At 70.4% G+C, this 57,671-nt stretch carries 37 protein-coding genes and 2 pseudogenes (1 of these 39 running past the window's edge); 16 read left to right on the top strand and 23 right to left on the bottom strand.

Annotation, left to right across the window (positions count from 1 at the left end; genetic code table 11):
• The 7 genes and pseudogenes from B0I33_RS00185 to B0I33_RS30835 form a co-directional block, all read left to right on the top strand.
• A protein-coding gene (locus tag B0I33_RS00185; RefSeq protein ID WP_106176433.1) for a CaiB/BaiF CoA transferase family protein crosses the window boundary here: on the top strand, positions 1–642 show its 3' portion. Its footprint begins 567 nt before the window's first position; only the last 642 of its 1,209 coding nucleotides appear in the window; the start codon falls outside the window, past its left edge; it ends in the stop codon at positions 640–642.
• Positions 639–1,463: an HpcH/HpaI aldolase/citrate lyase family protein gene (locus B0I33_RS00180; protein ID WP_106176432.1), complete on the top strand. Its 825-nt coding sequence runs from the start codon at positions 639–641 to the stop codon at positions 1,461–1,463. The genes B0I33_RS00185 and B0I33_RS00180 overlap by 4 nt, the downstream gene beginning before the upstream one ends.
• Before the next feature lie 3 nt (positions 1,464–1,466).
• Complete coding sequence (locus B0I33_RS00175) at positions 1,467–2,309, top strand: helix-turn-helix transcriptional regulator (protein ID WP_106176431.1); 843 nt, start codon at positions 1,467–1,469, stop codon at positions 2,307–2,309.
• Between the two features lie 77 nt (positions 2,310–2,386).
• Positions 2,387–3,157, top strand: coding sequence for an SDR family NAD(P)-dependent oxidoreductase (locus B0I33_RS00170; RefSeq protein WP_106176430.1), 771 nt, complete (start codon positions 2,387–2,389; stop codon positions 3,155–3,157).
• Positions 3,158–3,310: 153 nt separating this feature from the next.
• Complete coding sequence (locus tag B0I33_RS00165; RefSeq protein WP_106176429.1) at positions 3,311–3,910, top strand: LURP-one-related family protein; 600 nt, start codon at positions 3,311–3,313, stop codon at positions 3,908–3,910.
• A 36-nt stretch (positions 3,911–3,946) separates the two neighbouring features.
• Entirely contained in the window at positions 3,947–4,363 is a 417-nt protein-coding gene (locus tag B0I33_RS00160) for an OsmC family protein (RefSeq protein WP_106176428.1), read from the top strand.
• Between the two features lie 57 nt (positions 4,364–4,420).
• Positions 4,421–4,471: pseudogene (locus B0I33_RS30835) on the top strand (hypothetical protein); the annotation flags it as partial.
• Here B0I33_RS30835 and B0I33_RS00155 read toward each other — a convergent pair.
• The 4 genes from B0I33_RS00155 to B0I33_RS00140 form a co-directional block, all read right to left on the bottom strand.
• On the bottom strand, positions 4,467–5,405 hold the full coding sequence (locus B0I33_RS00155; RefSeq protein ID WP_106176427.1) for an NAD-dependent protein deacetylase: 939 nt from the start codon (positions 5,403–5,405) through the stop codon (positions 4,467–4,469). The pseudogene B0I33_RS30835 and the gene B0I33_RS00155 sit on opposite strands and share 5 nt — an antisense overlap.
• Before the next feature lie 19 nt (positions 5,406–5,424).
• On the bottom strand, positions 5,425–6,213 hold the full coding sequence (locus tag B0I33_RS00150; RefSeq protein WP_106176426.1) for a hypothetical protein: 789 nt from the start codon (positions 6,211–6,213) through the stop codon (positions 5,425–5,427).
• Positions 6,214–6,293: 80 nt separating this feature from the next.
• Entirely contained in the window at positions 6,294–7,109 is an 816-nt protein-coding gene (locus B0I33_RS00145; protein WP_106176425.1) for an MBL fold metallo-hydrolase, read from the bottom strand.
• Between the two features lie 120 nt (positions 7,110–7,229).
• Complete coding sequence (locus B0I33_RS00140; RefSeq protein ID WP_106176424.1) at positions 7,230–7,658, bottom strand: MerR family transcriptional regulator; 429 nt, start codon at positions 7,656–7,658, stop codon at positions 7,230–7,232.
• Between the two features lie 55 nt (positions 7,659–7,713).
• Between B0I33_RS00140 and B0I33_RS00135 the strand changes: the two genes are divergently transcribed.
• Positions 7,714–8,688: an oxidoreductase gene (locus tag B0I33_RS00135; RefSeq protein WP_106176423.1), complete on the top strand. Its 975-nt coding sequence runs from the start codon at positions 7,714–7,716 to the stop codon at positions 8,686–8,688.
• 363 nt (positions 8,689–9,051) lie between these two features.
• The gene (locus B0I33_RS00130; protein ID WP_181193124.1) at positions 9,052–9,195 is read left to right on the top strand and encodes a hypothetical protein; all 144 of its coding nucleotides are present in this window, start codon (positions 9,052–9,054) and stop codon (positions 9,193–9,195) included.
• Positions 9,196–9,208: 13 nt separating this feature from the next.
• Here the strand turns inward: B0I33_RS00130 and B0I33_RS00125 are convergent, their stop codons facing one another.
• Complete coding sequence (locus B0I33_RS00125) at positions 9,209–9,658, bottom strand: Lrp/AsnC family transcriptional regulator (protein WP_106176422.1); 450 nt, start codon at positions 9,656–9,658, stop codon at positions 9,209–9,211.
• A gap of 156 nt (positions 9,659–9,814) precedes the next feature.
• Here B0I33_RS00125 and B0I33_RS00120 point away from each other — a divergent pair, with 156 nt between their 5' ends.
• The gene (locus tag B0I33_RS00120) at positions 9,815–13,309 is read left to right on the top strand and encodes an indolepyruvate ferredoxin oxidoreductase family protein (RefSeq protein ID WP_425440427.1); all 3,495 of its coding nucleotides are present in this window, start codon (positions 9,815–9,817) and stop codon (positions 13,307–13,309) included.
• 573 nt (positions 13,310–13,882) lie between these two features.
• Here the strand turns inward: B0I33_RS00120 and ggt are convergent.
• From ggt to B0I33_RS00105, 3 genes are all read right to left on the bottom strand, one after another.
• Positions 13,883–15,706 carry a gamma-glutamyltransferase gene (gene ggt, locus B0I33_RS00115; RefSeq protein WP_106176958.1) on the bottom strand — a complete coding sequence of 608 codons (1,824 nt, stop codon included), beginning with the start codon at positions 15,704–15,706 and terminating at the stop codon, positions 13,883–13,885.
• Between the two features lie 327 nt (positions 15,707–16,033).
• Positions 16,034–16,426 carry a hypothetical protein gene (locus tag B0I33_RS00110; RefSeq protein ID WP_106176420.1) on the bottom strand — a complete coding sequence of 131 codons (393 nt, stop codon included), beginning with the start codon at positions 16,424–16,426 and terminating at the stop codon, positions 16,034–16,036.
• Complete coding sequence (locus B0I33_RS00105; RefSeq protein WP_106176419.1) at positions 16,423–18,900, bottom strand: AAA family ATPase; 2,478 nt, start codon at positions 18,898–18,900, stop codon at positions 16,423–16,425. The genes B0I33_RS00110 and B0I33_RS00105 overlap by 4 nt, the downstream gene beginning before the upstream one ends.
• A 718-nt stretch (positions 18,901–19,618) precedes the next feature.
• Between B0I33_RS00105 and B0I33_RS00100 the strand changes: the two genes are divergently transcribed.
• From B0I33_RS00100 to B0I33_RS29585, 3 genes are read left to right on the top strand one after another with little or no spacing between them, the layout of a single operon-like run.
• Positions 19,619–22,453: a DEAD/DEAH box helicase gene (locus tag B0I33_RS00100; protein ID WP_106176418.1), complete on the top strand. Its 2,835-nt coding sequence runs from the start codon at positions 19,619–19,621 to the stop codon at positions 22,451–22,453.
• Positions 22,450–23,775 (top strand): Hsp70 family protein, encoded by a 1,326-nt coding sequence (locus B0I33_RS00095; protein WP_106176417.1) that lies wholly within the window; start codon positions 22,450–22,452, stop codon positions 23,773–23,775. Before B0I33_RS00100 ends, B0I33_RS00095 begins: the two co-directional genes overlap by 4 nt.
• On the top strand, positions 23,768–24,115 hold the full coding sequence (locus B0I33_RS29585) for a hypothetical protein (RefSeq protein ID WP_146147431.1): 348 nt from the start codon (positions 23,768–23,770) through the stop codon (positions 24,113–24,115). Before B0I33_RS00095 ends, B0I33_RS29585 begins: the two co-directional genes overlap by 8 nt.
• 16 nt (positions 24,116–24,131) lie before the next feature.
• On the opposite strand, the gene B0I33_RS00090 is transcribed toward B0I33_RS29585, so the two are convergent.
• The 10 genes and pseudogenes from B0I33_RS00090 to B0I33_RS00050 all read right to left on the bottom strand — a co-directional run bounded on the left by B0I33_RS00090 (position 24,132) and on the right by B0I33_RS00050 (position 45,143).
• Positions 24,132–26,285, bottom strand: coding sequence for a UvrD-helicase domain-containing protein (locus tag B0I33_RS00090; protein WP_106176416.1), 2,154 nt, complete (start codon positions 26,283–26,285; stop codon positions 24,132–24,134).
• 112 nt (positions 26,286–26,397) lie between these two features.
• Complete coding sequence (locus B0I33_RS00085) at positions 26,398–27,609, bottom strand: McrC family protein (RefSeq protein ID WP_106176415.1); 1,212 nt, start codon at positions 27,607–27,609, stop codon at positions 26,398–26,400.
• Positions 27,606–29,036 carry an McrB family protein gene (locus B0I33_RS00080; RefSeq protein ID WP_245900409.1) on the bottom strand — a complete coding sequence of 477 codons (1,431 nt, stop codon included), beginning with the start codon at positions 29,034–29,036 and terminating at the stop codon, positions 27,606–27,608. Before B0I33_RS00080 ends, B0I33_RS00085 begins: the two co-directional genes overlap by 4 nt.
• Positions 29,037–29,096: 60 nt before the next feature.
• Positions 29,097–29,438: pseudogene (locus B0I33_RS30265) on the bottom strand (DUF4357 domain-containing protein); the annotation flags it as partial.
• Positions 29,438–29,854: an Imm1 family immunity protein gene (locus tag B0I33_RS00075; RefSeq protein ID WP_106176414.1), complete on the bottom strand. Its 417-nt coding sequence runs from the start codon at positions 29,852–29,854 to the stop codon at positions 29,438–29,440. The gene B0I33_RS00075 and the pseudogene B0I33_RS30265, both read right to left, overlap by 1 nt.
• A gap of 87 nt (positions 29,855–29,941) precedes the next feature.
• On the bottom strand, positions 29,942–34,036 hold the full coding sequence (locus tag B0I33_RS00070; protein ID WP_106176413.1) for an Eco57I restriction-modification methylase domain-containing protein: 4,095 nt from the start codon (positions 34,034–34,036) through the stop codon (positions 29,942–29,944).
• On the bottom strand, positions 34,036–36,933 hold the full coding sequence (locus B0I33_RS00065; protein ID WP_106176412.1) for a DEAD/DEAH box helicase: 2,898 nt from the start codon (positions 36,931–36,933) through the stop codon (positions 34,036–34,038). The genes B0I33_RS00070 and B0I33_RS00065 overlap by 1 nt, the downstream gene beginning before the upstream one ends.
• 25 nt (positions 36,934–36,958) lie before the next feature.
• Positions 36,959–43,201, bottom strand: a complete 6,243-nt coding sequence (locus B0I33_RS00060) for a protein kinase domain-containing protein (RefSeq protein ID WP_106176411.1) — start codon at positions 43,199–43,201, stop codon at positions 36,959–36,961.
• A gap of 213 nt (positions 43,202–43,414) precedes the next feature.
• Positions 43,415–44,392 (bottom strand): DUF4268 domain-containing protein, encoded by a 978-nt coding sequence (locus tag B0I33_RS00055; RefSeq protein ID WP_181193123.1) that lies wholly within the window; start codon positions 44,390–44,392, stop codon positions 43,415–43,417.
• 160 nt (positions 44,393–44,552) lie between these two features.
• The gene (locus B0I33_RS00050) at positions 44,553–45,143 is read right to left on the bottom strand and encodes a hypothetical protein (RefSeq protein ID WP_219927094.1); all 591 of its coding nucleotides are present in this window, start codon (positions 45,141–45,143) and stop codon (positions 44,553–44,555) included.
• Between the two features lie 69 nt (positions 45,144–45,212).
• Between B0I33_RS00050 and B0I33_RS00045 the strand changes: the two genes are divergently transcribed.
• Positions 45,213–45,728, top strand: coding sequence for a hypothetical protein (locus B0I33_RS00045; RefSeq protein ID WP_106176409.1), 516 nt, complete (start codon positions 45,213–45,215; stop codon positions 45,726–45,728).
• Between the two features lie 1,260 nt (positions 45,729–46,988).
• On the opposite strand, the gene B0I33_RS00035 is transcribed toward B0I33_RS00045, so the two are convergent.
• Both B0I33_RS00035 and B0I33_RS00030 read right to left on the bottom strand, forming a co-directional pair.
• Positions 46,989–52,166 (bottom strand): AAA domain-containing protein, encoded by a 5,178-nt coding sequence (locus tag B0I33_RS00035; RefSeq protein WP_245900368.1) that lies wholly within the window; start codon positions 52,164–52,166, stop codon positions 46,989–46,991.
• A 212-nt stretch (positions 52,167–52,378) separates the two neighbouring features.
• Positions 52,379–54,337, bottom strand: coding sequence for an N-6 DNA methylase (locus B0I33_RS00030; protein ID WP_106176407.1), 1,959 nt, complete (start codon positions 54,335–54,337; stop codon positions 52,379–52,381).
• 136 nt (positions 54,338–54,473) lie between these two features.
• Between B0I33_RS00030 and shbA the strand changes: the two genes are divergently transcribed.
• Entirely contained in the window at positions 54,474–55,046 is a 573-nt protein-coding gene (shbA, locus tag B0I33_RS00025; RefSeq protein ID WP_106176406.1) for an RNA polymerase sigma factor ShbA, read from the top strand.
• A 151-nt stretch (positions 55,047–55,197) separates the two neighbouring features.
• Here the strand turns inward: shbA and B0I33_RS00020 are convergent, their stop codons facing one another.
• Complete coding sequence (locus tag B0I33_RS00020) at positions 55,198–55,695, bottom strand: DinB family protein (protein ID WP_106176405.1); 498 nt, start codon at positions 55,693–55,695, stop codon at positions 55,198–55,200.
• 54 nt (positions 55,696–55,749) lie between these two features.
• Positions 55,750–56,190: a VOC family protein gene (locus B0I33_RS00015; protein WP_106176404.1), complete on the bottom strand. Its 441-nt coding sequence runs from the start codon at positions 56,188–56,190 to the stop codon at positions 55,750–55,752.
• 146 nt (positions 56,191–56,336) lie between these two features.
• Between B0I33_RS00015 and B0I33_RS00010 the strand changes: the two genes are divergently transcribed.
• Entirely contained in the window at positions 56,337–56,831 is a 495-nt protein-coding gene (locus tag B0I33_RS00010) for a DUF3291 domain-containing protein (protein ID WP_106176403.1), read from the top strand.
• A gap of 26 nt (positions 56,832–56,857) precedes the next feature.
• On the opposite strand, the gene B0I33_RS00005 is transcribed toward B0I33_RS00010, so the two are convergent.
• Complete coding sequence (locus B0I33_RS00005; RefSeq protein ID WP_106176402.1) at positions 56,858–57,574, bottom strand: SDR family oxidoreductase; 717 nt, start codon at positions 57,572–57,574, stop codon at positions 56,858–56,860.
• Positions 57,575–57,671 lie beyond the last annotated feature (97 nt).

Here is a 57,671-nt window from a genome sequence, read left to right as displayed (position 1 = left end):
CTGTCCACACGCGAGCGTACCGGCCAGGGCCAGGTGGTCGACGTGGCGATCGTCGAGCCGATCCTCGCGATGCTCGGCCCGCAGATCACCCGCTGGGACCAGCTGCGCACCGTCCAGCCGCGCACGGGCAACCGCTCCGCCAGCAACGCCCCGCGCAACACCTACCGCACCCGCGACGGGCACTGGGTCGCGGTGTCCACGTCGGCGCAGTCGATCGCCGAGCGGGTCGTGCGGCTCGTCGGCAGGCCCGACCTGGCCGAGCGGCCGTGGTTCGCGCACGGCGCCGACCGCGCCCGGCACGCCGACGAGCTGGACGAGGCCGTGGGCGGGTGGATCGCCCAGCGCACCCGGGACGAGGTCATGGCCGCCTTCGAGGAGGCGCAGGCCGCGGCCGCGCCGGTCTACGACGCCGCCGACATCGTGGCCGATCCGCAGTTCCGGGCACTCGGCACGATCCACGAGATCACCGACCCCGAGCTGGGACCCACCCTGATGCAGGGGCCGCTGTTCCGCCTGTCCGGCCACGACGGCGTCATCCGTTTCACCGGCCGCCCGCACGGCGCCGACACCGACGAGGTGCTCCGCGAGCTGGGGTTCAGCCCCGACCGCGTCGCCACGCTGCGCGCCGAGGGGGCGGTGTGACCCCTCCCCCGCTGACCCTGCTGTACGTGCCCGCCGACCGGCCGGACCGGGTCCGCAAGGCGCTCGCGTCGGCCGCGGACGTGGTGCTCGTGGACCTGGAGGACGCCGTCGCGCCGGCGCGGAAGGACGAGGCCCGCGCGGCCGCGGCGCGGCTGCTCGCCGACGCGCGGCGCCCGGTGCAGGTGCGGATCAACCCGCCGGGCACCCCGTGGCACGACGACGACGTCGCCGCGGTGGCGGGCCTGCCCGGAGCCGTGGGCGCCCGCGTGCCCAAGATCGAGACTCCCGGCGCGGTCACGGCGCTCGCGGCCGCGCTGCCGGGGCGCGCGCTGCACCCGCTGATCGAGTCGGCGCTCGGTGTCGAGCACGCGCTGGCGATCGCGACCGCCTCGCCGCAGGTCGCCTCGATCGGGCTGGGCGAGGCCGACCTGCGCTCCGATCTCGGCGTCGACGACGAGGCCGGGCTGGGATGGGCCCGCAGCCGGGTGGTGGTCGCGGCGCGCGCCGCCCGCCTGCCGCCGCCCGCCATGTCCGCCTACCCGCACGTGCGGGACATCGAGGGGCTCGTGGCGTCGTGCCGCGCCGGGAAGGCGCTCGGCTTCCTCGGCCGCACCGCGATCCATCCCGCGCAGCTGGACCCGATCCGGGCGGCGTTCCTGCCCACGGCCGACGAGGTGGCGCGGGCGCGGGAGGTGGTCGCCCGGCTGGACGGCGCGCGGCGCGCCGGGACCGGGGCGCTCGTGCTGGCCGACGGCACCTTCCTCGACACGGCGATGCTGGAACGGGCCAACACCGTACTGGCGCTCGCCGGGGTTCAATGAACCATGACCAGCGAACCCGGCCCCCGGGGCCAGCGGCGCCGCGACCAGCTCCGGGACTTCCTGCGGACCCGCAGGGCGCGGCTGTCCCCCGAGGACGTCGGCATGCCCACGGCGGGCAGGCGCCGGAGACCCGGGCTGCGGCGGGAGGAGGTCGCGGTGCTCGCCGGGGTCAGGGTGTCCTGGTACACCTGGCTCGAACAGGGCCGCGCCATCAACGTCTCGGCGCAGGTGCTCGACGCGATCGCCGGCGCGCTGCGGCTGACCGAGCCGGAGCGGGCGCACCTGTACCTGCTGGCCGGGCTCAACCCGCCGCGCGCCGAGGGCGGGCGCGACGACCGGGTTCCCGCCGCGATGCGGGGGCTGCTCGACGCGTGGTCGCCGCGGCCCGCCCTGCTCCGGGACCGGTACTGGAACGTGCTGGCGACCAACGAGGCAGCACGGGTGGTGTTCGGGGACGGTGACGACGACCACAACTGCCTCACCGCGTTCTTCACCAACCCCCGGTACCGGGGCGTGCCCGCGCACTGGACGTCGGCCGCGCCCGCCGTCGTCGCCGCCTTCCGCGCCGACGCGGCGCACGCCCCCGGCGATCCCGGCTTCGGCCGGGTGGTCGACGAGCTCGGCGCCGTCAGTCCCGAGTTCGCCGCGCTGTGGGCCCGGCACGACGTGGGTGTGCCGGGCCCCGCGGTGATCGCCGTGCGCCATCCGGACGCCGGGGAGCTGTCGTTCGACAAGACGACCCTGGTGCCCGCCGACCGCCCGGACCGGTACGTCGTGCTGTACCTCCCGGTCCCCGGCACCGGCACCGGGGACCGGCTCGACCGGCTGGTGCCCCCACCGGCCTGACCCGCGGCGGGTGGTGGTGCCACACCCAGGTCCGGCGCGCACTGCCGGCGCCGGGCCACCGGCCGCAGGCTGTCCCCATGACCCGGCACGGATTTCGCTTCGACGGCAGGATCGCCCTCGTCACGGGCGGGACCAGCGGCATCGGGCTGGCCACCGCGCGCAGGCTGCTCGCCGAGGGCGCCCGGGTGGTCGTCACCGGCCGTGACCCGGACCGGCTGGACGCCGCGGTCGCGGAGCTGGACGGCGGGGACCGCGTCCTCGCGGTGCGCGCCGACGTGGCCGAACCGGCGGGTCCCGGCCTGCTGGCGGCCGCGATCCGGGACCGGCACGGGCGGCTGGACGTGGTCGTCGCCAACGCGGGCACCGCGTCGTTCCAGCCGCTCGGCGACGTCACCGGCGGCGAGTTCGCCCGCGTCGTGGACGTCAACGTCAAGGGCGTGCTGTTCACCGTCCGCGCGGCGCTCCCGCTGCTGCCCGACGGGGCGGCGATCGTGCTCACCGCGTCGTGGGCGCCGCACCGGGGCGTTCCCGGCGCCGCGCTGTACGCGGCGAGCAAGGCGGCGGTGCGCACCCTGGCGCCCAGCCTCGCGGCCGAGCTCGCGCCCCGGCGGATCCGGGTCAACGCGGTCAGCCCCGGCTACATCGAGACCCCCGCGTTCCGCGCCCACGTCTCCCCCGAGGCGCGGGCCGCCGCCGTCGCCGCGGTGGCCGCGGGCAGGCTCGGCACCCCCGGCGACGTCGCGAACGCGATCGCCTTCCTGGCCTCCGCGGAGGCGTCCTACGTCAACGGTCAGGATCTGCTCGTCGACGGTGGGCTGACCGCCGCCGTCCCGGAGCGCCGGGTGTAGCCGCGGCCAGGCAGTCTCGCGGCCCGCTGACGCACCCAATGTGGCGTTCGGTGCGGTGGGCGCACCGAACGCCACATTGGGTGCGCGTGGCGCAGTGCGATACTGCCGGCACGTCCCCGCGAACGCGGGGCGCCGGACGGCGATGGGGGTCGGATGCTCATCCAGGAGCTACAGGCACAGCGGCAGTTCCACGTGCACCAGAAGATCACGATGATGGTCAACCGGTACGAGGTGTTCGCCGACGACGGGCAGGGTGAGCCGGGTCCGCTCGTCGCCTTCGTGGAGCAGAAGCGGATGGCGTTCAAGGAGCACGTCACGCTCTACACCGACCAGGGCAAGCACTCGGTGCTGGCCGAGTTCCGGGCGCGCAAGGTGATCGACCTCGCCAGCGCCTACGACGTGACCGACGCGGAGGGGCGTTCGCTCGGCTACTTCGGCAAGCGGTTCGGCAAGTCGCTGCTGCGTTCCACGTGGCAGCTCGACCAGCCGGGCAGCGACCCGGTGGACATCAGCGAGCGCAGCATGGCCATGGCCCTGTTCCGCCGGGTCTGGGACTTCCTGCCGTGGGTGGGCGACCTGCCGTTCCCCTGGATGTACCACTTCGACTTCGTCCGGGGCGGCGAGACCGTCGCCGAGTTCGAGAAGAAGACCCGTTTCCGGGACCACTACCGGCTCCGCGTCGACGATCCCGCGCTCGATCGCAGGCTGGTGCTGGCGCAGGCCATCGCGCTGGACGCGTTGCAGTCCCGCTGACCGGGTCTCCCCGGCGGGGACCGGTAGGTTCGGGGCATGACGACAGCCAAGCGGTCGGTCCGCATCGAACGTGTCTCGGCGGGGCGCTACCTCGCGCACAGCCCCAGCGGCGCCACCATCCGCCTCGGCGGCGAGGACGAGTTCAGCCCGGTCGAACTGCTGCTCGCCGCGATCGGCGGCTGCACCGCCATCGACACCGATGTCGCGACCAGCAGGCGGACCGAGCCGGAGTCGTTCACGGTCACCGTCACCGGGGACAAGGTGTCCGACCGGGATTCCGGCAACCGGATGGAGAACCTCACCGTGACGTTCGCCGTCCGGTTTCCCGACGGCGAGCAGGGCGACGCGGCCCGCGCGATGCTGCCCCGCACGGTGGCCCTGTCCCACGACAAGCTGTGCACGGTCAGCCGCACCGTCGAGCTCGGCACCGCTGTCCGCACGGTCATCGAGTAGCGCGGGAGGCCCGGTCCGGCCCGTGTGTGAACGGCCCGCAGGGGGTAACCCGATCGTATGAAGAGGATCGCGGACGTTCTGCAGATGGTGGCCAACACGCTCGTCAACGTCGTGACGTTGCCGTTCCGCGCACTGGCGCGGGTGTTCCGGGGCCGCCGCTGACCCGTTCGCCCAGCCGCGCGGCCAGCTCGGTGAGCGCGTGACCCAGCGGACGGTCCACCCGCACGCGGGCGTAGCCGTCGCCGCGGGTCTCCCCCTGGTTCACGATCAGCACCGGTGTGCCCGACCCGGCGGCGTGGCGGACGAACCGCAGCCCCGACATGACGGCCAGCGACGAGCCCAGCACGAGCACCGAGCGCGCCTCGTCGATCAGCCGGTAACACGCGTCCACCCTGGGCCGCGGCACGTTCTCGCCGAAGAAGACCACGTCCGGCTTCAGCAGGCCGGACCCACAGGCGGCGCAGGAGGTCATCCGGAACCGCCGCACGGCGTGCTCGGGCAGGTCGACGTCGCCGTCCGGGTTGAGGCGTGCCGCCTCGGCGCGGAAGGACGGGTTGGCCTCGCGCAGCCGCCGCTCGAGATCCCGGCGAGCCTCGGTCCGGCCGCAGTCGAGGCAGACGACGCGGCTCAGGCCGCCGTGCAGCTCGACCACTTCGCTGGCTCCGGCCGCCTGGTGCAGGCCGTCGACGTTCTGCGTGATGACCCCCGAGACGTACCCGGCGGCCTGGAGCGCCGCCACCGCGTGGTGCCCCGCGTTCGGCCGGGCCCGCGCGACCGCGGCCCAGCCGAGGTGGCCGCGCGCCCAGTACCGGCGCCGGGCCTCCTCGCTGCCGACGAACTCCTGGTAGGTCATCGGGGTGTGCCGCCGCAGCGTGCCGTCCGGGCCGCGGTAGTCCGGGATGCCGGACTCGGTGGACAGTCCCGCCCCGCTGAGGACCACGACGCCGCGCTCGCCCACCACCCGGGTCACCTCGCCCAGCTCCGTGGTCCGGGCGGCCGGGACACCGGACGGCGTCCAGGTCAGGGTCGGCCTCGTCCGCACCAGCCCAGCGTACCCGTGCTCACCGGTCCCGGGTTGGTTCCCGCAGCCCGCGCGCGACGCGCAGCAGCGTCGCGTGTGCCGGTACGTCCTCCAGGACGGCGGGCGGAAGTACGGGCTGCGCCCAGATGTCCTCCGGCTCCGGGAGCCGCCCGCGCAGGCCGGTCCGCACGAGGTAACTGTTCGTCGCGCTGGACCAGCTGACCGCGCGGGCCGTCGGCCTCGCCGTTCCCGGTTCGAGGTCGTCGTAGGCCGACGCCTCGTGAGCGCCGACCGGCACCGTCCCGGAGGGTGTCCAACCCGGACCGAGTGTCGTGAGGCCCCGCCCGAGTGCCTGGACGATGCGGATCTCGTGCGTGAACCCGCGGATCGGGGTGCGGGTGATGTACACCCGGCTCCAGGCCAGGACCTCCGGCGGGAAGGGGCCTCCCCGGAGGGTGTGGGGGTGCGCATCCGTCTCGAAGCGGTAGCCGTCCGGAAGCCACGTCACCTGCGCCAGCCGGTACGCGTGGAAACACGGGACCTCGCGGCCGGTGGCCGAGTCGACCAGCCGCCGCCCGCGCAGCGGATCCGGCAGGGTTCCGGTGACCGTCCGGGGCCCGATCAGCACAAGAGGAACCGCCGCACCGGGCGGGAGGACCGACCGTCGGCGACGGCGCAGCACCACCTCCACCGCGTCCCGGTCCTCCCGCACGACCTCCAGCGCCGGGGGCAGCTCGCCGCCCGGGTCGTGCCAGACGGCGAGCACGCTGACCCGCCTGCCGTCGGCGCCGACCAGCGCGGGGCCCTCCTCGATCGGAACGGAGCCCACCGGCTCACCTCCCCCTGCCTGGCCTCGCGCACGGTAGCCCGCCGCGCCGCGCCGGGCGAGATACCGCACGGCCGCCGCCGTCAGGTCAGGTGGTCGAAGTCGCCCCGCACCCAGCCGATGTGGCGGTCGGCGGAGCGGCGCACCACCGCCCTGGCGTCACCGTCGATGACGTTGTCGAAGTTGCCGTAGAGGCGGTCGAACGCGAACCGCTCGACGTGCCGGGTGACGCGGTCGACAACGGCGGCGGACAGCGGGATGCGGTTGGGGAAGCTGCGCATGAAGCTCACCGACGTCCGGTCGGGGTTCGCGAAGATCGTGTCCCCGCTCAGCAGCACTCCCCTGCCGCCCGCACCGCCGGACCAGTGCACCACCGAGCTGCCGGGAAAGTGCCCGCCGGGCTGCGACAGGGTCACCCCGGGCAGCAGGTCCAGCGTGCCCGACCAGGGCCGGATCACCGGGTCCGGCCTCGCCACCCACTCCAGGTCCGGCTCGGCCACCAGCACCGGCGCGTCACCGAGCCGGCGGCTCCACTCCACCTGCACGCCGAACATGTGCGGGTGGCTCGCCGCGATCGCGACCACCTCCCCCAGCTCCCGGATCCGCCGCACGGCCGCGTCGTCCACGAAGCCGATCGGGTCCCACAGCAGGCAGCCCTCCGGGGTGGCGAGGACCTTCGTCTGCTGGCCGATCCCCGCGCTGGGCGTGCTGGTGACGCCGAGCAGGTTCGGTTCCAGCTCCACGACCTCGGTGCGGGTTCCCGCGGCGGCCAGCTCGTCGAGCGTCGTCCACTGCTGGCCGGAGGAGGGCACCCACTGCCGCTCGTCGGCGCAGATCGCGCAGGTCGCGGGCCGCTGCCCGTGCTCGACGGCGCAGGTGCGGCAGATCCAGAAGTCCATGCGCGGATTCTTCCACGGGCCACCGTCAGATCGCGGCACCTGGCGGGGTTCCCCGGCACCGCCCCGGTCCGGCCCTGGCACCCTGGAACGCCCGCGCGGCCGGGCGCCGGCGGGCGGTGTTCAGGCTTCGTGCCTGGGATCCCACAGTCCGCTCGCCGAGCCGGCTCGGAGGTGTTCGGTATAGACGCCGACTTTCCACTCGATCAGCGCTCGGCACTCTTCGAGCGCCTGGATCTGGGCCTCGACGCGCTGACGATGCTCGTCGAGGAGTCTCAGTCGGTCCTCCTCGTTGCCCGGCCCTCGCCTGACGAGGGCGGCGAACCTGGTCAGGTCCGCCAGCGGCATGCCGGACTCGCGGAGCCTGACGCAGATCCGGAGCCAGTCGACGTCCACGGTGGTGTAGCTGCGGCGACCGCCGGACGTTCGCCGCACTGGTCCGATGAGCAGGTCCTGCCGCTCGTAGTAACGCAGCGCGTGGACGCTGAGGCCGGTGCGCTCGGCGACCTCGCCGATCGTGAACGTCTCCTCCTGCTGGGCCGCGGTCGCCATGGCGAACACCTTCCGTGCTTGATCTAGAGTCCGCTCTAGATCCTAGGTTCGCGGCATGGCAGTCAATCAGCAGACACCGCTCCAGTCGGGATTCACGGCCGCGTCCACGGCAGACGAGGTGATGACCGGGGTCGACCTCGGCGGCAAGACGGCGTTGGTCACGGGTGGCTACTCCGGCCTGGGGCTGGAGACCACCCGGGCCCTGGTGAAAGCGGGGGCGCGCGTGCTGGTGCCGGCGCGGCGGCCGGAACTCGCGGACGCCCGGCTGGATGGCCTCGCACACGTCACCGTGTTTCCCATGGACCTGGCCGACCTCACCAGCGTGCGGATGGCCGGTGAGCAACTGCGCGACTCCGGAGTGAGGCTGGACATCGTCATCGCCGCCGCCGGGGTGATGGCGTCACCGGAGCGGCGCGTCGGGTCCGGCTGGGAGAGCCAGTTCGCCACCAACCACCTCGGCCACTTCGTCCTCGTCAACCTGCTGCTCCCGTTGCTGTCGAACGCCGGCGGTGCACGGGTGGTGTCGTACTCCTCGGCCGGACACCACCTGTCCGACATCCGATGGGACGACCTGCACTTCGGCAACGGCTACGACAAGTGGCTGGCCTACGGCCAGTCGAAGACGGCCAACGTGCTGTTCGCCGTGCACCTCGACGCTGTCGCGAAGAACGAGGGGATCCGCGCGTTCGCACTGCATCCCGGATCCATCATCACCGGACTGCAGCGCGACATGACCGCGGCCGAACAGATGGAGCGGGGGTGGATCGACGCGGAAGGGAACATCGTCGGGCCCGGGTTCAAGTCGCCGAGCCAAGGCGCGGCGACCGGACTCTGGGCGGCGACATCTCCCCTCCTGGACGGCCGGGGCGGCGTGTACTGCGAGGACTGCGACATCGCGCCGCTCGCCGGTCCTGGAGGATCGATGGACGACGGCGGTGTCCGTGACTACGCCGTCGACCCCGGGAGCGCGGAGCGGCTATGGCAGGTGTCGGCCCGGATGACGGGCGTGAACCCCGACGGAGGGACATGAGGTGACGCGCGCCAACGTGCCACTGTCCATCGCGGGACGTCGGCGGCCGAGCGGGGCATCTCCGCGTCCGCGCGTCAAAGCCTGGCGACGCGACCACACGTGGCCGCCCCAGCGCATCCACGGCCGCGACAGCGAGCAGGCCACGGCCGCGGCCGGGCGGCGTCAGCGGGAGGCGGGTACACGTCTCCGCGCTCCGCCGTCACGGCAAGGTGGAGCGCTGCCCGCGCGTCCACGCCGAGGTACCGCGCTACGCCGCGCCTGCACCGGCGAGGACGCCGCTCGGCGCCGATCGCGGTCCGGAACGTCCACCACAAGGACCACCGACCGCACAGCGGAGCAGGCGGCAAGCCGCCGGACTCAGGCTTGCGGAACGACGTCACCACGTCCTGCGCCGACAGCGACCCGGCCGTGCACGGCTTCTTCATGGACTCGGTCTTCCCCGGCCGCGGGTTCGCGGTGCTGCCCTGCGCCGGGTGGCCGGCACAGGGCCCGGGTACGCCGGGATAGGCGGGTCGCGGGTTCAGGACCCGCCGGCCTCCCAGGACTGGAGCACGATCAACGTCTTGGTGCTGGTCACGCGGTGGCTGCGGCGCAGCTCGTCGATGAGGTGCTGCAGGTGGGCCATGTTCCTGGCGCGCAGCCAGACCAGCGCGTCCGGATCTCCCGCGATGGTGAACGCCGCCTGCGCCTCCGGCATGCGGGTGGTGGTCTCCACGATCTCGTCGACGTGGGTGGTGCCGAAGAACCGCAGTTCGGTGAACGCCTCGACCTCCCAGCCGAGCTTGGCGTGGTCGAGGCGCACGGTGTAGCCGAGGATCACGCCCGCGTCCTGGAGGCGGTCGATGCGCCGCTTGACCGCGGCCGTGGACAGGGTGACCCGGGCCGCGATGTCGGACAGCGTGCGGCGCGCGTCCTGTTGCAGCAGCGCCAGGATCTCGCGGTCGGTCGCGTCGACGAGGTCGTCGGTCATGAGGTGATCGTACGCAAAGAATCGACCGGTGAACCGCTTGATTCCTCGGTTTCTTTGCGTCACGGCGGGGTTCTTGCCAGGCCTTGTTGCGGCCCGAGGGAGGTTTTCGTTGAGCTGGCTTTCGCGTCGGGTACAGGCAACGAAGGGATGGGCAGCGTGAGCGACGATCGCTATGTCGCCGAGCAGGGGACCGTCTACCTCACGGGTGTGCAGGCGCTCGTGCGGATGGTGCTCGACCGGGTCCGCCTCGACCGGCGCACCGGCGCGGACCCGGCGGCGTTCGTGTCGGGATACGAAGGTTCGCCGCTGGCCGGGTTCGACCTGGAGCTCGCGCGCCGTTCCCCGCTGCTGGACGCGCACGCCGTGGTGCACCGGCCGGGGGTGAACGAGGAGCTCGCGGCGACCTCGGTGATGGGCAGCCAACTGGCCGCCGGGCTGGCGCGGGGACGGCGGGACGGCGTGCTCGGCCTGTGGTACGGCAAGGCACCGGGGCTGGATCGCGCGACCGACGCGCTGCGGCACGCGAATCTCGCGGGCACGCATCCGCGCGGCGGTGCCGTCGCCCTCGTCGGTGACGACCCGAGCGCGAAGTCGTCCTCGGTACCGTGCGCCTCCGAGCACGCACTGGCGGACCTGGCCATACCGGTGTTCTCGCCCGCCGACCCGCAGGACGTGATCGATCTCGGCCCGCACGCCGTCGAGCTGTCCCGCGCCAGCGGGCTGTGGACGGCGATGAAGGTGGTCACCAACGTGGCCGACGCCGCCTGCACGGTGCGGCTCGATCCCGGGTGGACCGCGCCCGCGCTGACCGGCGCGGCCGCCTACCGGCACCGGCCGAGCAGCAGGTTGCTGGGCCCCGAGCTGGCGGCGCTGGAGCACAGCCTGCACCGCACGCGGCTGCCACTCGCCCTCGAGTACCTCCGCGCGTCCGGCGTCAACCGCGTCGTCCGGTCGGGACCCGCCGACCGGGTGGGCATCATCGCCGCCGGAAAATCCTATCTGGACCTGCGGCAGGCGCTGCGGATGCTGGGCCTGGACGACGCCGCGCTCGCGCGGTTCGGCATCCGGATTCTCAAGCTGGGGGTGATACACCCGGTCGAGCCCGTGGCCGTGACCGAGTTCGCGGAAGGGCTCGACGAGATCGTCGTCGTGGAGGAGAAGCGTGCGCTGATCGAGCCCGCGGTCAAGGAGATCCTGTACGGCCGCGGCGGTGCGCCGAGGGTGCAGGGAAAGCAGGGGCCGGACGGCAGGCCGCTGTTCAGCGAGCTGGGTGAGCTGGACCCGGACACCGTCGCCGCGGGGCTCGCGCGCCGACTGGCCGGCCACGGCGAGATCGGGCGGATCCTGGTCCGGCGGCCACGGAAGCGGCGCGAGCGGATCGCCGTCCCCCTGCTCTCCCGGACGCCGTACTTCTGCTCCGGCTGCCCGCACAACTCGTCCACCAAGGTGCCGGACGGAACCCTGGTCGGCGGCGGCATCGGATGTCACACCATGACGTTGTTCATGGAACCCGAGCAGGTCGGCGACGTCCTCGGGATCACGCAGATGGGCGGGGAAGGTGCCCAGTGGATCGGCATGGCACCGTTCGTCGGGACCCGGCACCTGGTACAGAACATCGGCGACGGCACGTTCACCCACTCCGGCAGTCTCGCGGTCCGGGCCGCGGTCGCGGCCGGCGTGAACATCACGTTCAAGCTGCTGCACAACTCCGCGGTCGCGATGACCGGCGGGCAGGACGTGATCGGAGCCCTGCCCCTCGACCGGTGCGCCGCGCTGCTGCTGGCGGAGGGGGTCGCGAAGGTCGTCATCACCTCCGACCAGCCGCGACGGCTGCGGCGGCTGCGCCTTCCCCGGGGCGTGACGGTCCGGCCACGCGAGGATCTGCTCCGGGTGCAGGAGGAACTCGCCACCGTCCCCGGGGTCACCGTGCTCATCCACGACCAGGAATGTGCCGCCGAGAAGCGGCGCAAGCGACGGCGCGGCGCGCGGGACACACCGGCCACCAAGGTGGTCGTCAACGAGCGGGTGTGCGAGGGCTGCGGCGACTGCGGTGTCAAGTCCAACTGCCTCTCGGTGCGGCCCGTCGACACCGAGTTCGGCCGCAAGACCCGGATCCACCAGGGCTCGTGCAACGCCGACTACTCCTGCCTCGACGGCGACTGCCCCTCGTTCCTCACCGTCGTGCCCGATCCGGGACACCGCCGGACCGAGCCCGCGCCGCTCGCGGCCACCGCGGTACCGGAACCCGGTGTGCCGGCACGGGACGTCGCGGTCCGGATCACCGGGATCGGTGGGACCGGCGTGGTGACCGTGGCGCAGGTCCTGGCGACCGCGGCCGTCCTCGAGGGACGCCAGGTCCGGACGCTCGACCAGACCGGGCTCGCCCAGAAGGGCGGCGCGGTCGTCTCCGACGTCAAGATCACCACGGAGCCGGTCGAGCAGGCGGCGAAGCTGGCCGCGGGCGAGTGCGATCTCTACCTGGCCTGTGACGCGCTCGTGGCCACCGATCCGGTGCCGCTGGCGGCGGCCGACCCGGATCGCACCGTGGCCGTCGTGTCGACCGCCGAGGTCCCGACCGGGCGCATGATCGTCGACACCGCCGTGTCGTTCCCGGACCAGTCGGCCATCCGGTCGGTACTGGACGGGGCCACGGCCCGCGCGCGTTACCTCGACGCCCGCGGGCTGGCCGAGGCACTGTTCGGCGACGACCAGTTCGCCCAGATTCTCCTGCTCGGCGTGGCCTGCCAGAGTGGCGAGCTGCCCGTGGCGCCGGCGAGCGTCGAGCGGGCGATCGAGATCAACGGCACGGCCGTGCCGGCGAACATCCAGGCGTTCCGGCGTGGCCGCCAGCTCGTCGCTGATCCGGACGCCCTCGCCGCCGCCCTGTCGCCGGTGGCGGACGCCCCGGCACCGGCCGCCGGGCCCGCGAAGACCACCGAGGCCACCGAGGCCACCGAGGCCGCGGAGCTCTCGGTGCGCCGCGTGCGCGCGCTGGTGCGCGCCACGGACGGCACGGAGCTGGCCCGGCAGCTCGACGTGCGGGTGCCCGATCTGATCGCCTACCAGAACGAGAAGTACGCGCGCACCTACGCGGAGACCGTCGAGCGGGTGCGTGCCCGGTTCGGTGACGGACCGATCACGCGGGCCGTCGCGACCAACCTGTACAAGCTGATGGCCTACAAGGACGAGTACGAGGTCGCGCGCCTGTCCCTGGACCCGGCCCTGCGCGCCGGCATCGAGGCCCGGTTCGGCCCGGGCGCCCGGTACGCCCACCAGCTGCACCCGCCCGTGCTCCGTGCGCTGGGCGTCCGCCGCAAGATCGCCTTCGGCCCGGGTTCCCGGCCCGTGCTGCGCCTGTTGCGTGCCGCGCGGCGGCTGCGCGGCACGCCTCTCGACCCGTTCGGCTACGCCCGGATGCGCCGGATCGAGCGGGCGCTGGTCGCCGAGTACACCGCCACGGTGACGCGGGTGCTCGAGGCGCCACAGCCCGACGAGGCCGTCGTACTCGACCTCCTGGGCCTGCCCGACCTGGTGCGCGGCTACGAGGACGTCAAGCTCGGCAACGTCGAGAGGTACCGGCAGCGCCGGGCCGAACTGCTCGCGGAACTCGACCGGGCGGCGACCGGCTGCCGACCGGCCGGGACCCCGTGAGCCCGGCCGGAGCCCGCCCGGCGGCCAGCAGGTCCGGCAGCGAACCGCCCGGACGAACTCCGGGCCCGCGCTGGTACCGCGGTCCGCCTCCCCGCACTGGTCCCGAAGCTGGTGGCGAGAGAACTCCGATGTCCTCGCCGTACCCGTGGCGCGCGCAGGGGTAGCGGTCATCGGCATGACGGTGAGCCGCGCCAGGACGGCGGCGAGGTGGTCGGCACACTCGCGAACAGGCGGGCGAGCGCCCCGGCGGTGCCGGGTATGTACCCGGCGCGCGCCGTGGCAGTCAACACAGACACCGCCGGAACGCCTCGCATCGACCGGCTCATCTCGCCTGCCGACCGTGCCGCGGAGGAACCGGCGCGGGCAGGCCCCCGAAGCGCCACCGCCCCGCCGGGCGCGAGCGAGCCTCCGCTGCCCGCAGGCACCACCCGCACGACGTCCACGCAACCCGAGGCGGTCGTGAGTGAGGAACGTGGTTAGAACAACGTGATGCACTCACGAGCACCACACCGGCGCCCTGCTGGCTCCGCGGCTTCGGTGGCGACGCACCGCGCCGCACGGCGTGCCGGTGGATCAGCGCGGCAGCACGACGCGGGCGTCGCCGCCGCCCCGGCGTTCGGGTTCGGCGACCGCGCGCAGCAGGCCGCCGGGGAGGATCTCGACGGCCGCCGCGGCGCCGAGTTCGGCGGTGGCCGCAAACCGGTGCCCATAAGCGGCGAGGTCGTCGCCGAACGACTCGATGAACTCGTGCTCGGCCACCACGTTCGCCGTGTTGCGCTGGCTGGCGCGGGGGGCGGCAACGGCCGCGGGCAGGTCCATCCCCAGGTCGATCCGGTTGATCAGGATCTGGGCGACGGTGGTGATGATGGTGGAACCGCCGGGCGAGCCTAGCGCCAGCCAGGGCTCGCCGTCCGCGAGCACGATGGTCGGCGACATCGACGAGCGCGGCCGCTTGCCACCGTCGATGCGGTTCGGGTCGTTCTCGTCGTAGACGTGGCTGAAGTCGGTCAGCTCGTTGTTGAGCAGGAAGCCGCGCCCGGGCACGGTGATGCCGCTGCCGCCGGTCTGCTCGATCGTGAGCGTGTAGGACACCACGTTGCCCCAGCGGTCCACGACGCTCAGGTGCGTGGTGGACAGTCCCTCGGTGTCGGGCCGGTCGATCGCCTCCGCGCCGGTACCGCAGCCCGCGCCGTAGTCGCCGTCGGCGTCGCCGGGCGCCACCGGCTTCGCGGCCGCCCGCTCGGCGTCGATCCGGCAGGCCCGCTCGGCGGCGAAACCGTCGGAGAGCAGTTCGGCCAGCGGCACGTCCACGAACCGGCCGTCGCCGAGATACTTGGCGCGGTCCGCGTAGGCCAGCGCCGAGGCCTCGAAGTAGTGGTGCAGGGCTCGTTCGGTGGGCATCGCCCCGGCGGGGAAGCGCTCGAGGATGTTCAGCGTCTCACCGACGGTCGAACCACCGCTGGACGGCGGCCCCATGCCGAACACCTCGACGCCCCGGTAGTCGTGGCTGGTCGGTTCCGGCCGCAGCACCTCGTACCGCGCGAGGTCGCCGGTCCGCATGGCCCCCGGCGGCACGGGCAGGCCGGTCCCCGCCACGGTGGGCGGGTCCTGCACGGCGGCGACGATCTCCCGGGCCAGCGATCCCTCGTAGAAGGCGTCCACGCCCTTGCGGGCCAGCAGCCGGTAGGTGTGCGCGAGGTCGTGGTTGCGGAACACCGAGCCCACCTTCGGGGCGTCCCCACCGGGCAGGAACAGCTCCGCGGTGGGCTCGATGGCGGCGAACCGTTCCCGGTTCTGCAGTGTCTGCTCGCGGAACGTCGCGTCCACCACGAAGCCGCGGCTCGCCAGCCGCGTGGCGGGCCGCAGCGCCTTCGCGAGGGAGTAGGTGCCCCAGGAGTCGAGCGCGGCCTGCCACGTCGCCGGTGTTCCCGGCACCCCGACGGACGCGCCGCTGGTGACCATCTCCGGGAAGAACGGGTACGGCTCGCCGGTCTCCGGATCGATGAACGCGTCCCGCGGCATCGCCAGCGGAGCGGTCTCCCGCCCGTCGATGGTCTCGACCACTCCGCGGCGGGCGTCGTAGTGCACCAGGAAGCCACCGCCGCCGATGCCCGCGCTGTAGGGCTCGGTGACGCCGAGCGCGGCCGCCGTCGCGACGGCGGCGTCGGTCGCGTTACCGCCACGGCGCAGCACCTCGATTCCCACCGCCGTCGCCTCGGGGTCCACCGAGCTCACCGCTCCCCCGGCGCCCACCGCCACCGCGTTCTTCTCGGTGTGGCGCGGGTGGGCGGCCGCGGACGGCTGCGTCGCGTGGACCAGGCCGGCCGCGGACAGCGCGGTCGCGAGAACGCCGGCCAGCAGCCGGTGACGGGTCGTGGTGCCGGCGCCTCGGAACATACGGCCTCCGTCGTCGTCCTCGCCCTGGTCGTCGAGGCGATCATTCTCATCGGCCCGGCCCGGCACGGCAAGGGTGCGTTCGGGGCACGCTCCGGCCAGATCAACCCAGGTCGTCAACGACGAACGGCCGAACACCTCCCCGTTGCTCGCGCCGGTGTTGAGCGGGACCTGTTCTCGGAAGGTCATCGGCACACTCACGATCCACGAGGTGATCGATCTGGCCAGCACCCACGACGGGACCGCGGACACGCGGAGATCGGCGTGTTCGGCAAGCGGTTCGGGCCGCCCCTCCTTCGCTGCAGTGGTCATACCACCTCGGCGCAGGCGTTACCCGGTGCCGGCGCCGCTCGCGCCCGGCAACGCGTCGATCAGCGATGCCACCTGGTCGACCAGGTGCGCGACCTCGCCGGCGGTCGGTGTCAGCTCGTAGGCGTGGTGGTGACAGAGCCGGCTCAGTCCCCACCACGCGGCGCCCGCGAGATCGGCGGCGCCCTCACCCACGAACCACCGCAGGACGATCAGGCGTGATCGCTCGTTGGCCCCGGGAAGGTCGGCGCCAGCCGCCGTGCAGAGTCGCCTGGTCGTGTCTTCGAGCGCCTGCCGCGCGAGGATCGCCGCCGCCCGTGTCCTCTGTGCCGCGGGGATGCCGCGCCTGCCCGCGAGGACGGCCCGAGCATGGTCGACCAGTTCAGCGGGTGCCGTCGTGCCGCCGGACGTCACCGTGCACCGCCCCGCAGGTCTTTTACCATCCGCTCGACAGACCGGACGGCGTCCACGGGCTGGGTGGTGAGCGTCCCGTGGAGACCACGGGTCACCAACGAGTAGGCGGCCTTTCGCCGCAGTGTCGCGTCGCGCCACCGGCTGAGGTCGGCCTGCGGGTCGTCGTGGATCGCGAGCGCGATCCGCTGCCGGGTGCGAGACGTCGCCTGCCACGACTCCTCGACGTCCGCTCGCGCATCGCCCCTGGAGAGGCGGCGCGTCATGTAGATGTCACGTGCCGCGGCCTCGACCGCCGCCCGGCAGAGGCCCGGAAGCACCCGGGAGCGGACGTCGGCGGGGACCTCGTCCTTGCAGATCGCGAACGCGTCCTGCAGGAACCGCTCGGCGGGGTCGAGACACGGCGAAACGGTGACCGAGGATTCGCCGTCGCGGAACACCTGGAGGATCCATGCCTCGACGCCCAGCTGGCGAACAGCCTGGGGCAGGCGGTCGTCGTGGGAGAACACGACGACCTGGCGTTCCCGCGCGAGCCGGGCGAGGATCCGGACGAAGCTGTCGACCTTCGCCGGGTCCATGGCCTGGATCGGGTCGTCCAGCACCACGAACCGGAACGGGCTGCCGGGCATCGTGGCACGGGGCAGGAAAAGCGCCAGCGCCAGGGAATGCAACTCGCCCTGGCTCATCACGCCCAGCGCTTGGGCTTCGGCACCGTCGACGTCCGCGTAGAGCTCGACGCGGCGGCGGTTGGCGGAGCCCTTCAGTTCGATCGCACCGAGGTTGACGTTGCTCTCCTGCTTCAGCGCCGCCCAGATCTCCCGCGCGGCTTCCTTCAGCCCGCCGAGCCGTCGCGTGCGCAACTGCTCGACCGCCGTCTTCATGAACTCGCGGGCGGCGTTGACGAGGCGGACCGTCGCCTCCTTCTCCCTGGCTTTCCTGGCCAGGCCCACCCATGCGGCCAGCCTGGACGCATGCGGTACCCACAGACCCTCACGCCGCTCGAGCAGTTCCCCCGCCTCGGCGCGGAGAAGCTCGAACGCGGCCTGCACGTCCCGGTAGGCGGTGTCGAGATGGTCGGCGAGCGCTGCGGCCGGTTCCGGCGCCTGCGTCCAGCGTTGCCACGCCGCGACCGCCTCGGCGTAACTCACCAGCTCGAACCGGCCGGGATCGGGCGGCCGGTGCACCGCCCGGAGCAGCTCGTGAGTCTGCTGCCGGACCTGTTCCAGTAGGCGATGCGCGGCGCGGCGCCGCTCGATCCGTTCGCGTTCCGATGACAGCTCGTGCTCCACCCGCTGCCGCCAGGCGCCGTCGAGCGCACCCTGCCCGCACACGGGGCACGGCCCGTCGCCCCGATGCTCGTGGAACTCCAGCGCTTCGCGCAGGAGGGTCGCCCGCCGGTCCGCGTCCTCGCTCGCGGACCGCTGCTCCCGCGCCACGGCCTCGGCTGCCTCGCGCAGACTCCGCGCGACCTCGGCGACGTGATCTTCGGCGGGGAGCCGCAGCTGGGCCAGCGCGCGGAGGGCACCGAGGTCGCTAGCGGTCTGCCGGGTCGTTCCGGTGGCGATGGCCTCTACCGCGTCGAGGTCGGGCCGGTGCTTGCGAAGGTGCCCCAGCGCCGCTTGCGCGCGGCCGTCGTCCAGCACGGCCAGAACCTTCTTCAGTTCTCTGGCCTCCGCCTTGGCGTTGGTGTCGTCAGCCTGAAGATCCTTCGTGGCGGTGGCCAACCGCTGCTCGGCGTCGGTGGCCTGCTCCATGCCGAGCAACGCGTCCAGCTTGTCGAACAGCTTGCTGGGACCGGCTTCGAGCAGGCCGCCGAGTTCGTCGTAGGACAGGATCGGCTGGTACAGCTCCAGGGTACGGTCCCAGCCGAGGGTGGTCACGCCCGTCTCGCGCTGCCTGCCGGGGCGCTGCACCCAGGTGGTGCGATCGGTAAGCTCCCCGTCCTGGGGCCAGTCCACGCCCACAGTGGTGACGCCCTGCCCCTCCTCGGTGACCTCGATGCGCAGCTCGCAGGGGTGGCTTTGGTGGAGGTTGCGCCAGTGCTGCGCCCACACGGCGGCCTGCTTGCTGTTCTGTCTGTTCCACCGGTAGGTGTTGCCGGTCAGGGCCAGCTCGAGCGCCTCGGAGAAGCTGGATTTGCCCGACCCGTTCCGCCCGGACACGATCGTGAGGCCCGGGACGGGCCGCAGGTCCAGTGTCGCGGCCGGCCCGATCCCGCGAAAGCCGCGGACCCGGATCGACTTCACGAAGGCGCCGGAGGGGGAGGGTGCCGCCCCGGAAGGTTCCGGTGTGGCCGGTGGGGAGCCGCCGGAGCCGGGCAGCGCGCCTTCCAGCACGCTCGCCAGGGCCTCGTCACTGTCGAGGGCAGCGAGAACGATGAGCTTGGCATCGTCCGAAAGGTCACCTTCGGCCGCGACCATCGCCTCGACTTCTTCCCTGATCAGCGCCCCGTCCGCGTCGTTGTGCGTGCTGTCCATTCCAAACCCGCCTTTCCTGTCCGTTTCAGGGTCGGACGAGGCGGCCGCCTGTGTTACAGGTCGAGGCGAATCGGACGCGGAGCGTCGCCACGCGCACGGTGGAGTTCCGCGTTTCCCACGGGCGGCGGGCACTACCGACCCGCCGTGGCCGCGACGCTCGGGCGGGTCCGAAGTCTCCAGCAGGTCAGCGTCAGGCCGTCATCGCCGGCGGGTGGAATGCTTACCAGTCGGCAAGGTAACCACCTGGGCACGAGCGGGAATTCGTCGCCACCACGGTGGCCGAATACGGCAACACCGAAAGGCGGGCTGGCATCGGCGAAACCGCCGTCCACGCGATGTCAGCGGGTCACGAGGCGAAGCTGTGACACATCAATGGATCACCGGAGAGGTCAAAGACGTGTCACAAACCGGATACGAGAGGTAACCCCGCGATGACCTTTTCCGACCTCACTGCTGAATGCTTGGTCTTCGGCCTGCCATTCCGCGAGGGAAGCGAAGGCACTGACGACCCGAGCGGCACCTGGCAACGACGGGAGGACCGGCAGTGGACGTGGGGACGCGAGTCCGGCGGCGCGGAAGCGAATCCGCCGGCGTTGTCGTCGGCACCCATCGCGGTGGCCTCGTCGAGGCGGCCTTTCCCGAGGGTGTGTCGACAATCCATCGCAGTGAACTGCTGCCGCTCGAACCGGACCCTGCCGAGCGTCTACGGCAGTCCGACGTGGGATCGCCCGAACGGTTCCGGCTGCGCCTGCACGCGCTGTTCCTCAAGCACGCCTACAAGTACGATCCGATCTCCGCGCTGTCCAGCGCGCGCATCGAGCCGGAACTCCACCAGGTTTTCGTCGCCCACCGGGTGACCTCGAAGCTCGCGCCGCGGATGATCCTGGCCGACGAGGTCGGCCTCGGAAAGACGATCGAGGCCGGGCTCATCCTGAAGGAGCTGCGCGCCCGGGGTCTCGTCGATCGTGTCCTGGTGTGCGTTCCGGCATCACTGCAGCTGCAGTGGCAGCGAGAGCTCGAGTCGAAGTTCAACGAGCGTTTCGAGATCATCGATGGTGCCGCCGCCAAACATTTCGGCCGCGGCGGCAAGAATCCGTTCCAGGCACAGCCGAACGTCATCTGCTCCCACAGCTTCGCGATCCGGGATCCTCGAGCGGAGCAGATCACCGAAGTGCCATGGGATCTGGTCATCTTCGACGAGGCCCATCGGGTCCGGCGGAATCTGCGGGGCGGGAAGACCGAGTCGACGAAACTGTACGAGCTCGCCGAGCAGCTCAAGGAGTCGAGCCATGGGATGCTGCTGTTGACGGCGACGCCGATGCAGCTCTCGCCGTTCGAACTGTGGTCGTCCATCGAACTGGTCGAGCCCGGTCTGTATCCCTCCTACGAGCGGTACCGCACGAAGGGCCATCTGCTGCCGGCACTGAACGAGGTGATGCGCTGCGTCCAGGGGTGGGGTGCCTTGAACCCGCAGGACAAGGCCGCCTTCCGCCGGTCGGAGGCGGCCAGGACACTGCGCTCGCTGATCGACGTCTCCCCCGATCTCGCCGAGCTGGAGGACCCCGAGCGACGGGACCGGCTTCGCCGGGAACTCATCGAGGCCCACCCGCTCACCCAGGTGCTGATCCGCAACCGCAAGGTCAACATCGGTGGGTTCACCAGACGAATCGCGTACCGTTTACCGGTCACGCTGAGCCCGGCCGAGCAGGACGTGCAGGAACGCGTCTCGGGCTACCTGAGGGACGGCTACCGCCTCGCCTTGCGGGTGAAGAACCAGCCGCTCGGTTTCCTCATGGTCACCTACCACAAGATGCTGGCCAGCAGCTCGCACGCCATCCGTGGCAGCCTGCAACGACGCCTGACCATGCTCGAAGACCTTCGAGAGAGGCGCGCGACGCCGCCGACGTGGAGCAGCAGTCGCGAACAGGACCTGCGGGACACCGACACGCTGTCCGATGCCGTCGACGAGCTCGGCGGCGTGGTGGATCCCGAGTCGCTGGATCACGAGATCGCGCAGCTCACCGAACTGGTCGCCCTGCTCGGCCAGCTGCGGGATTCTAAGGCACGCGGGTTGCTCTCACTGCTGGCCAAGACAGCCGAGCGTGAACCGGGCGCGAAAGTGCTCGTGTTCACGCAGTTCATCGAGACCCAGCGCTTTCTCCAGCAGGCCCTCCAGGCCAACGGCTTCCCGGCGGAGATCTTCAACGGGCGCATGGCGCTGGACGAGAAGGAGCGAGCCGTCGACGCCTTCCGGCACGGCGCACAGGTGCTCATCTCGACCGAGTCCGGCGGCGAGGGGCGCAACTTCCAGTTCGCCCACATTCTCGTGAACTACGACCTCCCGTGGAACCCGATGAGGGTGGAGCAGCGCATCGGGCGATTGGACCGGATCGGTCAGCGGCGAGATGTTCTCATCTACAACCTGGCGTCGGAAGGCACGGTCGAGGACCGCGTCCTCGAACTTCTCGAGGAACGCATCGGGTTGTTCGAGACGTCGGTGGGTTCCCTGGACCCGATTCTCGGGCGGGTCGAGCGGGACATCGAGCAGATTGTGATGACCGCCCACGACCTGAGCGCCGAGCTGAAGGACTACGGCGCGAAGGACCTCTCCCAGCGCCTGGCCGAGGCACAGGAAAAGGAGAGCGCACTCGCGGATTTCGTGCTGGACGAGGCAAGTCTGCGCCACGACGAGGCCAAACGGCTGCTCGCCGACGCGGACCCTTACGCGCGGGCCCAGGACCTCGAACAGCTCGCCGCCGACATCCTCGACCACTACGGCGGCGCGCTGACCCGCACCGACGAGGGTGAGGTGGCGATCACCGTGTCCCCAGGTCTCGCGGCGAAGATCCGTGCCGCCGACCGCGTCTCCGTCGGGGTGTTCGATCCGAAGGACGCCCTCCGCCTCGAGCATCGCCCCTTCTTCGCCTTCGGGCACCGATTGATCGACGCACTGGTCGAGCTGCCGATCAACGACCACCCCGTCACCGCATCGGTCCAACGCCGCGACGACGTGACCGAACCGCAGCTGGAGCTGACCTACGAACTGGTCACCACCCGCCCGATCAACCAGGGAGTGCTGATCCGGCACGTGGTCACCGCGGACCTGCGGGTCTCGTCCGCGCCGGTCAAGAGCCCACCCCCGGTCGGGGCCGTGGTCATCGACGCCGAGATCCCGACGTGGGTGTCCGCCGCCCTCGACGCCTCCCGGGAGACGATCAGGGGTGAGTTCGCCGGCTGGCGGGCCGACATGGCGGAGCGGGATGCCGCGGTGCGCGCCCAGCGGCTCGAGCGGGAGAAGCGTGTGCACGACGACGCGGTGCAGCGGATGAGTCTCCGGATCACGGAGTTCCGCGAGCGCGTCAGTGACCTGCAACGACGCGGAAGTGCGCAGCAGCGGCGCATCATTCCCGCCGTTCGGGGACAGATCGAGCGCACCAAGGAGCGCATCGCGGAGCGTGAGGCCGTCCACGAGACGCGAATGCGTGAGATCGAAACGCAGGAGTCGTCATCGGATTTCAAGCTTCTCGCGGCGAGCCTGGTGGTGCCGTCATGAGCAAACCCATCGCCTACGGCATCGACTTCGGCACCACCAACACGCTGCTGTCCGTGGCACGGGACGACGCGGTCGATCTCCTCGCTGTGGACGGCGACAGCGAGCTGCTTCCGTCACTGGTGTACCTGCACCGGCAGCCGCTTCGTTCGGCAGGCACGGAGGCCGTGCGCCAGTACGTCCTCACCGCCCGGAACCAGACCCGGTGCGGATCCTGCTCGCTCGTCCACCGCACCAAGAATGGCCCGGTCACCAAGTGCCAGGCGTATACGCGAGGTGCCGGGTGCTTCGACTCCAGGCTTGTCAGCGAGATGAAGCGCGAGCTCGCCGCAGCCGACCGCGACCACACGCACTCGTGGGCGCGCGACTTCGACTACCCCGACCTGGTCTCCACGATCTTCCGGGCGCTCAAGCGCAGGGCGGACGCCGCGGTCGGGGCGAACGTCGAGCGCGTGATGGTCGGTCACCCCGTGGCGTTCGAAGGTGCCGACGGCGAGAAGTTCGCCGATCTGCAGCGCCTCGCGAAGGCGCGGATCCGGATGGCGGCCCGGCGCGCCGGCTTCGCCGAGGTGGAACTGCTGGAGGAACCGTCCGCGGCGACATTGCTGGAGGCCGATGAGGGCATGGTGCTCACGGCCGACTTCGGCGGCGGCACCTTCGACGTGTCCATCATCGAGCTGACCGCGACAACCGGTGTGGTGAAGGCCTTGGCAGGCGCACCCGTCGGCGGTACCGACCTCGACGGCATCCTGTTCCGGCGCGCGTTGTTCCCCGTACTGGGCCTGGCCGACGACGGCCGGAAGGGACTTCCGAACAGGTACCGCAACCGGTTCAGTCGCCGCGACAAGGCTTTGCGCACCCTGGGCGACGCGGACCTGGCCCCGATCCTGTCCGAGCTCCAGCGCGACGGCGGCTTCCACGGCGTCGAAAAGCTTCGCGCGATCATCGACAACGGCTGGATCAACGAACTCTATGACGCCGTCGAGACCGCCAAGCGCGAGCTGTCGGTGGAAACCGCCACGACGATCCGGTTCGACAGGCCCGGCGTCGACATCCGGGTCAATGTCACCCGCAAGCAGTTCGAGCAATGGATCTCCCGGGAACTCTCGCGAGTGCGGCAGGCCGTCCTCGACGCGCTCACCCAAGCCGGCCTCACGGCCGACCAGATCGACCTCGCCGCCTGCACCGGCGGTTCGTCGCTCCTGCCGGCCTTCCGCCGGGATCTAACGGACGTCTTCGGCGAGGAGAAGATCGAACAACGCGAACCCTACTCCGCGATCGCCCTCGGGCTGGGCCTGCACGCGAGGACGCTGTGGCATGGATGACGACTTCTTCATTCCCACGGGGGACGAACTCGATCGTGGCGCGGTGCCCGATCGGCCGAAACGACGTGGCCTGCTCGGGTGGTTGCCGGGCAGAAAGGAATCACGAGGCGGCGAACGAACGCGGGAGCCGAAGCGCCGCACGATCGACATCGAGGTGCCGGAGGACGTCGCCGACGGACGGCGAAGCCGCAGGGACCCGCCTCCGGCGAAAGACGCTGAGCTGGTGGACAGCGGAAGCACCGGACGAGTAGTGCGATCGATCGACATCTCCCGCGAGGTGACCAGCCGCGAGCTGATCATCCCGAAGGAGCTCCGCGACAAGTACGGGCTCGATGGGTGAGAGCCCGAGCTCACCCTCAATGGCCGCCGGGCACGGAGGGCAGGAACGGGCTGCGCGTCCCGCTCCAGGACACCGCGAGCCGTTCCCGCGCCCGCGTACACGCGACGAAAAGCAGGCAGCGCTCCTTCAGCATGTCGCTGGCGTACTGTTGGCTGTCCACCTCCTCCGGAGTCACCTCCTTGCTGAACGGGATGGCGCTCGCGGTGGCTCCCACGACAGCGACGCAGCGGAACTCGAGCCCCTTCATGGCGTGCATGCTGGCCAGCCGCACTCCGTCGGTCTGAGGGCCGGGGCGGTCCCTGACCCGCACGGCGGGGATACCCGCTGCCTTCAGTCTGTCGAGGACCTTGTCCTGGAGGAGGTTGAACCGGGTGCAGACAGCGATCTCCTCGGCTCGCACCCCGTGATCGAGCCATTCCCGCACTCGCTCGACCAGCGCGGCGACCTCGTCCTGCTCGCTCGTGTATCCGGCCACCTGCGGCCGGGTGCCACGCAGCAGCGAGCGGTAGCCGATCAGCGTGTCGCTACCGTCGCCGCTCAGCTCGTCCACGGCCGTGTCAGCAAGGACGCCGACGGACCAGGACAGGATCTCCGCCGTGCTGCGGTAGTTGATGCGCAGTCGGCTGCTCCGGCCCGTGACCGGGATGCCGAGTGCGCGGAGCGAGACGCGCGAGTCGTAGATGCGCTGGTGCGGGTCTCCGGTGATGAACAGGTCGTCCGGCCCTTCGGGGACCGCGGCCCGGATCACGCGCCATTGCGCCGGGTGCAGGTCCTGGGCCTCGTCGACCACGGCATGGGTGAATCGGTGGGCGCCTGCGTCCGGCGCGCCGAGCAGTTCCGCGGCGCGGGCGCACACCTGCAGGTGCGTGGTCTTCCTCGCGGATCGCAGCTCGTCACCGAAGGTTTCCACGGCTTGCCAGATCTCGTCCCGCTGTCGCGCCCGCACGGCCGATCCGCGACCGCGCCGCTCGGCTCGCCGGTACTCCGCTCGGCTGGTGATGTTCTGGGCCAGCACGACGTGCCGGAACTCCTGCGCCAGGAACTGTTCCGTCCACGGCAGGTCGAGCCTGCGCCGGACCCGGCGCCAGATCTGCCTCTCGTCGGCGTCGGTGATCGGGTCGGGTGGCTGCCCCGTCCGTTCCCGCACCACCCGGTTGGCGAACGCGTCGACCGTGGTGACCTGCACGCGCGTCAGCTGCGACTCGTCGCCGTCGAGGAGCAGCGCGAGGTTCTCCCGCAGCATCCCGGCCAGGGCGTTGGTGAACGTGGTCAGCAGGATCCGGCTGCTCGGCGACCGGGACAGGAGGTGCTTGACCCGGTGCAGGGCGACGACCGTCTTCCCGGTGCCCGGACCGCCACTGACCTGCGCGGGCCCGTTGTAGGACACGCGGTACGCGACGCGGCGCTGTGATGGGTGCAGGAACACCCGCCACGCGGCGAACGGCTTGTCGAGAATCTCCGCGAGCTCGTCGGGGCCGGTGACGAGGGTGATGCGGCTGGGCGTGTTGCGGATGGCCATCTCGAGACTGTCCTCGGCCTCCGAGCCGGCCGCGGCGGGCCTGCGTTCGGTGACGACGTCCCGGTAGACCTCCTCGGGCGAGAAACCCTCGGCCAGGAACTGCAGGACCTCGAACTGGTCCTCGGGCAGTACCCCGCCGAAAGCTTCCAGCTGTGACGTGTCGGCGATCGCCCGTGCGGCGCGAAGTACCTGGTCGTCGATGCCGAGGTCGCGCAGGACGGTGTCGGAGAAGCGTTCGAACAGCCGCGTCGGTGCGTCCGCGGATGCCTGCTCCAACGAGGGCGTGAGCTGTTCGATGGCGACGACGTTGCGCACCTCCAGCGCACGGGTCGCGGTGTTGACGGTGTAGAGCCGCTTGGCCGCCCACGAGTACGCGTCATCGTGTGGCACCACGTTGAGCAGGAGAAACACGTCGCTGCCGTCATCGGGGGCGAGGACGACACCACGCCAGAAGTCGGTGATCCGGATGGTCCGCATGCGCGGGTCGCGCGCCTTGTCCACGGATTCCAGGTGCAGGCCCTTGTCCGCGTACAGCTCCGCGATCGGCAGCTCCTGGAACTTCGCCATCGCCTTGCGCACGCCGGCCTTGACCGGCTTCTCCAGCAGGTCGTAGGTCTCCCAGAAGCTGCTGGCCAAAGCGAGCTGCGGCATAGTTGACGATCATATGGCCGTCGTGGGGCGAGAGACCACCGCTTCCGTACACGTTCGCGGAGCGGAGAAGAACCGGGCGCGAAACGATCGGTTCTCGCGGGCCAGTGGCCCTTCAGGTCGTCCCGAGCCGTCTCGCCAAGAGGCTGATGGCGCGGAGCAGGTCGCCGGGTGGCCGGTCCAGATCGAGGGCGTGCTGGTGGATCGTGACGCCCGCGTGTTTGACGCGGTGGGAGCCGTGCGGTGCGTTGCCCTTGGCGTAGATGAGGTGGCCTTCCCGCAGGTTGAGCGCCGTGCAGTAGGCCAGCATCTGGTACAGGTCGGCGTCCGGGAAGCCCGCGGGCTGTTCGGCCTTGTACTTGGTGTCGGCCACCGCCAGCGGGGTGCCGTCTTCGGCGTAGGCGACGAGGTCGGGGACGATGCGGATGGCGTTCGACTCGTCCAGGTGGTGGGTGGCCTGCAGGACGCAGTGGCCGCGATAGTCGCCGTCTCCGGCCAGTGCGTCGCGAAGGGCCGCGGTGACGAAGTCCTCAAAGACCTTCGCCAGGTCGAACAGGAACCCGTGCACGGTCACGTCCCCGGGCCGGTGTTCCACGGAAGCCCCGCGCAACACGAGGCCGGCCAGCCGGAGAGCGTCGTGGTAACGCGCGTTGAGGCGGGTGGGCCGCCACGTGGGCGGCGGGTGACCGCGTGGGACCGGGGTGAGGTCACCCAGGTGGGCTCGCAGGCGGAGCAACCGTCCGCGCACGTCAGCGGGGATGCCGCCGGGGCTCGTGCCGGGAAGGCGCAGCAGAGTGTCGCACGCGGTGCGCAGCAGGCGGTTCTCCGCGATGTCGGTGGTGTACTCGTCATGGGTGAGTTCGAGCGGAATGAGCCTGCCGTGCTGCCGGCTGACCTGGTCGGCGTGCCGGACGCGGCCACGCATGACCAGCGCGGTCTCCTCCACCTCGCGATAGCCCTTGAGCAGTCCCTGACGCAGCGATTGTTCCGCCTGAAGGGTGAACAGCTGGGCGAACGCGGGCAGCAGGTCTCGGTGCTCGCCGACGAGGACGTGATCGGTGCGCCACCGGATGCGGCTGTAGCCGAGCAGGAACAGCAGTCGGGCGATCGGGATCTTCGGCGCGACCCGCACGGTGATCGCCGCACCGTCGCTGGTCCCGATCGCCGCGACGCCGACCAGGTTCTTGGCCCGGACCCGCCACTGCCCGGCCACGTCCGGATCCGGCGCCGCGTCGACCACGCCGGAGCGGAGCAGCGCTCGACCCGCTGCTTCGGCCAGCGGCACTGACCGCGGCGGGCCGTGCTCGGCCAGGTCGATCGTGGTCATTCCGGGTTCGGCGGCTCTTGTGGCGTGGTTCCGATGGCCTTGCGGAGTGCGCGCAGCCCGTACCGCTGTTCCACGTCGAGTCCCTCGCCGTAGTGGTGTTCCTTCAGCAGGGGCAGGATCTTCGTGCGCCAGGCGCGTTCCAGCCCGCCCTCGCGGTGGACCCCGTTCCTCATCAGGAAGGACGGGCCGACCTGGAAGTCCGGGTCGTCGATCCGGGCGTTGAGCGCGTCGAGCAGATCGGCGGACTCGAAGTCGTGACCCTCGCGCTTCAGCCACCGGCGCAGCAGCCCGCTGGTCGGTTCGGCGCGGGGGGACAGTTCGACGAAGGAGAAGCGCCGCCGCATCGCGGCGTCCACCAGCGCGATCGAGCGGTCGGCGGTGTTCATCGTGCCGATGACGAAGAGGTTCGGTGGTAGAGCGAAATCGTCGCCGGAGTACGTGAGCCGCACGGACCGGTTGCGGTACTCCAGCAGGAAGTACAGCTCACCGAACACCTTCGCCAGGTTGGCCCGGTTGATCTCATCGATGACGAGAAAGTGCGGGAGGTGCCGGTTGCCCTCACGTGCCGCGGCGTCGGCGAGCTCGCGCAGCGGGCCGTCGGTGAGCCGGAAAGCGACCTCGCGGGTGACCGGGTCCTCCTGGGGACGGAACCCCTCGAAGAAGTCCTCGTAGGCGTACGAGGGGTGGAACTGCACGAGTTTAACCTGTTCCGGCCCGCCGGCCAGGTACTCGGCGAGGCTGAGGGCCAGGTAGGTCTTGCCGGTGCCGGGTGGGCCATAGAAAATGATCTGGCGGTCGTCCCACAGCAGATCCCGGACCTCGCGCAGCCAGGCCACGTCGTGGACCAGCAGGCGGCCCGCGAGCCCGGATGTCGGCTCGGGAAGCTCCAGCTCCCGCCGGGCGAGTGCAGCGATCTCCACGCTGGTGTCGCCGGGCGATTCGCGTGCCTCTTCTTCCAGCTCCTCGTCGGTACGGCCCAGCCCGGCGACGAGCCCTTCGACGGTGGTGAGGTCGACGACGTCGTGCTGGACGGACAGCTTCTGCTGTAGCTCCTCGGGCAGCTCGTGGTACGGATAGCCCTCGTCGCGCCAGTCGACCGGGCGGCGCAGGTTCGAGCGGCCACCCTCCGACGCGACCTGCTCGACGTCACCGGTGATCTCCCCGACGTAGAGCGAGCCGTTGGAGATCGTGCAGACCGTGTCACCCGGTTTCATTCTGGTCAGGAACGCATACAGCTCATCGACGAGCCGCAGGCGCTGGTTGTAGGTGAGGGTGGACTCGTAGTCCTCGTCAACGAAGGTGCGGAGCAGGTCCTTGCTGACGCCCTGCTCAACTCGCCGCAGATGACCGGCCGCAAGGCTGACGACCCGCTCCGGTAGCCACAGCCGCTGCACGAGGTCGAGACCGAGCACGTTGGATCCGCGCACCAGCCACGTGTGGTTCGGACCGGACCACGGAGGCTCCACGAAGTCTTCGAGGGGGTGCCCGTCTGCGGTCTTCCAGATCTTCCATCCGTTCGCGTTCGTGCCAAGCAGGATCGCCGCAGCGGCGGACGGAGCTTCGCACACGATGTCCCGCGCGGTCTCCAGGTATCCAGACCACGTCTGGGACGGAACGATCGAGCCATCGGCGATGAGGCTCTCACGGAGGCTGGAGAAGCTTCTGACGTGCCGGCCGAACGACGGCGAGACGTCGGCACGTGCCGGTGAGCCGGCGAGTACTTCAAATCTGGGGCTGCCGCCGGCACCCTTCTCACGCAGCAATCGCCCCCGCGCGACCGGGCCGCCGCGCGGCAGGCGAAGCTGGAACTCGGGATACTCTTCGGACATCATGGAAGCGCCGAGTCGAGAGCCGATTGCCAGCCAATTGTCAGCGGGCGCTTCGCCGTTTCCAGGAACTCGATCAGCGTCTGCGTGATGACATTGACGGGCAATTCGCAGTCGGGCGGGAACTCGTCCGTCTCGTACAAGACACGGTGATCGGGCTCCTCACCGTGGCTGTATAGCTGTACGGACTCCGCGCCATGCCCGTCCGCTCCGCGACAGCTGATCGCGCCTCGATCGCCGCGAACGCCGACGATCACCGAGTGATCCGGCATGGTGAGACGCTCGCCGGGATTTGCGTCGTCGGGGATGAGGGTCTCGACGCGGGGCCGCCCGGTGTGGGTGAGGATTGCGCCACCGACCTGCCCGTGGGCCAGCATCGCGACGAACGTCCTGACGTCCTCGGCGGCGGCCAGGTCCATGATCTGTTCACGCGGCGGTTGTCCGCGCTCCTGAGTCCTGCACCGTCATGACGTGCTCCTCCCCTCATACACGAAACCTCTCGAACATCAAACATTCCCCGCGGACGGCGCGGGGGCGTGCCGCGGCCCCTGACCAGGCGGCGGGGTGAGCGTGGACGTGTAGTTCTCACCGTCGACGAGCGGATTCGTGAGGCTCAGTCCGGCTTCAGCCATGCGGTCGTACTCGGCGAGGATCAGGTCCTTGGTGCGGAAGGTGCCGTACTTGGCCTCGTCCTTGCGCTTGACGATCGGGAACGTGTCCAGGATGTAGTCAGTGTCTTCGCGCGAGATGCCGTACAGGTGGAAGAACAGGGCGTCCAGCTCCGCGCGGATCACAGCCCGGCGCTCCTCATCCCATACGAAGGGCGGACCCGTGTCGCCAAGGTCGCGGGCGAACGGCTCCATGTCGTTTGCAGTGTAAACGAGCTCCAGCACACGTTGTGAGATCCATCCGGGAGTCTGAGCCCCAAACAACCCCCTTGACGATATCATCTCAGGAGGAGCTATCGGAAATTGCTTAAGATAGAACCAGTTAAGACTCGTTCGGCCAAACTTTTGTCTCGCGCAGTAATCTACCACAAAAGCCGAAAGACAAGCCAAAAGGCATATTGACGACACATCCCTGCTATTCCGCATAAGCAAGGGAAAAGCGTTTGCCACGGCAGCCCTTGGAATTGCCGCCGGTTCCAAAGTACGTTCATTTGTCGGACTGGTGATATCACCATAGCCGATAAACCAATCCGGAAGTCCAGCCGTGAGCTCAGATTCGCTGACCCAATAATAGGGGATCACGTGGCGTCCTGGATCCAGTCGCTCATCCTCGCGTATTGGCCGCGGTTGTTGCGGCCGCTGCTTCGCCGTTGGGCTCTTGACGACGTCGGCCTCGCGGTGATTGAAAAGCGAAGTCATCATGCCTTGGTAGAGCGGGAGCATGCGCTGGTCGCCCTTGGTGAAGATGTTGCCGGTGAGCGTCCAGCCATCCGCCTCCAGCTCCTCTCGCGTGTGGAAGAGGTGGGAATCGTTGGACATGTGGAACATCGTCATGAACGACACGCCCCACGGGTTGCTGCCTCCCTGGCCACGTTCGTCCGGTTCCTTGACGAGGACGGGGATGCGACGGTAGATCCCGAGGGTGATCTCCGCGTCACGGCGGGAGCGGAACACCGGGCAGGTTCCGGTGTTGGGGTTGAGAAGTTTGATCTCCTCGGGCGTCAGGGAGAATGTCTTGTCGGCTTCGTCCAGCTCCACGGGGTCGTGCACGAAGAACGCGAACCGCGCGGCCGGCTCTCGTGCGGCGCGGCCAGCGAGTGACAGGATGCAGAACTTCATGCGCGAATCGACGTCAGGAAAGAGGCCGCTGCGGTTCTCGAAGTCGTAGAGGGCCACCAGGGAACCGTGTTCAACGAGATCTTTGAAGAAGTACTGCGTAGTGGCATCGGTCGCGATACCGGTCGGGACGATCACGCCCATACGACCTCTCGGCCCGGTCAGCATACGATCGGTCTCGGCGAAGACCGCGTAGGTGTTGATGTCACCTCGGCCAGTAAGCGGGTAGCGACCACCGAGGCGGAGGAAATGGCTTTCGCCCTCGGCCTTACGCTTGGCTGCCTCGAACTCCGTGTACAGCGCCACGCGGTCGGGATCGTTCTTCAGGGCCTCGATGAGGTTCTTACGGGCGGCGGCGTTCCTTGCCTTGGCGATCTCCTCGTCGCGCTGGGCGAAGAACTCCTGCTCCTGCAGCTTGATGCGCTCCCACGGCGGATTGCCCAGCACGCAGGAGAACCCGCCCGACCAGCCACTCTCCTCGTCCACTCCCGCACCACTGTCCGGGACGGTGAACACGTCCGGGAACTCCAAGTGCCAGTGGAAGAACCGGTACTGGTCACGCAGTCGCGCGATCTCGTCGTGGGTGCGCTGTGGTGCCGCATCCGCGTCCGGGTCCTGCAGGTTGCGGAAGACCTCCTCGGTCACCGCGAGCGGCGCGTCGGGCATCTTGTGCCACAGGAACGCCGCGCACCAGGAATCCGCCACGTGCCGAGCGTTCCGGTACTCCGGCGATCCGGCCAGTTCCCAGTAGGCCGACTCCTGGCGGCGCACATCGGCAAGATCCTCCGCCGGGGCTTCCGTGATCCGGCGCACGCCGGTGGCGAACACCGTGTTCGCGACCTTCGCCTCCGCGGCTAGGTCGAACAGGCTGTGCTGACCGACGCGTTCGGCCTTGTTCTGCTTCTCCAGCGCCCTGGCGAACTTCTTGTCGTCACCCTCGATCGGCTTGAACGCCTCATCCGGAATGCCCTTGCGCAGCAGCGCCGGTGTGGCGCCGACCAGGGCGTTGCCACACTTGATGTGCGCATCGAGGAAGCTCAGCGGCCTACCCGGCTCCAATGCTTCCAGCCACAGCGACACCTTCGTCAGTTCCACGGCCATCGGGTTGAGGTCGACACCGTAGACGCAATGGGCGATCACCTCGTGCAGCGCGTGACGCACCGCGTCCACGGTCGGCTCGGGGTTGCGCTCCCGCACGGCAGCCACCCGCTTGGCGATGCGGCGCGCCGCCGCCACGAGAAAGTGGCCGGATCCGCACGCCGGATCGCACACCGTCAGCGACAGCAATTCGCGGGTGATCGCCTCGGCCGCATCGGACTCGCCTGCCGCCGACGCCGCCTGCTCACCCCGTTTCACCGCGTCGTCGATCACCGGATCCAGCGTGGAGTCCAGCAGGCACTCGATCAGCGAGGACGACGTGTAGTACGAGCCCGTGGTCTTGCGCTCGTTGCCCGCCAGCTCCTCCAAGTCGAAAGTCCGGTCAAAGGGACTGTGCTTCGGAACGAGCTCCAGCAGCGACTCGTAGATCGAGCCCAGCTCCTCGGCATCCAGGTGCTGGTAGTCCACCGCGCGTACCCGGCCGGATCCGGCATCGCGGATCTGCGCCAGATGCCGCACCGCGCCCAGCAGATACTCGTTGGACAGCGACAGACCGCGGAGCGGGGCGTCGGCCTCGGTGTCATCGAAGATCCCGCCGAGCCCCGGCAGGGCGAGCTCCGGCCGACCCTGCTCGTCACCGAGCGCGTCCAGCACGATCCGCAACGCGCGGTACAGGTCGTCGTGCGCGGTGCCCCGGCGGCGGCGCGCATGCGCCCGCAGCTTCGCCGTCGAGAAGTACCGCGCGTAACGCTGCTTGGCCAGCACGTCGGCATCGGCGGGGTGCAGCACACCCCGGTCCTCGGCCACGAAGACGAACAGCAGCCGGTAGACCAGCCGCAACAGGGCCCCGTGCAGCGCCTGCACGTCGACGTTCTCCCGCAACCGGGTGTTGTCCGGATGCTTCAGGAAGCCGGTGCCCAGCGTGGTGATGGCCGCGCGAACGCTCTCCCGGAGCTGGTCGAGTGCCCGCGTTCCCGAGGTGATCGCGTCCAGCCGCCACCGCTCCAGCCAGCACGTGGCCGGGGACGCGCCGTCGGCGATGGCGAAGCGGGACACGTGCAGCAGCCGGTACAGCAGCACGAACTCGCTGAACAGCTCACCGTCGAAGATGGCTTCCAGGTCGAACTCGACGTACGACGCGGTCGCCAGTGCGCTGGAGTCACGCAACAACCGCAGCTGGCGGCCGTTGGTGACCACACCCCACAGCTGCTTCTCGGTGCGGTTGAGGCATTCCTGCACCAGCGACTGCGGCGGCACGGTGCCCGCACCGCCTGGCCGCCGGTCCAGCGTGTGGTGCCACGCCGCCAGGTGCACCGGCACGTGGTTCCAGCGGTGGCTGACCGGGAAGGTCTTTCCCGTGATGTCGCTGTCGTCGGCAGGGATACCCGCGGCGCCGACCGCCGTCAGCTCACCGAAGCCGAGCTCGGCGAACAGCGGGGCGAGCCACTGGGTGCCGGCCAGCCCGGTGGTGTCCTGGGGAGTCGCCGCCTCCGGAGCCGGGGGCAGCTTCTCGCGCAGCTCGGTCCACACCGAGCGCAGGTAGTCCCAGTGACGTTCGGCCTCGTCACTCACCGAGCGGGAGCCCACGACGCGGTAGTCGGACGGCAGGCTCCCGCTGACGTCCTTGCCCTCGGAGATGCGCACCAGCATGTCGGCTGGCAGCAGACCGCCGACCGTGTGCACGGCGGAGAAGACCTGGTTTCGGGAGACGGCGGACATCAGGCGTTCCCTCCCGACACCGGCAGGTAGACATAGGCACCGAGGACGTCGGCGGGCCTCTGGGCGGTCACGTGCAGACCGCGCACGATCTCACCGGCCGCGCTGCGCACCCGGCGATGCGACGCGAGCAGTTCCGCGGCCAGTTCGTCCCCATAGGACTCCAGATGTGCCGTGGTCGCGTCCAGACCATCCAGGACCCGCTGCATGGTGCGCTCGGCGAACTCCCGGTCGGTGTTCTCGTCGGCACTCGCTTCGAGCAGCGCCACGGCGTCGGCCGAGGGTAGCCAGTCGGCGTTCGCGGGCGAGCCCCGGAAAGCGAGCAGCCGAGCGTCCTCGGCCACCAGCTGCCGCTGTCCCGACCGGGACGGCAACGTGAGGTGGAACCGGTAGCGCACCAGCAGCAGCGTGGTCCGGGTGTCCACGGCGCGGGTACGGATCACACCGCAGCGGCGGGCGGGCCGTGGGCCGCTCGCCTTCTCGTCGAGTGCGGCGTTGAGCACATAGCCGGCGATGGCGCCGACGACCGGATCGGTGCGCACCAGCGCGGCCTCGCCCCGCGCGACGGCCGCGGTGTCCCGGAACGGCACCTGGCGTGCCGCGTCCACCACATCGCCACCGAGGATCGGAGCGAGGGCGTCGCGCAACCCGACCGGCGCGCCACTCAAATCCGCGGTGAACCCGCCCGCGCCGTCGTCCCGCAGCACGGCCTCCATGGCGGAGAGCGCGTGCCGGACGAAACCCCGGATCTCCGCCGCCCGGCCCAGGACATCGCGCACCGCGGCGACTTCGCGGGCCACCTCCTCCGGGTGAATGGCGCGCTGGGCGAACCGCGAGCGGGACGTCTTTTCCCGTTCGGCCGCCGACTTCCAGTCCGCCTCCAGCGCGTCGGCCTTCTTGCCGACCGCCTCGACCTCGAACAGGCCGGCCTGCTCCGGCTGCTCGTTGCGCATCAGCAGCCATTCCACGATCGCATCGGTCACGCCGGCCGAGGCGGCGTCCGGGACCGACACGGAGATGCCCAGGTCCTTCTGGATCTGGCGGTGCTTCTTGATGAGGACCTCGAGCACCTTGCCGTCGATCCCGTTGTCGCTGCCGTACAGGGTGATGACCTTGACCGTGTCCCGCTTCTGGCCGTACCGGTCGACGCGGCCCTCCCGCTGGTCGTGCCGGGTGGGGTTCCAGGCGAGGTCGTAGTGCACCACGGCGTCGAAGTAGTGCTGCAGGTTCACGCCTTCGGACAGGCAGTCGGTGGCGACCAGCACGCGACGGGCCGCCGGGTCCTCCCCCGCCTCCGTGGCCAGGTCCTCGATGCGCTGCAGGCGCTGCTGCGGCGAGAGCGTGCCGGTGACGGCGCGGACCACGGTGCGCCTGCCGAGCCTGCCGTCGAGGTGCTCCGCGACGTACTCGGCGGTCGGGATGTAGCGGCAGAAGACGATCGGGTGGTAGCCGTCGGCGAGCAGCGCCTTGACGTGCTTGACCAGGGCCGCGAGCTTGCGGTCCTGCTCGGTGCCTTCCAGCGAGGCCGCCCGGTCGGCCAGCTCGGCCAGGCGCGCGCCCGCCTCCTCTGTCTCCGCGCCAGGAGCCACATCGAGGCCCTCCAGCGCGTCGCTGTCCGTCGAGTCCCTGGTCAGCGGCGCGCCGAGCCGGTCGGCTTCCTCCGCCGTGGCGGCCAGTGCGGCCGCCGACCGGGTGCGCAACGTCTGGGCGGCTGCCCTCGGCGAGGAGACCAGCGAGCGCAGCAGCGCGATCGCCGACCACCACGCGATGCGGGCCTCCCGCTTGCCCTGGTTGCCCGCGGCGCTGACCCGCTCGCCCGCGTAGGCGATGGCATCGTCGAGCAGCGCGCGGTACGCCGGGGACAGCTTGTAGGTCTCGTCCTTGAAGTACCGGTCCGACGGGAACGAGGTGTCCTCCCGCAGGCTGTCGTCGGCCAACCCGTCGTTCCTGGTGAGGAACTGCCGCACGTCCGCACGCTTGCGGTGCACGAAATGCGCGGCGAGCAGGCGCCTGCCCGCCTCGCTGTCCAGGTCGACGGTGGCCAGCTCCGGCCGGACCAGGCCGAGCAGGGCGCGGAAGGCACTCTCCTTGCCGCTGTGCGGGGTCGCCGTCACCAGCAGGAGGTGCCGTTCGTCATCCGCCGCGACGCGTTCCAGGAGCTCGTGCCGCAGCTGGCTCTGCGTGGACGCGCGCTCGTCGGCCGCGACGCAGGTGTGCGCCTCGTCGACGATCACCAGGTCCGGGCAGTGCTTGACGAAGTCGTCACGATGCCGGGTCGACTTGATGAAGTCCGTGGAGACCACCACGTGCGGATGCCGGTCGAACAGCGACTGCCCCAGGTCCAGTCCGCGTTCCAGTTTGGACACCGTGGAGGCCAGCACCAGCTCGGCGTCGATGCCGAACTTGGTCCGCAGCTCCTCCTGCCACTGCTCGGCCAGCGCCGGCGAGCACAACACCGCCAGTCCACGCGCGCTGCCCTGCGCCAGCAGCTCCTTCGCGATCAGCCCCGCCTCGACGGTCTTGCCGATGCCGACGTCGTCGGAGATCAGCATGCGGACCACCCGCTGCCGCAGCGCCATCAGCAGCGGCACCAGCTGGTAGGCGCGGGGCTCCACGGCGATACCGGCCAGTGACCGGAACGGCCCGGCGCCGGAGCGGAAACCGATCCGCAGCGCGGAACGCAGCAGGCCGGCAGCGAGCGCATCGCCGAGGTCGTCCGGCGACGGCCGCTCGAACTCGGCCTGCCGAACCTGCTCGAACGCCGGGAACACGGCCGCGACATCGTCGTCAGCGCCACCGAGCGGGCGCAGGACCAGCATGTCGTCGGCGCTTTCGGGCAGCACGACCCAGTCGCGGCCACGCGCGGACACCAGGGAACCTGCCGTGAAGGTGGTCGTCATGTGCTTTCCGTCTTCTCTTTCCTCGTCAGACGCCCACGCCGGGGCCGAAATAGCGCTCGAAGCGCTTGGCGATGCCGGACCAGTCACCGTCGTGCGGGAAGCGCACCACGTCCCAGCCCTTGTCGAGCAGCCGGTCCTCCGCCTCCAGATCGCGTTCGGCGACCACGCTGTGCTCGTGCACGGGGCCGTCGACGAACACCGCGACGTTGACACCGTGCAGGCGGTAGACGTAGTCGGGACGCGCGAGCGCCTCGGCCACGAACGTCTGTGCCTCGTCCGGAAGTCGCAGCCCGTGCTCCTTCAGCCACGTGATCAGCTTGCCCTCCAGCCCCGTGTCCGACTGCGCGGCCAGCCGCTCCAGCTGCTCGGAGCGCGACTCGCCCCGGCCGGTGGCCAGTGCCCTGGCGCTGGAGAGGCGCACCAGCAGGTCCTTGATCGAGTGGCGGTCGATCGCGCCGTGGTCGGGCTGGTTGCCGTAGGTCAGCAGGCACTCGTAGCAGCCTCGTGCGCACGGCCGGTCGGGATGGGCGCCACCCCGGTCGGCGCCGTCCGGGGCGAAGTGGCAGATGTCCAGCGCGACCTTCGCCGCGCGCTGGAGCGCCTCGGGGTCCGCCTGCATCAGCCGCAGCACCCCGGCGCCGCCCTCCGCGGCCTCGGTGAACAGCATCCGGTCCCGATCGCCCTCGTCCGGCGGCAGGAGCTCGCTGGTCAGCTCCGCGTCCTCCAGCTCGAACGCCGCCTCGATACCGCGTTCCAGCGCGTACATCAGCGACAACGCCGTCGCCTCCGGCAGCGCGCTGGCGAGCCTGACGACGAGGATGTTGCGGCGGTCCTCGACGTAGGGGATCACCCGCTTCTTCCGGCGCTTCTCGTTGCCGTCGGCGTCGACGACCGGCATCTCGCTGGAGTCACCCGACGCCTCGGCGGCCTTCCGCTCGTTCATCCACTCGCCGCTGGCGGGGTCGAGCCAGAAACCTGGCGGCTCGTCCTCCGCGGCCCGGAGCCTGCCGACGTTGGTGATGCGCACCGTGGCGGAGTCGCCGTAGGACACGGTGGCGAGGGCGCCATGTTCGTCGGAGACCGTGGCATCCCGGCGACCGGGTCGCGCCCCGTGATCGTGAAACCGGTAGGAGGTCACCAGCCGGAACCCCGCCCGCCTGCGCTCCTCCTCGTCGGAGGAGATCCGCTCCCGGCGCTGGGTGTAGACGGTGTGCAGCTGGAGCAGGCCCGTGGCGACCTCGCGCAGCGGTTCGTCACACATCTGGCAGCGGTCGAGGTTCTCTTTCGCGTCGTGGTGATACCCGCAGGCGGCGCAGCGTTTCGCGCTGGTGGTCACCACGTCGCCGGTGGCGTCCGGCGGCAGCTGGATCCGGGTGACCTGGTACCGCGACCCCTCGTGGTAGATGAGCGCGCCAGGGCCGAACTCGCGGATGGCGAGGAACCGTGGTCGCTGCAGGTAGTCGCCGTCGCCGAACCGGCGCCCGGTGGTGGGAATGTAGGCGGCCAGCGGCAGCCGGGGGAACGAGTAGCCCGGCAGGAAACCCTCGCTGGCGAGGTAGCGATAGGGGTAGAAGTCCGAGAGCACGGACTTGCTGTCGGCGCTCTCGTTCTTCAGCAGGTTCAGCTGGGTCTCCGCCTCCTTCCGGCGCCGGACCGCCGCGTTGCGGTCGCGCTCGGCCAGCGTGTGGTCGAGCACCCTCCGGTTCTGCTCGGCCTGGTCCACCAGCGCGGCCCGGAACAGGTCCCGCCAGCGGTCCAGCGCCCGGTCGAACTGTTCCCCGGCCGCCCGGACCGTGTCGTCGATCCACTGCTCGTGCCACCACGCGCTGTCGGCGAACTCGGTCAGCAGCCCGCCGAGCACCTGGCGGGTGGCCGCGGCGGCGCGCCGCCATGCGGCGCCGTCCCGCAGCGCGGCGGCGACGTGATCGTGCAGGGGCAGTTCCGGATCCGGCCTGCGGCTGTCCTCGGCATAGCTGATGTCGACGATCTCGGGAATCGACCTGCCCAGCTTGAGGCCCGACTCGGCCAGCCAGATGGCCTGGACGTGCGAGCGCACCAGATCCTCGTTGGCGAGGTCGAGCCGTGGCGGTGCGACCGCCCCGGCGACCATGCGGTCGGACCGGCGGAAGTAGTACTGGTCGTGGCTGTTCCCGGTGGCGCAGTAGGTGGTGACCAGGGCGGGCTGCCCCGACCGGCCTGCCCGGCCACTGCGCTGGGCGTAGTTGGCGGGTGTCGGCGGCACGTTGCGCATCATCACCGCGTTGAGCTCGGAGATGTCGACGCCGAGTTCCATCGTCGGTGAGCAGTAGAGCAGCTTGAGGTCACCGTCACGGAACGCGTCCTCCCGCCGTTCCCGCTCCGCGGGGTCGACCTGAGCGGTGTGTTCCTTGGCGCCGAACCCGCCGAGGGCACCCGCCGTGCCCCGGTACAGGTCACGGAAGAACGCGTTGACGCGCGGCCCGTCCCCGCTGGCGTAGGTGCGGGTGAGCGGATCGTGAGTGCCGCGCTCCCCGGTTCCGGCGCGCCAGATCAGCGCCCTGGCGGCGATGCGGTAACCGGTCAGGGCCGGACCCGCGGAGCGCCGGAAACGACCGGCGCGCTGCGGCGCGGTCTCCACCTTGCGCAGCAGCTGAGCGTCGGCGAGCACCTCCAGCAGGTCCGCGATGACATGCTGGGCGTCGTCGGTCGACAGCTGGGAGAAGTGCGCCCTGCGCAGGTACTTGCCGAACTTGCCGCGTCCCGACAGGAACAGCCCGGAGCGGTCCATGCCGGGCTTGGAACCTCGTGGATAGGCGGTACCGACCTGTGGCTTGTCACTGCCCGACAGCACCCATGGTTCGATCAGGCGCTCCTCGCTGGCGCGCTGCAGCGTGTCGAAGTCGTCCCGGAAGTACTGCACGTCGATGGCGAGCGCCCGGCGCATCTCGTCCAGCAGTACGCGCATGATCTCGATGCGGCGACCCGGCTCGGCATCGCGGAGTTCCGGTTGTGTCGTGGCCCAGCGTTCGCCGTGGGCGGCCAGCCACTCCAGGTCCTCGTAGCGGATCTCCAGCAGGCCGGTCTGCTCCAGGTTGGGCATGGTGACCCGCCAACCGCGCTGCAGGTCCAGGTAGAGCCGGAACGCGATGACGTCCCGGAGTGTCTTGGCGGCGTTGCGCGCCAGCGAAGGCGGCAGGTCGGCGGTTCCCGCGTAGTCGGCCACGGCCAGACCCAGCGCGTCGGCGACGCGGGAGGCGAGCTCCTCGTGCCGGATCCCCTCGTCGCCCGCCTCGACCGTGGCCTGGTACAACGCGGCACGCAACTGGGTGATCTGTACGAAGTCGTTGAAATGGCCCGCCTGCAGCGAGGCGTCCTGCCGGTTGTCGACGAAGGTGAGCAGCTTGCGGGCCTTCTTGTCGAGCGCCCCGGCCGGAGCCTGTTTCAAGGACCGCACGATGGACGCGGAGACGAGTGAGGTCGCCGACGAACGGCCTTCCTGGTCGAGCGTGGCCAGCTTGGCAAAGTCCTTCCCGCGTACCTGCTCGTAGCTCACGGCGCAGTGCAGGCAGAACAGGAACGGCGCCGGGATGAACGCGGCGTCCAGCTCGCCCTGCCCCTCGTTGCCGTAGGCGTCGACGGTCACGGCCCGGGGCAAGCGCTTCTGATACGAATCCCGCACCGTCTCGTGGCCGTGGTCGTCGACCTGCAGCCAGGACTCGGGAAGACGGCGGTCGACGATGGCCTCTTCCGTCGTGCGGGGCCACGGCCGGTCGGGGTCGAGGTAGAGATAGCCGTCGCCGGCGCGTCCACCCGTCGCGGCGGTGTCCCGGCGCGGCTCGTAGCGGGTTCCGTCGGAACCGGTCTTCCGCCAGACCGTCAGGTACTCCTGCCCGCACTCGCGGCAGAAGGCCAGTGGCAGCAGGATCTTCCCGCCCGAGCCCGGCTGGACACGTTGGTAGTCGCGGGTGAGGTGGCGGCTCTCCTTGTCCTCGAGAGTGACGTAGACCGTGTCGCCTTTGGACAGAAACTGGTGCAGCCGGAACGCGAACAACGGACGGTCGGTCACCGGGTGCCGTGCCTGCGAGCCCGCCTCCAGTGTCCGGCGGATCGCCTCGGCGCAGACCTCCGCTGAGACGCCGCTGGCCCTGGACAGCTCGCCCGCTGCCTCCTCGATCTTCACGGGACGCTGCCTGACGAGCCTACCGGAGCCCTCTTCGGTGGCGAGGCCGAACCGGGTCTCGATCCACTGCGCCAGCGGGTCGGCTACGAGGTCCGCATACGCTCGCGGCGGGTCCTGCGCCAGGAGCCGGTCGGCGGGCACCGTGCCGGGCGCCTCGCCGGTGGCACGCACGAGGGTCTCGCCGATCACGTGCTCGGGGCGCACCGGCGCGCCGAACAGGGTCGAGGCGACCGAGGCGACGACGGCGCGGCGGTCCTCGTTCGTGCCTTCGCTGGACATGGTGGCTGAGGTGCCCACGCACTGCAGCCCGTCCGCCTGGCAGGCCTCCCGAACCCGGCGGATGAGCAGCGCGACGTCAGCACCCTGGCGGCCACGATAGGTGTGCAGCTCGTCGAAGACGAGGAACTCCAGCCCGGTGGCCATCCTGATCAGCGAGCGCCGGTCGTCGGGCCGGGTGAGCATCAGCTCGAGCATCACGTAGTTGGTCAGCAGGATGTCCGGCGGGTTCTGCTGGATCTCCCGGCGCCGTTCCTCGCCTTCCTGACCGGTGTAACGGGCGTAGGTGACAGGTTCACGGCCGGCGCCGTAGCCGTCGAGGAGGAACTTGTCCAGTTCCTTGAGCTGGCTGTTGGCCAGCGCGTTCATCGGGTAGACGATGATCGCGCGTACGCGTCGGGCGGGTTCCGAACCTTCCTCGTCGCGAGCACGCAGCACCCGGTCGACGATCGGCACGAGGTAGGACAGCGACTTGCCGGATCCCGTGCCGGTGGTGAGCACGTAGGACTCGCCGGACCGCGCCACGTCGATCGCCTCGCGCTGGTGGCGATGCAGGGTGACCGGGCGGCCGTCGCAGACGGTGCCGCCCTCGGTCTTGCCGGTCTGGAAGATGTGCTGGCACTCCGGGTGCAGCACGCCCGCGTGCACGAGCTCCAGCACGGTCCCGCCGGAGGCGAAGAACGGGTTGAGCGACAGCCAGGGATCCGGCCACTGCGATTTGGCGTTCAGGTCCTCCTCGACGAACGCGGCGATCCGCTGGTCCCGGATGACCGTGCCGCCCTCGGTGAACGCACGGTAGTCCTTGATCAGCTGACGATGGATGCCGAAGACGTCCATGCCGGAGGGCGCCACCCGGATGTCCGACGCTGCCGTGACTTCCCTTCGGGACGGCGCACGCAGGGCGCGAAGCTCGGCGAGTCCCGCTACCGGGTCAAACGCCTCCCACCCGTTGACTGCCTCATCGGCCGAGGCCGGTACGTGTTCCAGGAGGGCGTCTCGAACCGCGATCGCGTCCACCGGCCGATCCGCCGGATCCTTCGCCAGCAGCTTGTCGATCAGCCTCGCGATGTCCAGCGGGACGTCAGGCCGCAACGGCCGCACGGGCGGTGGCGCCTCGTTCAGATGCTTGTGCCCGAGTTCGTGCGCCGACTCGCTGTGGAAGGGGGGAACCCCGGTAAGGAGCTCGAAGAGCACGCAGCCAAGGGCATACAGGTCGGCCGCGGGACCGACCGCGGACGCCTGGAACTGCTCGGGCGCCATGTAGCGCGCCGTTCCGACCGTGACACCGCTGCTCGTGAGGTGGGTGGTGTCATCGGCGATCCGCCCCATGCCAAAGTCGAGGACCTTGACGACACCACCGCGAACCACCATCACGTTCGACGGCTTGAGGTCACGGTGAATCACGCCCTCGGCGTGGGTCGCGGCCAAACCGTCCGCGATCTGCGCGCCCAGAGCCGCGACCCAGGAGACGGGTGACTGTGCGCGCTCGGAAACGAGGTCGCGGAGTGACCTCCCGTCGAGGAACTCCATGGCCAGGTACGGCAGGCCGTCGGCATCCACCCCGCCGCCGACCAGTCGCGGCAGGTTGGGATGGTGGAGCTTGCGCATGATGCGCAGCTCGCGTTCGAAGCGCTGGACCGTTTTCGTGTCAGCGCTGGCATCGAGGATGGTGCCCGAGCGGGTACGGAGGATCAACTTCACCGCAACGACGCGACCGCCTGCGCCGTCATCGGCGTGCGCGTCCTGGGCGCGATGCACCTCGCCCATGTTGCCCTTGCCGATCGGGCCGAGCAGGCGGAACCGGCCTGCCACGACTTCCGGTCTCGCTGACACTCGAGCCCTCCCGCACCGTCATCGCCAAGGTCTGCACGTCTATATCGGGCAGCATGCACTGTCTGTGACACCACGTACATGCGCGGCAACCCGATCGTTGCACGTGTCTGTTAACTATGTCAACAAGCAATCCAAGTGAAGCGTCTGTTGTCGTCTTGGAACGCCGACGCCCGCCGACCGGGGTAGAGAAGCTGTGAGGCTGCACCCGATGCGTCAGCTCGCTGGGATACCGCCGACATCGGCCAGAGCAGCCCGCAACCGCCGCTGACGATCGATGAACCACTCGATCAGCGTTTCCCAGTTGTCCCGGTCAGTGACCACCCCGGTTCCGATCTCGCAGATCCGGCATGCCTTACGGCCCTCAAGGGGCTGGAAGGTCAAGGTGCCTCCGTATGCGGCTTCCAGCTCGGTCCGGGCCTGCTGGAGCCGCTCGAACCGGGACGTGTTGACCTCGGAATCGGGGTGACCGAGGTAGAGCTCGGAGCGCACCGCGTCACCCCGACCGAAGCTGACGCTGAACTCCGCTCCGGCCACACCGCTGGTCGTGTTGAACCAGTTCTGCGCCGGTCCCTTCCGCGCCCGCGACCAGTTCAGCCCCGCGTCCCGCACGGCGGCGATGTAGCGGCCCCAGAATTCGGCATAGAGCAGGTTCTTGTCGCTTCCGCTGCCCTCTCCGCCGTGAGCATGGCTGCGCACCGACTTGCCCCAGTCGTTGGGCTGCACGATGACCCGGAACAGCGGCGCCGGCACGGACTCGCCGATGCGCACCGCGGAAATCTCCACGCCGAAGAAGCGCGTGTCGGGATCAGTCCGCGCATTCAGCCAATCCAGAGCGGCACGATGCTCCTCGCGAAACTCACGGGCGATCCAGACGACGTTGACCGCGTCCGTCCCGCCTGCGTATGTGAGCAGCTGTCCGAGATGCGCGTGATCGGTCGTCTCAAGCTGGTTTTCGACAATGACGCTTTCGTTGGTGCTGAGGTCACGTCCGACGAGATCCAGCGAGAAGCCACCGACCGGGTGTTCCGCCATGGTGATGTCCAGCTCCATGCCCAACGCCTCGCCCAGGGCATCCGCGTTGTCGAGCAACCATGGGGTGAAATCGAGCGCTTCATGCGGCCAGAGCTGCCGGAGGGTCACGGGTTCCAATCGCCCGAGTACCGGACTCGTACGTTCGCCGTTCCCCGTCATGCGCGGAAGTCTACGAGACACGTTTCGGTGGCTGTACGTACAGCGATCGGCCCAGCCGAGCTGCCAACCTGTCCCTGAACTCGGGAGATCGTCTGCTTCCCGCGACCTGACGCCTGGGATCGACCACGTGGTCCACGACGAGCCTGCCCCGGTACATCGGTCACTGGTAACCGCCGAGGTGAAACAGGGCGACATCAACGTCGCGGGCCCTCCAGTCGGCTCCGTGCTCGGCCGCGAGGGCACGCAGGGCCTCGACGCGTTCGAGGTAGCGGCCGTAGAGGTCGGGCCCACTGTCCAGGTCGAGTCCCACCCGGGACAGTCCAGCCACCGCCCGCCGGTCGTAGACCGCCATGCGATCCGGCGCGGCTGCCGTGAGCAGGGCGGACGCCAGTGCGGGTCCGTGCCCGAACCCGGGAAGGCTCCGCAGCTCGGCGCAGCCCTGCCGCCCGGCGTCCGCGACCGGCAGCCGGTCAGCGGTCACGGCGGCGACCGCGGCCGCTGTGGCCGCACGCACCTGCTCGTCCGGCGTGTCGCCCAGCCTGCGGGCCCACAGCGTGTCCGCGCGGATCCGTTTCCACAGCACAAGTGCCCCGATGTCCGTCTTGCCGATCGAGCCGGTGGCCGCGATCCGGGCCGCCACCTCGCGCAGCACCTCGTCGTAGGTCTGCTCTGCCTGCGTGCCATAGCTGGCGCGAGCGGCCGCCAGCAGCGGCCATGCCGAGTCCGGGATGCGTTCCCACGAAACTGTCACACGAGTACTTCGGTCGGGGGCCGTGATCCGCTACAGGCGGCGCGGGGCCCGGCGTTCTATCGTGCCTGGGTGGCTCACTACCTGCTCGTCATCGGCGACCGTGAGGCGCTCGGCTGGGTCCTGACCGAGCAGCGCATGGCCTTCCCCGGATTCGGCCGGACCGAGGTACGCGCGCTCACCTCCGGCGACACGCTGCTGCTCTACACCACCCGCGGTTGCTTCAAGAACCCCACCCGCGACCGTGGACGCGTGATCGCGGCAGGCACCGCCCGCACCGCGGTGGCGACCCTGGAGCAGCCCGTCGAGATCGCCGGCCGGAGCTATCCGGTTGGCTGCCATGTCGAGTTCTCCACGGCAACACCGTGGCCAGGCGGGGTGGAACTCGGTCCCCTGGTCGACGAGCTGGACACCTTCGCCGACCTCGGCCGGAGCTGGAGCATCCGGCTGCGCCGCCCATTGGTCCGGCTCACCGACCGGGATGCCGGGCTACTCCACAGGCGGCTCGACGCGGCGGAGCCGGAACCACTGGGGCGAGTGCTCGACCAGTACGCCCGCTGGTGGCGCTCCGGCCCGTTCCGGGCATGAGCACTGCCTGAACCTCCGCGCAGTGTGACAACCGCAGAGCACAAGCGGACAGGGGCAGGTGGGACGCCGTGGAACTTGGTCACCGGTTGCTACGCATGCCCGCCCCGGCGCCGCGGCCGAGACTCCCGGAGCGCATTTCGCCTGCCCTGCCTCCGTCGCCACGCCCCCATGAGCGGCGGTCAGCGTTCCGATGCGTGGAACCAGCACACTTCGCCACTGTCCGGCAGGTAACCACGCGCACGTACTTCGTCGCTGAGCCGAGCGAGGAGTTGCCGTTTGTCGCCGCGCCAAGCGACGAAACCCGGCTCCTCCTCGACGAGATCCTCCTGGCAAGACGCCACGATCAATGAGGTCCCCCGCCAGGTTCAGCAGCTTGTCCAGCTGCGTCTCAAAATCCGCGTCCTTGCCTGCTTCCGCGATGGCGACCGGCGTGAGAACTGACATGCCGACCCAGTGTTCCTTACCGTAATCGGTGATGTAGTCCAGTTCTTCCCGGCAACTCGCCCGGGAACTCACCCATTCTCCCCCTGTGCAATGTGGAAACGCTTCACGTCGATCCCGTCGAGGCGGTTGACATCGATCATAGGGCCACCCGAACCGCTGTATGACCGTCGCATCGGACGGCGGAAGATACCCCTGACTACTGCGTCACCGATGGCGTCGACAACCCGAAGAGTTTACTCGAGATTCCATCGTCCGAAATAGAAGTGGCCACAGAAGTTTCGCTGACACGTTGCGGTAAAGGAATCAGATGGGACCGGAACCGTCAATGCCTGCCAATAGCCGACGCCATCTCTTCATACTGCACGGATCGTAGCCCTCCTCCCGGACATGCGAGTGAAGTAGCTCGAAGCCCCCTGAGTTCGGTTCTACATCCCGCTTCCAGATGTCGAGGAACGGCCACCGTTGAAGCTGCTGCCGCATGCCGCTGGACCACACAGACCACGTAGCCGTGCTGATCCATCCCCCTGCCCGAAGCTCAAGTTGGTCCTCGCAAAGCCGGAAGTAGGCCCATACCGCCATCTCGTCCTGAAGTGCAATCGAGTCGCAGGTGTCCCCTCGTAGGCCTTGCAAGGTCAGGCGGTCCATGATTTCCCAATAGCGCTGGACATAGAGCGTCTCAAACTGCCTGCGCCGTTGCAGTCGCGACGCACGTAGACCAAGTACGGCTACGATCACACCACCCGCGGTAATCCACGTCCCGATAGTCTGGATCATTCAGCAAACCCTCCCGATTGGGACACTAGCGCCCTGGATTCGTCATGCCTGGCCCCGCATACGCGCCAGCCCAAGGATCGGGTCCAGCAGTTCGCGGGCCTGTTTGGTCAGCCTGCCAACGCCGAGACGCTGCGCGGTGCCCCGCAGGACACCCTCGGTGTCGGGCCAGCCGCACTCCTCGGCAGCCATCGCCATCACCGCGGCCAGCTCCGACGGCGGGACCTGATCCAACGCCCGCGGCCCGCGCTCCCGGACCCGCACGGCCGGTTGTTCCGGCAGCCGGTAGGTCAGCGGCTTGACGCCGGACTCGCCGAGCGGGTTGTCGGCGACGAGCACACGCTTCCGCACCGCGGCGCTGATCGCGGAGTTCAGGGTGCGGGCGATCTGCTTACCCACACGCTGGCCGCCCGAGGCCCGCACGTAAACACTGTGCAGCCGATCGCCCAGCACAGGCCCCTCCACCGCGACGATCTCGCGTAAACCGGCGACGAGCTGGTCCCGAGTCGCCTCGGCGACCGGCGGCACCGAGCCGGTGAACTCCTCGTATGGGCGCAGACCGCCGTCCGGAGCCGCTTCCGGTTCCGGGGTCTCGGCGACCGGTTCGGCCAGCTCCAGCAGCCCGGCGAGCGAGCCGGACAGGACATCCGACTCCGGTTCCCGCTCGGGCTCTGCCTCCATCGCAGGCGGTTCCGGCTCGGCGGCCTCCGGCTCCCTGACATCCGGCACCGCCTGAACGGGCGCGGCAGCGGCCGGGAGCGGGTCTTCCCACTTCCCCGCCGGATGGATGTCGAGGTCCTGCAGCGCCTGCCACAACTCGGCGAGCGCCGCCGCCGGATCGACGTAGAAGGTCGACTCACGGATGCGGAAGAACCGCCAGCCGCACCGTTCCAGATCCCGCTGGCGCGCGAGATCCCGCTCGAACGCCTCCGGACCGTGCCAGTGGTCACCATCGCACTCCACCGCCAGGCGCGTGTCCCCGCCGATCACCACCAGGTCGATCCGGTAACCCCCCGCCGCGTCGTACTGCGGGAACACCGTGTAGCCACGGTCGATGATCCGGTTGTACACCCGCTGCTCGAACAGCGAGTCGAACGGCGGCACCCGCTCGTCCTCCGGCACCAGCTCGCCGGTGACCCGCTCGTCGGTCGACCGGCCCCGCTCGATGACGCCGTAGCAGTAGTCGAGCAGCTGGAAGCGCATGTCCTCCGGGTTGCGCAGGTCCTGCCGGTCGATCGAGTGGAACACCCACACCTGGTCCTTCGCCCGCGACACGGCCACGTTGTACCGCTGCACGTACAGGTCCCGCGTCAGCGCCGCCATGCGGCGGTCCTGCTCCGGTGCGGCGACCATCGACAGGAACATGACGTCCCGCTCCGAACCCTGGAAGTCCGGGGCGTCGCCGCAGCGCAGGTCGCGGGCGGTCCACTCCTGCTTGCCGATGCGATCCAGCAGCTTCTTCTCGATGTGCCTGGCCTGCGTCGCTCCGAGCAGCGAGATCACCCCGAAGGTGCGCCCTGCGTAGGCGGGATCGGCCAGGCACTTCTCGATCGCCTCGACGATGGCGTCCGCCTCAACCGGGTTGTACGTGTTCGTCGCGCCACGCTGGTACCCGTCCGGCAGGTAGACGGCCTTGATCGGCTCCAGCCGGTCGGCGCCGTACTGCCGCACGGGAACCAGCCGGATGTTGTCCGGCTCGTAGGCGATCCGGTTGGAGAAGCCGATGATCTCCGGGACACACCGGCGATGCTCGGTGAGCGTGATCAGCCCGCCATAGCGCATCTTCGCCTCGTCGAACAGGCTCCGCTGCGGGTTCTCCCACGAATCCCGGTACCGATCGCCCGGAATGTACTGACCGGCGAGATCACGCAACTGCTGCTGGTCGACACCGACGGCGCTGGGCGAGACCTGCTTGTCGTCGCCGATCACGACGATCTTCGGCGCGATGTACTGCAGGAACGCCGCTTCCAGCCCCGCCTGCGAGGCCTCGTCGACGATCACGACATCGAACATGTCCGGCTGGATGCGCAGCTGCTCCGCGATCCGGTAGATCGGCATGATCCACACCGGCACCGAGGGACGGCACCGGTCCATGGCCCTGCGGATCGCCGACTTCTGCTGCCCCGCGTACTTGCCGGTGAGCTTGCCGGCCCGCTGCACCAGCTGCGCGTACTGCGTCAGGTCGGCACGGGCGGTGCCGCTGAGCCGAGCAGGTGAGGCGGCGTGGTCCCACGAGCGACGCGCGGCCAGGATCTCCACCTTCTCCCGGATTCGCTCGTCGATCCGGCCGATCTGCTTCTGCAGGGCATTGAGGTCCTTCGCTTCCTGGACGCGGACCCACGTGCGGGCGGACGCCCAGGCCCACGCCTGGCCGAACCGCCCGAGACGCGCGGTCCAGCGCTCGTCGCCCGGGCTTGCCGCGATGGCCTGGAACAGGCCCGGCGCCGCGGCGGCGAGTCGCTGGCCGAACCCGTCGCGCCGAGCGGCCAGCTCGCGTACCCGCCGCAACCGGGCCAGCCGGGCGTGGGCGGCGGCGTAGGCGTCGCGGTCGCGCGCCTCGACAGCGGCACGCAAACGTTCCCCACACGGCGCCGCGTCGGCCCAGCGCGCATGCTCCGCGAGCAGCTTCGCCAGCTCCGCCAGCGGTTCGGTGGCCGCCGTCCACGCCTCCTCGGCCGCGGCGGCGTCGACGAGCGTGGCGTATGTGCGCACGGCGTGCAGATCGTTCCAGTCCGGCGCGGGCAGCTCCAGTTGCGCCAGCCGCTGCTCCTCGGCAGCCAGGTCGGCGGCGAGCTTCAGCACACGGAGCAGCTGCTCGAGCTCGGTCCGGTGCCACTGCAGCCGCTCCTGCAACGTGTCCTCGGCCGGGATGCGCACGTTCTCCGGCCAGGCCCGGTCCAGCGCCGCGAGCACCCTCGTGGCCTCCACCCACGTGACCACGGCGTCGAGCTGCTCCCCGCGGACCGGCGGCAGGCCGTTGACCCGCACGTCATCGAACAGCGGCTGCGCCTGCCTGAGCACCTTCGGGGCGAGGCGGCCGAGCTTGGGCGAACCGTCCGCCATTGTCTTGATCTTGCCGCCCCCGTCGAGATACGCGCGCACCTCGCGGGCCAGCGTCGCCAGCCGGGGGCCGTCGCCTTCCGGCAGCTCCACCTCGGTGAGCGGGCCGAGCCGGTCCACCTGCTCGGCACCTTGCTCGATCAACGTGCCTACCTGCTCACCGCGGGCCTGCCAGCCCGCCGCGCGGCCGGACCGCACGTCCGCCAGCGCGTCGTTCATCCACTGCTCACGCCTGCCCGCAAGGGTGTCAGCCTCGTCGGCAAGCCCGTGCAGCCTGCGTTGCAGGTCGTGGCGCTGCGCCTCGTCGAGCCGGAGCACCGTGTCGAATGCCGAATGGTCCTTCAGCCGCTGGAACCGCGTCCCGTCGGCGGCGGCGCGCGCCTCTGCTCCCACCAGATCCGCGAACGTCTCCGGGCCCGGCAGCGCATCCAGTTCCAGCAACCGCTGCCGCGCCTCGGGTTCGTCCGCGGCCAGTGCGCCGTCGAGCAGATGCCGCCGCCACTCGACGATCTCCCTCGTTTCCAGCGGTGGGGCCTCGTCGGCATCGACGGCCACGAGCTCCGGCAGCCAGCCGTACTCGCCCGCTTCCGCCTGAAGCCGTGTGGCGATCGCGGCCAGCGTGCCCCGGTACCCGGCGTGCTGGTACTTGGTCACCTCTCGCTCACGCACGGCGACCAGCTCGCGGTAGACCTCCGCACGCTCGCGGCGCAGCCGGTCGATCTCGCCGAGGCAATCCTGGATGATGCCGGCGTTCTCGCGCGCGTCGTACTCGTGGGCCGCGGTCGCGATCGTCTGCACGGCCACCTTCAGGTCGGCCATGTCCTGCCGTGAGGTGCCCACCACGCCGACCGACAGCGGCTTGATCTGCTCCGGCAGCTTGTCCCGGACCTCTCGCAAGGCACGGTCGGTCTGCGCGGTGACCAGCACCCGCTTGCCCTGCGCGAGCAGATGTGAGATCAGCGCGGCCGCCGTATGGGTCTTGCCGGTCCCCGGCGGTCCCTGCACGAGTACCTGGGCGTGGGTGTCAACGCGCTCGATGATCCGCCGCTGCCTGTCGTTGACCGGCATCGGCAGGAACGGCTCGTCGTCGACGGTGACCAGCGCGCCGTCGCCGGAAGGGGCGTCCACCCGGGGCACGTAGTCGGCGTCGACGAGCGGAATCACGCCGTCGGGCACGGTGTCCGCGTGCAGCAGCTGCTGGACGATGGTCTGGAAGATCTCGACCAGCCCGCGCTGTGCCCGCTTGCGCAGGATCAGCGCGGGCGCGAAGGCCGCCCGCGCGCCCGTACCGGGATCGGGCGCCTCGTCCTCGTCGCGGTACACCCCGTCGGCGTCCAGGGCGTGTACCAGGCGCCGGGCCAGGCCGCCCAGTACGTCCCGCTCGAGCGGGTGCACCTGCAGCTCGCGCACCTCGGTCCGGATCTCGTTGATGTTGTCGCTGGCCTTGAGCAGGCCCGGGTCGAGCATGTCGAGCTCGGTCCGGAACGGCTCGGGCGACTCCGCCGGGTACACCGACAGGCGTGCGGTGCCGTCGTCGAAGTCGATGGTCAGCGGGCTCGTGAACAGGTGCCTGCGCACCGCGACGTGATGTGCCGGGAGCCAGGACAGCAGCGCCGTCCCGGCGACGAACTCCAGCTCCTCGGGACTGTCCTTGATCTTCAGGAAGGCGGTGAACAACTGGTTGTAGAGCTCACGGGCGGGGCGATCGCGCAGCTCCCGCTCGGCCCATTGCCGCCAGCCACGAATCCAGGTCTCGTACGCCGCCCGGACGTGCGCGTGGTCCGCGAGGGAGAGCTCGCGCGTCACCGGGCCCTCCCCCACCGGTCCGTCCTCGACGGCGGTGATCGTGGCCCGCAGCTCAGGGGCGCGCCGAGGGTCGTCGCCCGGGTCGGTCAGCCAGCGCTCGAGCTCCGCGCCCGGCTCCGGCGGATCCGCCCGCTCGACGCGGTCGACCACCAGCAACGGGTCGTCCGGCGCCGGAGCATCGGTCCCCAGGGTCAGCGTCACCGCCGGGTGCTCCGGGATCTCCGCGAGCCAGCGCACCAGGCCGTCGCGCTGGTAACCGTCGACATCGGCCGTGCGCAGAGCCCTGGCCTTCAGCTGCTGAGCGCCCAACAAGAACTCGAACAGGCCGCGGGCCCGCTCCACCACCGGATTGTTCATACGACCTACGCGCCCAAGCTGTGAGTTGAAACAGGTGCGGTAGCTACGTCGATACAGACTGTTGGTGTATTACCGAGGGTTACCAAGTTGTGAGGATGCGTCGCGCCGGGCTGACCAAGGGGAACGCGCTGGCGCAACGGATCTGGGCGGCGGATGCAACGCCTCGACGAGCGCGAGCTGGCGACCGCACGGACCCGACTGGAACAGTTCGGTCACTCCCGTCTCTCGGCCAGCTGAGTGACGACGTGAATCCACCGGTCCTCGACGCTGAGCACGCCGTCGGCGAGCCCGTCGCGCAGCTCAGCGGTGAGGAGGTCGCTGAGCTCGGCCGCCTCGCGGATCGTCGCGCTGAAGGCGCGCAGGGCGCGGAACGCCCTGCCCAGCCGCCGCTGCTCGTCGATCGGCAGCAACGGCACCTCGACCCGGCGGACGTCCAGTCTCCGTGCCCCCGACACGGTGGCGCTCGTCGTCTCGATCACCCGGCGGGTGGTGAGCTGCCCGGCGAGGAAGTCGGCGTCCAGCCGCGCCGGGTCCACCCGCAGCAGCGTGAGGTTCGGTCCCAGGACCAGGTCTGCCCGATCGATGATCCGGATCGCACCGGTGCGGTCACCGGCCACGAGGGTCGGGACGACGAGGTCACCCGGTCGCAGGTACACCAGCTCGCTCTCCGGCGCCGAGACCAGCCGCATCGTGGGAGGAGCCCCAGCGGCGACATCCCGGCCGGTCAGCACGAGCTCGCCCGCGGCCCCGGCCGCGTCGTCGAGCTCGAGCTTTCCGGGCTGGTGGCGCACGGTGAGCGCCCCGGCTTTGGCGAGTTCCCCGATGGTCATGGTGGGGTGCGCCTCCGGACGCCGGCCCGACACGGCGGGAAGGAGTTCCGGTGCCGATCCCAGCAGCTCACCGAGACGTACGCGCCGCTCGTCCAGCTTCGCGACGTCCACCGTGGCACGCGGCAACGGCAGATGGCGGGCCGGGGTGAGGTCCACGTCTTCATCGAGCAGATCGATCGCCGGGACGACACCCTGGCGGCCCGGCACGGGCTCCACCGCGCCGTCCGCGGCGAACGTGCGCCACGGTTCCAGCACCGCCGAGCGCAACGCCGGCCAGTCGGCATCGCCGCGCTCCCGGCCACCATGACCGCTCGCGTCGACCAGCAGCACGGAGCCCGCCGCGTCCTCCTCCGTGGGCGCGCGCAGCAGCCAGAGGTGTACCGGTATCCCGCTGGAGGACAACACTCCCGCGGGAAGCGCGAACACCGCACGAACCACGCCTCGCCGCACCAGCTCCTTGCGGATGAGACGGCCAGATCGACGCGACGCCACCGCCGCGGGCAGCAGACCGAGCACCGTGCCACCCGGGCGGACATGCGCCAGGCAGTGCTGGATCCACGCCAGCTCCGGCTCGTTCTTCACCGGCAGTCCGTACTCCCAGCGCCGGTCGACGCCCAGCTCTTCGTAGCCCCAGTCCCGGTAGCCGAAGGGAGGCTCGCAGAGCACCACGTCCGCCCGCGTACCCGCGTGGCCGTCGGCGCGCAGGGCGTCCCCGGGCACGATGGTGGCGGGCGCATGGTGCCGCAAGCGTGCTCGCGCGAGCTCGGCAAGGCCGGGATCCAGCTCCTGACCACGTAGCCGGTCCGCTCCGCGGGCAGCCGCCGCCCAGAGCAGGTTGCCCGGCCCGCACGCTGGGTCGAGCACCACTCCGTGCGCGTCCGCGAGCTCCGCCATGAGCGCTGCGAGCTCGGGGGCCGTGGCCAGGTGCCGGCGCCCGAGCCGCTCCGCATGCCGGGCACAGAGCTGCTCGACCAGATCGGCGCGCGAGCCATCAGCGGTCTGTTCGAGATGCTCGCGCACTGCTTCCGGAACCGAGCCGGCCGCGCCGGGATCGTGCAGGTGGTCCAGCAGTTCCCGAAGGAGCCCGGTGATCTCCTCGTCGCCGCGCCCCAGCGACAACGACCGCCACAACGCATCCCGCCGGGCGGGAGCACGCAGCTTCCCCTGCGCGCGAAGCCACTGCTCCACCTCCGCGAGCCGGAACTTCGGACTGGTCGACGTGCCGCCCACCTGCTCCGGAAAGTCCGCGTGGCGGCGCCGCCAGTTGCTGACAGCCGCCCTGCCGACACCGGCCAACCGGGCGACCTCAGCGGCGCTCACCAGATGCTCGTCATCGCTCACGACCACTCCTTCCCGACGCTGTGAACCTACCACATACTCGAATACCTGTTGACTATGTTCACACTGAATGCTTAACTCAGCACGTTCACATGGAGGTCCGCCACCGGCAAGCCACGTCTCGACAAGGAAGCGTCCGATGAAGGAGAAGGAACTCGCCGAGCTGGTCGCGGCCGCGCGGGCCGGTGACGAGGAGGCGAGGAACGAGCTGTTCCGAACGCTGTCGCCGGTGATCGTCCGCTACTGCCGCGGTCGGATCAGCCGGAACGGGCACGGCCATGCCTCAGCCGACGATGTCGCCCAAGAGGTGCTCCTCGCCGTCCTGCATGCCCTGCCCCGGTTCACCGGCGCCGAGGCCGGCTTCCTGCCGTTCGTGTACGGGATCGCGGCACACAAGGTCGCCGACTACTACCGTGACCCCCACCGGAACCGCGTCCATCCGGCCGCCGAGCCCGCCGACGAGGCCGACCCGGACCCCGGACCCGAGCAGCAGGCGCTGCGCGGCGATCTCGGCTCTCGCGTGCGGGAGCTGCTCGACCTGTTACCGCCGGTCCAGCGCGAGATCGTCGTGCTGCGCGTCGCGGTCGGCTGGACATCCGAGGAAACGGCCGCGGCGGTCGGATCGACACCCACCGCCGTGCGTGTCGCGCAGCATCGCGCCCTCGGCAAGCTGCGCCGCCACCTCGGTTCCGGCGCAGCCGCGGACTGGTGACAGGCTCCTCTCACCGCTGCCCGGGTGGCACGTGCGGCAGGTCGGAACCCGATCACGGTGTCCACTCACGACTGTCGCTGCCCATCAGGTCGCTGGTCGGGCCCTGATCGCGGTTTCCGCGCTCGCCGGGACTCGGGTGGCGACCGCCGTGTCACTCGCTGAGGAGCTGCTCACGCAGGATGTCCGCGTGCCCGCAGTGCTGCGCCAGCTCGCGCAGCACGTGCAGGTACACCCAGCGCAGCGGGAGCGGGCCGCGCCGGTTGCCGTGGACGAGATCGTCCAGCCCCAGCGATGCTGTCGCGCGGCGCGAAGCCTCGCATGCTTCGCGGTGCGCGCGCCGCACCGTGGCGATGGTGTCGTCCTCGTCGAGGACGAACGACTCGTCCGGCGTCGCGGGGATGCCGATCTCCGCGCGGGACCGGCACGTCAGGGCTTCGTCGAACCAGACCTTCTCGACGAAGGCCGCGTGTTTCACCAGGCCCAGCAGCGTGGTCCGGGAAGGCACGAGCGACCGGCGCACCTGCTCCTCGCTGAGCCCGTCCAGGCAGCTGTGCAGCGCGCTGCGGTGCGCGTCGAGGAACGCCTCGAACTGGGCCCGGATGGGCTGGTGGAGAACATCGGCGGTGGACGCGGGCGAGTGGGAGGTCATCCGCGAAGCCTCGCAAGGCCGTCCGCCGTGGGCAAGCAGCCGAAGCCGGTGGTTTCAGCGGAGCTGTTCGGCGAGGCCGACGACGATGCCCTCCGGGCCGCGGACGTAGCAGAGCCGGAAGATGTCCTCGTACTCCGCCAGCTCGCCGACGAGTTCGGCGCCACGAGCACGCAGGCGGGCCACGACGTCCTCGATGTCGTGGACAGCGAACATGATCCGACGAATGCCCAGCGTGTTCGCCGGTGCTTCCCTCGGCTCCGGGCTGATCGCCTTCGGCGTGCGGAACATCGCCAGCTCGACCCGGCCGTGGCCGTCCGGGGTCCGCAGCATCGCGATCTCCTGCCGGACGTCGTCGACCCCGATCACACGCTCCACCCACCGTCCCTCGACCGGCCCCCTGCTCTCCAGCTCCATGCCGAGTCCGACGAAGAACGAGACGACAGCGTCGAGGTCGTCGACAACGATGAGGACGTTGTCCATCCGCTGGATCGTCATGCTGGATCTCCTTGGTGTGGTAGGGGCGCGACCGCCGTGTCCGCCCTGAGACGGAGTCACCGGGCGGTTCTCGACATCTCCGAGTACGTGGAGCCGTGCGCTCGCGACGCTGGCACCGACCCGTGGATCGTCGCTAGAGTGCGTCGGTGAACGACTTCCACCTCGCCCAGGTCAACATCGCCCTGCCCGTCGCTCCGCTGGACTCCGCGGAGCTGGCCGACTTCGTCGCCGCACTCGACCCCGTGAACGCCGTGGCCGACGCCGCGCCGGGATTCGTCTGGCGGCTGCAGACCGAGGACGGTGACGCCACGGCCGTGCGCGCCTTCGGCGACGACCGGCTGATCGTGAACATGTCGGTGTGGGAGTCCATCGAGGACCTGGCCGAGTTCGCCTTCCGCGACCAGGACCACCAGGCCGTCCTGCGCCGCCGCCGCGAATGGTTCCACCGGATGCGCGAGGCGCACTCCGTGCTGTGGTGGGTGCCTGCCGGGCACCGGCCCACCGTGGCCGAGGCCGAACACCGGCTCGGCCTGCTCCGCGAGCATGGCCCCACCCCGGAGGCCTTCACCTTCCGCGCCCCGTTCCCGCCCCCGGGCGCGCCCAGCATCACCGCGGACCGCGACTGGTTCTGTCCCGCCTGACAGCGGGCCGGCCCCGGCTCACCCGGTCAGACGACGAAACCGCCCGTGGCACGCACGTTCTGCCCCGTGATCCAGCCCGCGTCCGGTCCGGCGAGCAGGGCGACGGCGTTCGCGATGTCGTCCGGCCTGCCGAGGCGCCGCAGCGCGGTGAGCCCGGCCATCTGGGCGATCGCCTCCGGCGGGTTGGTGGCGTGGAGCAGGTCCGTGTCGGTGGCGCCGGGTGACACCGCGTTGACGGTGATCCCGCGCTCGCCGAGCTCCCGGGCGACGACCGCGGTCAGCTGCTCCAGCGCGCCCTTGCTCGCGCCGTAGAGACCGTGTCCCGGCGCGGGGATCACGGTGTTGGCCGTCGAGATGTTGACGATGCGGCCACCGTCGGGCATGAGCTCGGCGGCGCGCCGCATGAGCAGCAGCGGGTACTTGGTGTTGACGGTGAACACCCGGTCGAACTCCTCGGCCGTGACCGCCGCGAGCGGCACGGCCGGGTTGACCGCGACGTTGTTGACCAGGATGTCGAGCCGCTCCCCCACCGGCTCGAGCAGCGCGTCGATGCTCGCCACGTCGGCCTGGTCGGCCCGCACCGCGACGCCGCCGGTCGCACCGGCCAGCTCGGCGGCGGCCGCCGCGCTGTCCCGGTAGCTGAACACGACGCGCGCGCCGTCCCTCGCCAGCCTGCGCACGATCGCCCTGCCTATACCCCCCGACCCGCCCGTGACCAGGGCCGTCTTTCCCGTGAAGGCCATGCGTTGCTCCTATGTCAAGCCGCTGCCGTGAGGCGGGGTGATTGGTGGGTGGTGCTCTGCTGGAGGGCGTTGTAGACGATGCGGGCGAGGTGTCGTT

The sequence above is a fragment of the Prauserella shujinwangii genome, assembly GCF_003001955.1.
Taxonomy (GTDB): domain Bacteria; phylum Actinomycetota; class Actinomycetes; order Mycobacteriales; family Pseudonocardiaceae; genus Qaidamihabitans; species Qaidamihabitans shujinwangii.
This window is presented reverse-complemented; position numbering and strand designations above follow the sequence as displayed.

Bases quoted from the DNA above. Each gene is read 5' to 3' on its own strand.
- B0I33_RS00175 (WP_106176431.1), top strand. From the start codon at position 1,467: ATGACCAGCGAACCCGGCCCCCGGGGCCAGCGGCGCCGCGACCAGCTC.
- B0I33_RS00170 (WP_106176430.1), top strand. From the start codon at position 2,387: ATGACCCGGCACGGATTTCGCTTCGACGGCAGGATCGCCCTCGTCACG.
- B0I33_RS00165 (WP_106176429.1), top strand. From the start codon at position 3,311: ATGCTCATCCAGGAGCTACAGGCACAGCGGCAGTTCCACGTGCACCAG.
- B0I33_RS00160 (WP_106176428.1), top strand. From the start codon at position 3,947: ATGACGACAGCCAAGCGGTCGGTCCGCATCGAACGTGTCTCGGCGGGG.
- B0I33_RS00145 (WP_106176425.1), bottom strand. From the start codon at position 7,109: ATGGACTTCTGGATCTGCCGCACCTGCGCCGTCGAGCACGGGCAGCGG.
- B0I33_RS00140 (WP_106176424.1), bottom strand. From the start codon at position 7,658: ATGGCGACCGCGGCCCAGCAGGAGGAGACGTTCACGATCGGCGAGGTC.
- B0I33_RS00135 (WP_106176423.1), top strand. From the start codon at position 7,714: ATGGCAGTCAATCAGCAGACACCGCTCCAGTCGGGATTCACGGCCGCG.
- B0I33_RS00125 (WP_106176422.1), bottom strand. From the start codon at position 9,658: ATGACCGACGACCTCGTCGACGCGACCGACCGCGAGATCCTGGCGCTG.
- ggt (WP_106176958.1), bottom strand. From the start codon at position 15,706: ATGTTCCGAGGCGCCGGCACCACGACCCGTCACCGGCTGCTGGCCGGC.
- B0I33_RS00105 (WP_106176419.1), bottom strand. From the start codon at position 18,900: ATGGACAGCACGCACAACGACGCGGACGGGGCGCTGATCAGGGAAGAA.
- B0I33_RS00095 (WP_106176417.1), top strand. From the start codon at position 22,450: ATGAGCAAACCCATCGCCTACGGCATCGACTTCGGCACCACCAACACG.
- B0I33_RS29585 (WP_146147431.1), top strand. From the start codon at position 23,768: ATGGATGACGACTTCTTCATTCCCACGGGGGACGAACTCGATCGTGGC.
- B0I33_RS00090 (WP_106176416.1), bottom strand. From the start codon at position 26,285: ATGCCGCAGCTCGCTTTGGCCAGCAGCTTCTGGGAGACCTACGACCTG.
- B0I33_RS00085 (WP_106176415.1), bottom strand. From the start codon at position 27,609: ATGACCACGATCGACCTGGCCGAGCACGGCCCGCCGCGGTCAGTGCCG.
- B0I33_RS00075 (WP_106176414.1), bottom strand. From the start codon at position 29,854: ATGGACCTGGCCGCCGCCGAGGACGTCAGGACGTTCGTCGCGATGCTG.
- B0I33_RS00070 (WP_106176413.1), bottom strand. From the start codon at position 34,036: ATGTCCGCCGTCTCCCGAAACCAGGTCTTCTCCGCCGTGCACACGGTC.
- B0I33_RS00065 (WP_106176412.1), bottom strand. From the start codon at position 36,933: ATGACGACCACCTTCACGGCAGGTTCCCTGGTGTCCGCGCGTGGCCGC.
- B0I33_RS00055 (WP_181193123.1), bottom strand. From the start codon at position 44,392: ATGACGGGGAACGGCGAACGTACGAGTCCGGTACTCGGGCGATTGGAA.
- B0I33_RS00035 (WP_245900368.1), bottom strand. From the start codon at position 52,166: ATGAACAATCCGGTGGTGGAGCGGGCCCGCGGCCTGTTCGAGTTCTTG.
- shbA (WP_106176406.1), top strand. From the start codon at position 54,474: ATGAAGGAGAAGGAACTCGCCGAGCTGGTCGCGGCCGCGCGGGCCGGT.
- B0I33_RS00020 (WP_106176405.1), bottom strand. From the start codon at position 55,695: ATGACCTCCCACTCGCCCGCGTCCACCGCCGATGTTCTCCACCAGCCC.
- B0I33_RS00015 (WP_106176404.1), bottom strand. From the start codon at position 56,190: ATGACGATCCAGCGGATGGACAACGTCCTCATCGTTGTCGACGACCTC.
- B0I33_RS00005 (WP_106176402.1), bottom strand. From the start codon at position 57,574: ATGGCCTTCACGGGAAAGACGGCCCTGGTCACGGGCGGGTCGGGGGGT.